Genomic DNA, 57109 nt, shown 5'->3' on the forward strand with positions numbered 1-57109 from the left:
GCTCGTCCGTCAGCCAATACAGGTCACTCATGATCCAGACTCCTCAGGAGCCTGAATCAGATCGCGCGCCTCACATCAATGGGTCCTGAGCCTAGCTCTAACAGTCGCTATTTGCCACCCGAATGAATAAGCCCCCACATCCAAAGCAGGTTGAACTGGCCCGCATTCTCGAAGAGATGATTCTGCTCGACGAGACCATTACCTTCAACGCGGTGTCGCGTAAGGCCCAAAGTCACTTCCCCTTTGCGTCATCGCTTTCGAGGCCTTCAATGCTGAAGAATGCCGTTGAAGAAGCCCGGCGTCGGCAGAATGCGGTGAGGGTTCACGCCTCAAAGCTAAGCAAGTCTGGACCACTTGTAACCGCGGCAAGATTGAGCGCCGCCGAGGCCCGTGTCCGGGACTTGGAGGATCAGAACAAGTTGCTCATTGCCGGGCTTCGGGCATCATTGCTCGCCATCGGTCGCCTCGGGGGAGCCGCCGCATGGCAGGAGCACTTCCCTGTCTATAGCGAAGCCTTCAAGCAGCTACGCGAGTTGGGCGGAGTTCCGTCTGCCGAAGTTGCTCAACTTCCGTCGGCCATATCGTCAGATTGGGGCTGCAACAGAACCCAGGCTTCGACGCCCAAGCCGTCTGCCAAAGCGCCAATGCTGTCGATCGACAAATTGCGCTCCGATCGCTCGACAGAGCCCACATAGGTTCGATGGAGGTTCGACGCCGCGCCCAGGTCTTCCTGGCTTAGGTGCTTGGCGCGACGCAAGCGGCGCACGTTAGCCGCTACGATATTGCGAAGCCCCTCTCCTCTCCCCTCTGACATGAGCGGGAACGTCGATGGATGATGACTTTACGTCGACAGACGTTAAGTAGCATTCCATGGTCCTCACTGATGCTCCGGATTCTGAAGCCGACACCTCCCCAGCCTGGACGGTTCTGGTGGCCAATTCGGCCTGTGGTGAATTGTCTGCAATGGCGCGTAATGAGGGTATCTCGCTGCCCCAGTACGTTGCGGACCTAGTCTCGATGCGCGCCGCAGTCGAGCTAGTCGCACCATCCCCAACATGGTTGGCCATCCCGATCGATGTGGCCGCCATACAATTCACGCCATCGCCCGAGCTAGCTGAACGGATCGAGGCGCTCAGCCAAATCACTGGCCAGCATCATGACGTCATAGTTAGTAACCTCGCCAGCGGAGGTCCTCCCATGCCGCCGCCCCAACTACCACTAGGCTATTTGCGTACGGATCCAGGGCGCGGACGGATATTCGGTATGTATTTCGAGATTGCAGGATTCCAGTACTCGCTGATGCGCCATTTGGGGGGCGATGCGTTTCGCAATAGCCAGGCGTTGGATGCTGCATTTCTGGCGTTGGCTTCGCAGGCCGCGAGCACGGGGAAATTCATGAACGAGTCGATCTCCGAGGCCGCACGGCAGTTTGCTACCAAAGTCGTCATGATCGCCAATAGGCGGAGCGTTTCCCCTAGGGATGTAACGATGGCGGGTCGAAGCAAGGCAACGACCGGGCGCCGGGCCTCAACGGCATCCGAGACTGAAGGGGTTTCAAAAGCCGATCAGAACAGCGTTCCTAGACGCGCCAGTTCGCAACCTGCACATCAACCACGCGGAGGTGATCCTTTTGCAGCTTTCAGCGAGTGGCATGAGGATATCGACACCGAAGCATATAAGAACCTGTAATGACGCCGGTTCACGACGTTCAGCTTCACATGGCCGCGCGAATGAACGCAGCCCTTGCCTCAGAAGGTCCAAGCGCCGCACTGCTGTGTTTTATCGAGGACTTAGAGGAGTTTGGGTTGCTGGGGGATGTAGCGAAAGCAGCAGGGTTGACGTCACAGAGAGTTATAGGACTCCTCTCCGGCAAGCGAAGTCCACCATTCGCTACAGTCGTTACTCTATGGAAAGCGGCTGGGCTTCGGATCACGTTCAAAGCTGCACCAACAAGAGAAGGTTGATACTTCCGTAAATAAGGTAGCGGACGCACTCGCCTGTCAGGGATTGGCGTCCTAGCATCGTTAATAACCGCTGCCAGAAATGATCTGCGGATGATCCGACCAGGGCTTAAGGCACAGCCAAGCCGTCTGGATTTGGATGTCAGCGCGGTTGAAGACTGGAACGGGCTGTGCTGGGGCCTTACCCAGCCTGAGGTTGTTCATGCGTAGGTATCGAACAAGATAAGTCGGCTCCAAAGCGAACCTTATAACAGATTGCCATGGTTGCCTGACACCGTTAGCTACGCCCTGATGTCTCGGTCGATAATCAGATTGGCGAGAATTTTTGCGGCGCTGACCTTGGTCATCGCCGTCTTCGCCGTGATTCCGGCGACCGATGCCGCAGCCTGCGCCCCCGAGATCCCCGCTCTCGAGCAGGTGCTCGATGCTCATCCCGGCGATACGCATGACGGCCAGGGCGCCGAACCTGGGGCCTGCGCACACGGCCATTGCCACCATACGGCCAGCGAGCGTCACGCCATCCCCGAAGTCGACGTGACGGCGCCGCATGCGCCTGCCCCGCGCTTGATCCCCGGCGACGACACGACCGTGTCCTTCGCCCCCAACGGCCTCAAGCGCCCTCCCAGAGCCTGATCAGAAGCCTGCGCCTTCGCGCGCCCTCCTTCTGAATCAATTCTGGAAGTCCAAACATGTCTCCGACAATTCGTCGTCGGCCGCGCCTCGCGGCCGGCTGCGCGCTGGTCGTGCTCGCCGCCCTTGCGGCCGGGCCGGCCTGGGCCGAGCCTGCGCCCGCCTATGCCGAACTCCTGGCCCGCCTGGACCAGACGCCGGCCGCATCCGAAGCGGTCGCCCTGGTCGACGCCGCCGAGGCCCGTGTTCGACAGGCCCGCGTTCGGCCCAATCCCAATCTTTCCCTCACCGCCGAGAATGTCGGCGGCTCGGGTCCCTACTCTGGTTTCGGCGCGGCTGATCTCAGCCTCTCCTTCAGCCAGGATCTCGAACTGTGGGGGCGCAGGCCGGCGCGAGTGAACGTCGCCCGGGCCGAAGCAGGATCAGCGGCTCTTCGTCGCGACCTGACCCTCATTGACGCTGGCGGCCGACTGGCCCTGACCTACGCCGAGGCCGAAGCCGCCCAGCGCCGGACCCAACTGGCCGAGGAAGGTCTTTCCCTGGCACTGGCGGACGCGCGCGCCGCCCTGGCCCTTGTCGAGGAAGGACGCGAGCCTCTCCTGCGCGGGGTCCAGGCCGAGAGCGAAGCCGCCGCCGCCCGGGCCCGCCTGGACGAAGCCCAGGCCGAACGCCAGGCCGCCCTAGCCCGACTGACTGCTGTCGCCATGCTGCCCGCTCCGGCCACCTCGATCGAGGCCAGCCTGCTCGACGCCGCAGTCAGCGTCCAACCGACTCCGGTCGACAGCGCCCCGACGGTCCGTGTCGCGGAGTCCGAGGCCACGGCCGCCGAGCGCCGCATCGAGGTCGAGCGCATCAACGGCCGACCAGACGTCACCGCCAGCGTCGGCGTGACCCGGTACGGCTTGGAGGACGAGACCGCCTTGACTGTCGGCCTCAGCCTACCCCTGCCCCTGTTTAATAGGAACCGCGGCAATATTGATGCGGCCCGAGCCGAGTTCCGCGCCGCCGAGGCCCGCGTCCTCCAGGCGCGGCAGGACGCCAATGCAGACCGGTCGGCCGCGACGGCCCGCCTCGCCTCCTCAGGCAGCCGTGTCTCGGCGGCCGACGCAGGGGTGAAGGCGGCCGAAGAAGCCTACCGCCTGTCGCGGCTCGGCGCAGACGCCGGACGCATCTCCCAGCTCGAACTGCGCGTCAGCCGCACCGCCCTGATCAACGCACGCTCCGCCGCCGTCGACGCTCGCCTCTCGCGCGTCCGCGCCGAAATCGATCTGGCGCGCCTGGAAGGCCGCGCCCCGTTCCAAGGAAACTCCTGATGCGCCTCAAGACATCCAACAAGACCCTGTTGATCGGCGGCGTCGCCGCCCTGGTCCTTCTGGGCGGCGGGGGGCTCTATATGACCCTGCAGAAGCCGACGGCGACGCAGGCGGAAAAAGCCGCTCCGCCGAAGGCCGCGGACCAGGCCGAGGGCGAAGCGGGCCACGCCGACGAAGGCGAGACCCCGGAAGGCGTGGTCGAGCTCAGCGCCGAACAGCTCAAGGCGGCCGGCATCTCCGTCGTGGCGGTGTCCCGCGGCGGCGGCGGCGAGACGCGCCTGTCCGGCCGGGTCGAGGCCATGACGGACGCGCGCGCCGCCGTCGGCGCCATGGTCGGCGGCACGGTCGAGCGCGTGCTGGTGGCGCCGGGCCAGGCGGTTCGCGCCGGCCAGCCCCTGGTCAGCCTCGTCAGCGGCGAAGGCGCCGCCCTGCGCGCCGATATCGACGCCGCCTCGGCGGCGGCGACGGCGGCCCGCCAGGCCTTCCAGCGCAACCGCAACCTGGCCGACCAGGGCGTTGTCGCCCGTCAGGAGGTCGAGGCCTCCCAGGCCCAGGCCGCCAGCGCTGAGGCCATGGCCCGCGCCGCGCGGGCGCGGGCGACGGCCGCCGGCTCGCCCAACGCCTCGGGCCGGATGAGCGTGGTCAGCCCCATCTCGGGCGTTGTCACCAACGTCCAGGTGGGCCCGGGCGGCTTCGTGGCCCAGGGCGGCGTGGTCGCCGAGGTGACCAATCCGGCCCGCGTCGAACTCGTCTTCAACGCCCCGCCGCAACTGGCGGCCCAGGTCCGTGTCGGCTCACACATGCGCGTCACCGGCCCACAGGGCGAGTTCGACGCCCTGGTGGTCGGGGTCGCGGCCGACGCCGGCTTGCAGGATAGCGGCGCGACCGTGATCCGCGCCCGTCCGGACGGCGGCGGCCTGCCGCCGGCGGGTTCGCCCGTCACCGGCGCCGTGGTCACCGGAAATCCTGCCGGCGACGCCCTGACCGTGCCGTCCGAAGCGGTGCAGACAGTCGACGGCGCCACCGTGGTCTTCGTCCAGAATGATCACGGCTTCCGCGCACAGCCCGTCCTCGCGGGCCGTCAGGCCGGGGGCTCCACCGAGATCCTGCGCGGCCTGACCGGAGCCGAACGCGTCGCCTCGACCAACGCCTTCCTGCTCAAGGCCGAACTGGCCAAGGGCGAAGCCGAGCACGGCCACTAGGGGGAGCGACAATGTTCAAAGCCATTATCGAGGCGTCCGTCCGCTTCCGCTGGTTCATCGTCCTCGCCACGACGCTGGTCGCGGCCTGGGGCCTGTTCCAGCTCACCAAGCTGCCGATCGACGCCGTGCCCGACATCACCAACCGCCAGGTGCAGATCAACACCGTGGCCCCGGCCCTGGCCCCTGAACAGATGGAGCGCCAGGTCACCTATCCGCTGGAAACGGCCATGGCCGGCATTCCCGGCCTGCAATCAACCCGCTCCCTGACCCGCAACGGTTTCAGCCAGGTGACGGTCATCTTCACCGACCAGACCGACATCTATTTCGCCCGTCAGCAGGTGGCCGAACGGATGGCCCAAGCCCGCGAAAACCTGCCCGAGGGCGTCGAGCCCGGTCTGGCCCCGATCACTACGGGTCTGGGCGAGGTCCTGATGTGGACGGTCGACTTCAAGCCTTTCGACGCCAAAAAGGCGCGGGTCGGCCAGCCCGGCTGGCAGCCCGACGGGGCCTATCTGACGCCCGACGGCGAGCGGCTGGCGACCCCCCAGGCGAGGGCGACCTATCTTCGCACCGTGCAGGACTGGATCATCGCGCCGCGCATGCGCACGGCCAAGGGCCTGGCGGGCGTGGACGTCAACGGCGGGTATGTGAAGGAATACGCTGTCCGTCCTGACCCCGCGCGCCTGGCCGGCTACGGCCTGGGCCTCAACGACCTGATCCAGGCCCTGGACCGTGCCAACAACCAGGCGGGGGCCGGCTATGTGCAACGGGCGGGCGAAGCCTTGACCGTCCGCACCGACGCCCTGGCCCAGACCATCGAAGATCTGGCCCAGGCCCCCGTGGTCAACCGCAACGGCCTGGTCGTCCGCGTCGCCGACGTGGCCGTGGTCGAGATCGGCCAGGCGCCGCGTCTGGGCGGGGCCAGCCGCGACGGCCATGAGGCGGTCATCGGCACGGCCCTGATGCTGGCGGGCGAAAACAGCCGCACCGTGGCCCAGTCGGCTGCGGACCGGCTCCAGGAGGTGGGCGCCAGCCTGCCGCCCGACATCGTGGCCGAACCCGTGCTGAACCGCAGCGCCCTGGTCAACTCCACCATCAAGACGGTGGCCAAGAACCTGACCGAAGGGGCGCTGCTGGTCATCGTCGTGCTGTTCCTGCTGCTGGGGAACATCCGCGCCGCGACGATCACGGCCCTGATGATCCCGATCAGCTTCCTGTTCGCGGTCATCGGCATGAACCGTTTTGGCATCAGCGGAAACCTGATGAGCCTCGGCGCCCTCGATTTCGGCCTGCTGGTCGACGGCGCCGTGGTGGTGGTCGAGAACACCCTGCTCATGCTCAGCCAGCGCCGAGCGGATGTGGGCCGCGCCCTGACCCGCCACGAACGTCTGGGCGTCGCCGCCAGCGCCGCGCGCCAGATGGTCAAGCCCGCCGCCTTCGGCCAGCTGATCATCCTGCTGGTCTTCACCCCCCTGCTGATGCTGGAAGGGGTCGAGGGCAAGACCTTCATCCCCATGGGCGCCACGGTCATGCTGGCCCTGGTCGGCGCCTTCATCTTCTCCTTCACCTTCGTCCCGGCCATGACGGCCCTGCTCGTGCGCGAACCCAAGACCGTCCATGTCGATGACAAGGGAGAAGCCCTGGAGCATGAAACCTTCCTGCTGCGCCACGCGCGCCGCTGGATCGAACCGGCCATCCGTGCGGCCGTCGATCGCCCCAAGGTGGTCCTCGCCGCCGCAGTCGGCGCCCTCGTGATCGGCGGCGTCGCCTTCACCACGCTCGGCCGGGAGTTCATCCCGACCCTGGACGAAGGCGACATCGCCATGCAGGCCCTGCGCGTGCCCTCGGCCTCGCTGGAGCAATCCCTAGCCATGCAGATGGCGCTGGAGCGTGTCATCAAGGCCCAACCCGAGGTCAAGACCATGTTCTCCCGAACGGGGACCGCGGAGGCGGCGGTCGACCCCATGCCGGCGAACATCTCCGACGCCGTCATCGTGCTGAAGAACCGCAAGGAATGGCCTGATCCGAAACTGCCGAAGGAGGAGTTGATCGCCCGCATCGAAAAGGCCGCCTCGACCCAGCTGGGCAACAGCTTCGAGTTCAGCCAGCCGATCGAGCTGCGCTTCAACGAGCTGATCTCGGGGGTCCGCACCGATCTGGCCGTCATGGTCTATGGCGACGACTTCGCCCAGCTCCAGGCGACGGCCGACCAAGTGGCCAACGCGCTGCGCGCCACACCGGGCGCGGCGGACGTTCGCGTGGAGCAGGCGTCAGGTCTGCCGACCCTGACGGTCAGCGTCGACCGCTTCGCGGCGGCCAACTACGGCCTGGCGGCTGCGGACGTGTCGGAAGCGGTCTCGGCCGCTGTCGGCGGCGCCGAGGCGGGGCAGATCTTCGAGGGCGACCGCCGTTTCGACGTCGTGGTCCGTCTGGACGACGCCCAGCGGAACGATCCCGCCGCCCTCGCCGCCCTGCCGGTCACGACCTCGACCGGCCTGACGGTGCCCCTGTCCTCGGTCGCCCGCATCCAGGTGGCCGAGGGTCAGAACCAGATCAGTCGCAACGACGGCAGCCGCCGCATGGTGGTCCAGGCCAATGTGCGCGGCCGCGATCTGGGCGGCTTCGTCGGGGACGCCCAAGACAGGGTCGGCGCCCAGGTCAAGCTTCCGACCGGCTATTCGCTCAAATGGGGCGGGCAGTTCGAGAACCTGAAGCGGGCCGAACAGCGGCTGGGCCTAGTCATCCCTGTGGTCTTCGTCCTGATCGGCATCCTGCTGTTTATGGCCCTGGGATCCTTCGCGGAGGCAGGGCTGGTGTTCGCCTGCGTGCCTCTGGCGCTGGTCGGCGGGGCGCTCGCCCTCCTGCTCAGGGGCATGCCCTTCTCGGTCTCGGCGGCGGTCGGCTTTATCGCCGTGTCGGGCGTCGCGACCCTGAACGGTCTGGTGCTGATGCAGGCCATTCGAGAGCGGCTTCAGACGGGACAGAACCCGCACGACGCCGCCCTCTTCGGCGCCTTCAGCCGCCTGCGCGCGGTCCTGACCACAGCCCTGGTGGCCATCGTCGGCTTCATTCCCATGGCGATCGCTTCGGGAGCCGGCGCTGACGTCCAGAAACCCTTGGCCACCGTGGTCATCGGCGGCCTTCTGACGGCCACGGCCCTGACGCTGCTGGTCCTGCCGACCTTCGCCGCCAAGGCGGTCCGTCATCGCAAGGCAGAAGGGATCGAGGACTGATGGGCGGATCCCAGGAACAGGAGATGCTTCAACGTCGCACGCTTCTCGTCGTGCTGGCGCTCAACGTCCTCCTGTTCGTGGGTCTCGGAGTCGGCGGCCTGTTCGCCGACTCCAGCGCCCTCCTCGCCAACGCGCTCGACAACGGCTCCGACGCCGCGGTCTATCTGATCAGCTTCCTGGCCGTCGGTCGGGCGATGATCTGGAAAACCCGCGCCGCCCGGTTGTCGGGGATCATGCTGCTGATCTTCGCCGCCGGCGTCCTGCTGGACGTCGGACGGCGCTGGATCGTCGGGACCGAACCGGTCGGCTGGACCATGATGGGCCTGGCCGTCATCGCGGCGGCCGTGAACCTGATCTGCCTCGCCTTGCTCAGGCGTCAAGACGGCGACGACGTCAACCTGCGGGCGGCGCGAACCTTCAGCTTCAATGACTTCGCCTCGAACGGGGGCATCCTCGTCGCCGGCGGACTGGTCATGGTCATGGATCAGGCCTGGCCGGATCTGGCGGTAGGCCTGATCGTCGCCGGCATCGCCTTCAAGGGCGGAATGGACATCCTCCGCGACGCACGCAGCGTCGCAGTTGAAGGAGCAATCTCGTGAATCTTCCCGAACAACACGGGCGTGACGGCACCGCCGTCCCGATCGACATCCAGGGCGTCCAGAAATGGCGCAAGCTCTTCATCCTGGCGGGCCTTTTCGCTCTCCTGGCATGGACGCCCCTGGTCAGGGCCCGCCCCGAATTTGAACACCCCGTCGAACACCTCGGCCTTATCGCCATCATGATCTGCATCTTTGGCCGCGCCTGGTGCTCCCTCTACATCGGCGGTCGCAAGAAACAGGAGATCGTCTCGAACGGCCCCTATTCCCTCTGTCGCAATCCGCTCTACGTCTTCAGCTTCATCGGCGCCTTCGGCGTCGGCGCCATGTCGGGCAGCCTGACCATCGGCCTTGTGTTCGCCCTGGCCTGCTGGGGGGTCTTCCGGGCGGTCGTCGAAAGGGAGGAGCGCTTCCTCGCCGGCGCCTTTGGCGCGACCTATGAACGGTACCGCCTCCGGACGCCGCGTTTCCTTCCGGATCTCCGTCTGTGGCGCGATGAGGCGGAACTCACCGTCCGACCCGCCTTCTTCCTTCGCACCCTGAGAGACGGCCTCGTCTTTCTTCTCGCCCTGCCCCTGTTCGAATTGCTGGAAGGCCTGCAACAGTTCGGCTGGTTCAGCGTCATCTTCCAACTGCCCTGAGACGGAGCATGGAACGCCAGCGTCTTGTGACCTCTCTCGCGGCGCTTCTTGCGGCCCTCGCCTTCCTTGCGGGCGCCGCCGTTCGCCTCGCTTCGCACGAGCGCGACGTCCAGGCCGAGTCACGCGCCCCCTAGCCTTCAGCCCCCTCTTCCGCATCCGAGGAGTTCAAGCATGCCTAGCACCGTCAGACTCGACATACCGGTCCTTCTCCCCGAAGCGCCCGACGCCTTGGACGCCTGCGTCGAGCGCCTCGTCAAACGCCTGACCGGCGCGCCCGGCCTGTCCCAGATCCACGTCGCGGAATCCCCGACCGGGCCCCAGCTCTGCCTGCACTACGACGCCAAACTCCTGTCGCCGGACGAGGTGCGCCGCAAGGCGCTCCAGGCCGGGGTCGAGATCAGCCGTCGCTTCGGCCACCTGGTCGGCTGGACCCAAGGCGTGCGCCATGCGCGGCACGCCCGTTCGCTCGAGGCCGACCTCAAGGCGGAGCCCGGCCTCCTTGAGGTCGGCCTCGACGCCGCCGGCGCGGTCCGCGTCGAGTTCGACCAGAACCGGATCACCCGCGACCAGCTGATCAAGACGCTCGCCGGCCACGGCCTGACCTTCTCCCCCCAGCCCTTCCCGGCCAGGGCTGAACACGCCGCAGACGACCACGCCGGCCACGACCACGATCCCGGGAAGGAGGATCACGCCGACCATGATCACGCCCACGGAGGGATTTTCGGCGCCAACACCGAACTGATCTTCGCCCTTGCCGCCGGCGGCACCCTGGGCCTCGGCTTCGCCCTGGAAAAACTGGCGTCGGGCCTGCCGGGCTGGATCCCGCTCGCGCTCTTCCTCAGCGCTTACGGCCTGGGCGGCTTCTTCACCGTGCGCGAAGCGATCGACAACCTCAGGCGCAAGCGCTTCGAGATCGACACCCTGATGCTGGTGGCGGCGGCGGGGGCGGCGGCGCTCGGCGCCTGGGCGGAAGGCGCCCTGCTCCTCTTTCTCTTCAGCCTCGGCCACGCCCTGGAGCACTACGCCATGGGCCGGGCCAAGCGCGCCATCGAGGCCTTGGCGGAACTCGCCCCGCGCACCGCCAGGGTGCGGCGTGACGGCGAGGTGATCGAGATACCGGTCGAGGCGCTTGAAGTCGGCGAGGTGGTGGTGGTCAGGCCCAATGAACGCCTGCCCGCCGACGGCTTCGTCATCAAGGGGGCCACCAGCATCAATCAGGCCCCCGTCACTGGGGAGAGCATGCCGGTCGACAAGCAGCCGGTCGATGATCTCGCCGAGGCCCGGGCCCGCCCCGCCTCCATCCTCGCCGCATCCGCCGTTTTCGCCGGGACGATCAACGGCGCCGGCGCCATCGAGATCGAGACCACCCGCAAGTCCAGCGACACCACCTTGGCCAAGGTCGTGCGCATGGTCAGCGAGGCGGAGACCCAGAAGTCGCCCACACAAAGGTTCACCGACCGGTTCGAGCGCGTCTTCGTCCCTCTCGTCCTGGGCCTGGCCTTCATCCTGCTCTTCGCCTGGGTGGTGGTCGACGAACCCTTCCGCGACAGCTTCTACCGCGCCATGGCGGTCCTGGTGGCCGCCAGCCCCTGCGCCCTGGCTATCGCCACGCCGAGCGCCGTCCTGTCGGGCGTCGCCCGCGCCGCTCGCGCCGGCGTCCTGATCAAGGGCGGCGCGCCGCTTGAGAGCCTCGGCGCCGTCGACGCTATCGCCTTCGACAAGACCGGTACCCTGACGGAAGGCCGCCCGCGGATCACCGACGTCATCCCCGTCGACGGCGCCGACGAACGCGCCCTGCTGACGGTGGCGGTCGCCGTGGAACGGCTCAGCGATCACCCCTTGGCTGAAGCCATCGCCCGGGACGGCGCGGCGCGTCTCGACGGCGCCGCCGTCCCTGCCGCTTCAAGCCTGCAGAGCCTGACCGGCAAGGGCGTCGCCGCCGAGCTCGAGGGCGTCACGGTCCAGATCGGCAAGCCCGAGATGTTCGGATCGGACGGCGTGCCGGTTCTGAGCGTCCAGGCGACCGAGGCGGTCGATCGCCTCCGCGCCCAGGGCCGCACCCTGATGGTGGTGCGCCAGGGCGAACGCGATCTCGGCGTGATCGGCCTGCTGGACACGCCGCGTGCGGCCGCGCGCGACGCCCTGACAAGACTGAGAGCCCTGGGCGTCCGGCGCATGATCATGATCTCGGGCGACCACCAGAAGGCGGCCGAAGCCATCGCCGGCCAGGTCGGCCTGACGGAGGCCTGGGGCGACCTCATGCCGGACGACAAGGTCGAGGCGATCAAGCGCCTCCGCGCCGAGACCAAGGTCGCCATGGTCGGCGACGGGGTCAACGACGCCCCCGCCATGGCCACGGCCACGGTCGGCGTGGCCATGGGCGCGGCGGGCTCCGACGTCGCTCTGGAAACCGCCGACGTGGCCCTCATGGCCGATGATCTGTCCAATCTTCCCTTCACGGTCGGCCTGAGCCGTCGCACCCGAACCGTCATCCGCCAGAACCTGTTCGTCAGCCTCGGCGTGGTCGCCTTCCTCGTGCCAGCCACCATCCTCGGTCTCGGCATCGGCCCGGCCGTCGCCCTGCACGAAGGCTCCACCCTCTTAGTGGTGTTCAACGCCCTGCGCCTGCTCGCCTACCGCGATCGCCAGGCGCCCGCATCCTATCCGGGATAAAGCCCATGAAACGCCTTAGCTGGCTCACCCTCATCGCAGCCTTCCTGGCGGCTGCAGCCTTTCTGTTCGGCATGATGTCGCGTCAATCCCCGCCCGATCGTCCGGCGGCTGCGGCCGTCCAGCCGATCGACGAGCACGCCGGCCATGCCGACGCCCTGGGAGACGCGGCCTCGACCCGCTCTTTCAAGGAGGCCAATGAACGTCTTCACCAGGCCACTGACATTCGCTGGACCGGCGACGCCGACGTCGACTTCATGCGCGCCATGATCGCTCATCATGAGGGCGAGATCGCCCTGGCCCGGATCCAGTTGCAGCACGGCTCCGACAAGGACGCTCGTGGGCTGGCCCAGGACCTCATCCGGGCGCGCGACACGGAAATCCTTCGAATGCGCCTCTGGCTGGCGCGACGCGAAACTCAGCCTGCGCCGGAGAGCGGCGCCTGACATGGCGCGCACCGTTCGATGGAAGGAAGGCCGGCCCGGCAAGCGTCGCGGCAGACGCCCTCCGCCGCCCCGGCCGAACCCGCTTCTTGACGGGCTCGCTGTCCTGACGGCGAGCTTGGTGAGCGCCGGCGCTGTTCTCACCTTCGCCATCTTCTGCTTCAGCACGCTCGGATGTCGCCCACGACCGTATGGATGCCGCCCTTGCAGAATGGTTCGCGGCCGAAGCGCGCGTTCGCCAAGACCCCGACATCTGGCCGATCGACAGTGCGCCGTCGGATCCATTCCTCCTCGCCTCGCTTCGGATAGTTCGCCTCAAATGGGGAGCCGAAATCTGGACGGAAGACAGGCTGAAGAACGAACTTCATGCGTGCCCGGACGACGATTTTACCGCGGCGACTTATGAACGCCTGGCGCGGCGTCTGCCGAGCTTGCTGGACGACATCCCACAGCCCTGCGCGCGCGCTTACTTCGCTCGGGCGACGCACCGGCCCTCCCTCACTAATGGTCTAATTCAGGCTATGGATTGTTTACATCGAGAGAAAAACGCGGGTTACGGCGCGGCTTGGAAGCGGCGCGGCGAGCGTATCAGCATTCTCCCCAACATTGCGCGCAAGGTCGATCGGCTCGGACACTTCCGCAGCTCTGGAGTGGATCTCGCCGGTGAGACGCTCTTCGACACGGCAATCGACCTGGTGGTGTACGCGCTCAAATATGAGCTGTTTCTAGCGGAACAGGTTCCGTCGCTGGCTGAGCGCATCGGCCTGCAAGGTGCGGCGAGGGCCTATAGTGATCTCGACGACGATTTCACCGTGGCGCTCCGCCATGCGGGGGTGACGCCTTCGCCCGACCACGAGGTCGACCGAGAGTTGGCAGCGGCGGTCGACAGCTTCGAAGACCTATGGCCCAAAGTCGAAGCGGAAGCGGACCTCGAGGCGCGCATCGCCGCGGCAGGGCGGTTGCGCGTTCATGCGGCGCGGCTGGTCGGGGCGATCGCGCAGTCTCAGCCTCAAGTCCTTTCGGCGTTCATTCGTCAATGGAGTACGCGAGATGAAACCCCCACCGCCGCGTAGCATTGATATGAGCCCCGACGACTTGTCGACGCTGCTCGAAACTCTCAAGCAGGAGCTGTCAGCTCGCCCCGAGACCGACACTCTCGGCATCCTGGGCGTCGGCCCCGCCGCCTATGATATCGAGGCCTGGCTGAACGCTGGGGGATTGGGCGCCCGTTTGACAGGGGTCTACGACACGCCTCACGAAGCCGGGCTCCGCTGCCGACCGATGGAGGCGCTGGTGCGCGATCGCCCCGAGGTCCTGATCGTAGCTTCGGACAAGCGCAAGGAGGCGCTGATCGAGGCGGCTTTACCCTACATCGAGGCGAGCGTTCGGCTGCTCATTGGAGGGTTCGATCACTTCCGATACCGTGATCCGACTTTTGAGCAAGAAACCGCCAACGCGCTCGTGCCCTCCTTCGCGAACGGATATCCGAACTGCCTAATCCATCTATGGCAGGTCCTTCAGAACGCCGCGCGCTTGGGCCTCGACGGGACGATCGTGGAGTTCGGAATGTTCCGGGGTGGGACAACCATGCTGCTCTCTCGTTTCGCCGAGCGCCTGGGCAAGGACTGGCCGGTCGTCGGGTTTGACACCTTCGACGGCTTTCCCTCGCCCCGCAGTCCTCTGGACATGTATTCCCACCCAGACTGCGTCTTTCTGGACGAAGCCGCAGCGCGCCGGTATCTCGCGGGACGAAACGTCGAGATCATCTCCGGCGATATCGTCAAAACTGCATCCCGATTGGCGGACCGGGATATCGTGCTGGCGTTCATCGATACCGACAACTATACTTCGGCGACCGCAGCGCTCGATGCCGTTCAAAATCAGATCGTCCCTGGCGGCGCCATAGTGTTTGACCACTTCACCGGTGTGGACCGTTTTCTGTACACCTTGGGCGAACGCGTGGCCGCCAAGCGCCTTCTCGGCGACCCCCGATTCTTCAACCTGCACGGCACCGGCGTATTTCTTCGGCAGTCCTCGTGATGATAGTCATCAAGACACGCAAGAAGCCGAAGCCTCGGCGCGGCGTTTACGAGCTGTATTGGCGGTTCGCCTCTAGACGGCAGGCTGCGTTCGAACGTCGTCTCGCGGGCAAATGCGCGCCTTGGTCCGACGATCCCATCCTGCAGGAGTTTAAATTCTGCAACGTGTACCGTGCGGCTGATCGAGTCTCGCAGTATATGATCCGGAACGTCTGCTACGCCGAGGACGCCGGCAGTCCCGCTGACCGCGCCTTTCAGATCGTCGCCTTTAGGACCTTCAGCAAGATCCGTACTTGGGAGAAATTGACAACGCTTTTGGACGGGCCACCGCGTATCCAAGACTTGGCGGACGGCAGATTTGTTGCCGCGCTCAATCAGATCAAGCGCGAGGACGGTGGCCTGTACACAGGAGCCTTCATTTTGTGCGCGAACAAGGCGTTTGGGCACGACGAGAAACATCACAACCATGCCGCCCTGTTTGAGAAGATGTTCGTGCAGGACGCCGTCGCGGATCGGCTGATCGGCGCGAACGCCTTCGAGAGCATCGTCCGAACGCTTGAGGGCTACCCTCTCATGGGTCCGTTTATGGCCTATCAGACAGCAGTTGATCTCAACTATTCCGAACTCACGGATTTCAGTGAGAATGACTATACGCAGGCCGGGCCGGGAGCTGTGCGCGGCCTAGCCAAAGTATTCGAGGACTTAGGCGATTACACGCCCTCCGAAGCGATCAAATTGATGGTCGACCAGCAGGAGGCTGAGTTCGAGCGGCTAGATCTGCCATTTCTTGGCCTGTTCGGGCGGCCATTGCATGCAATCGACTGTCAGGGTCTCTTCTGCGAGACCGATAAATACTGCAGAGAGGCCGCGCCCGAGCTTGCAAGCAATCGGTCGCGGATAAAGGCTCGCTACCGTCCCTCATCGACATCGCTTGAACTCTTCTTTCCACCGAAGTGGCGGCTCGCGCCGCCTGTACGAACCATGCCTGCAGGCTCCCTGCAGGCCCAGCCGGACTTGTTCGCCAGCGCCTAGCTAGCGAGCAGCCCACAGTTTGGGGCAGTCACCCTGACCAAAAGCGGCTGTTCTGGAGGGCCGCTTTGAGTCAGAAGCGGACCTCCGTCTTCGCTTCTAGCGTTTATCCACAACCTATCTACGTCTAGTGTTTCGTGCCCATCGCGCCTCTGCAGCCGCCCTGAGCGCGTTGAGGTTTGCAACACAAGCGCTGTCGCCGAGCGCAACGGCCGCTTCTCTCAAACTGCATTATTTTCGGTGTTAATTCAGCCATTTATGGCTGCAACAGTTTCCGAACATGTGCAGTCTGCGAAGGGAACACCAGTTCGATAGTGTTGCACCACTCCATGTAACATAGCTCGATGCCCCGCTGCGCAGCCATTCAAACAGCGCAGCGACGTGGGTTTGAGCGGGCCGCAAGACGGCCAGCTAAGCTTTGAGTTATGTTTGCGAGCTACAGATGCGTAATCGGGAGAAGATTATGGCAGCTCGTTTCGCGATCTTTCCAGCGTTCCTGTTTCTGGTTTTCGGCTGCTCCGCTGTCTCAACCCAAAGCCTAGCGGCGTCTGATACGTCGAAGACCGCTGTGAGCAGCCCCGTCGTCGCCCATGCCCAACGGGTTGAACGTCGGGCCTCGAAAACATCGTTCGAAGATCTCGAAGCCTTTGGCCGCGCCGCAGCTGGACGCCCTGGCGATGAAGGTCTCAGCCGCCTGCAACACGTCATCTGGGTTCTGATCAATCAGGACGATTACATCGCCGCAGAGCGCTGGAACGCGATAATGCGCCGCTCCGCCGAACGCCAGAACGATGCGCGTTACCGGGGCGTCGCCATGGTTAACGCCATGCATATCCGTTACTTGCGTGATGATGCTGTAAGCTTGGACGAAATGCAGGCTTTCGCAGCGATCCAGACGGACTGGCTGACAAGGATCGCGGCCGAAAGCGTTGTGGCCCGCATGCTGATCGACAAACAGAGGATCGCCGACGCCCTGCGCCTGCTGGCCCGCGTGGCGCCGATGATCCCTGCGGATCAGGCCAGCGTGGGCAGCGTCGGCGCCTCAGTCTGGACCACGGTGTCGCTCGCTCACATGATGATCGATGACGTGCCCGGCTATCTGCGCGCCATTGATCGGGCCGAAACCTATATGGCGGATTCGGGCTACCCCAACCCGGGCTACGACAGCCTCTATAATCTGGCCCAGTCCTTGGGCTTTCTCTCGCGGCATGACGACGCTCTGGCGCTGGTCGAGGCCTATAGACGCCTGGCGGAAAAGACGAATACGCCGGAGGCCGCCGCCTATGCAGGCACATTGTGCGGCTATGCTGCGGTTGCGCGCGAGGATTGGCCCGCAGCCCTGAAATGCCTGGCGCCGTTCGGGTCGGACCTGAATGCGCCCAGATCGACGGTCGTTGCGATGCTGCCGATCCGCGCCACGGCTTATGCGCGCACCGGTAAGGTCGCCCTGGCTAAACGCGACGTGGCCGAAATCCACCGGCTTATCGAAAATGGTCAGATGACGCGCATGCCCGCCGTGCGACGGTCCGAAGCCGAACTGATGATCGCCGAAGGTGATTATGCGCGGGGCGTCCCGGCGCTGCGCGACTATCATCTTGATCGTTTCGCCAGAGCCACGAAATCCGCCGCCTCCGCCACCGAACAGATCGTGGTCGGGATTGATGAACAGCTTCAGGCCGCCACCACTCAGAACCGTCTCAGACTTCAGGTGATCAACGCCCAGCGCTGGCTGGTCGCCATCCTGGCCATCGTCGGCGTCGGCATCGCCGCCATGTTCTGGAGACAGGTCCGGCTGTCGAAAAAACTGTCCGCCGCCAATCGCCGTGAGCGCCAGGTCCACGAAGCCCAGGCAGCTTTCTTCGCCAATATGAGCCATGAAATCCGCACGCCGTTGAACGGCGTGGTCGCAATGGCCGATGCGCTGGGCAAGGCTGACCTGAGCGACGAAGCCGCGCATATGGTCCGCATCATCGGCTCGTCGAGCACTACGCTGGAACGTCTTCTGTCGGATATTCTCGACAACGCGAAGATGGAGGCTGGTCAAATCGCAATAGAACCCCTGCCCTTCAATCTGGGCGAGACGATCACAGACATTCAGGCCCTGTGGTCACAGAAGGCGGCGGCGAAGGGGGTTGTAATCGAGATCGAGGCTGATCCGGACATCTCACGTTGGGCTATTGGCGATCACGTCCGCCTCAGTCAGGTGCTGAATAATCTGATCAGCAATGCGCTGAAATTCACTGATGAGGGCCAGGTCAACCTGTCCGCCCAGGCGACCACGGGTGACCGCGTGCGTTTCATTGTCGCCGACACCGGCGTCGGCTTCGACGCCGAACAAAAGTCGAAAATTTTCGAGCGTTTCCAACAGGCGGATGGTACGATCACGCGCCGCTTCGGTGGTACGGGCCTGGGTCTGTCGATCTGCCGTCAACTGGTCGAACTGATGGGCGGAGAATTGGATTGCGACAGCACTCCGGGTGCAGGATCGCGTTTCTGGTTCGAGATCGAACTGCCGCGCGCCCTCCCCGCCGACTCCGTCAAGCCTGTCGCTGAACCGGAACTGGAAGCCATGCAATCGCTCAAGATTCTTGTCGTCGACGACCACGCATCGAACCGCACCATTCTGGGCCTGCTGCTTGACGATGAGACGATGGAGTTGCGCTACGCCGACGACGGGCGGCAGGCTCTCGACGCCGTGCAGGAAACCGAGTTCGACGTGATCCTGATGGACATGCAGATGCCGGTCATGGGCGGGCTGGACGCCACCCGCGCCATCCGCGCCTTTGAGCATCAGACGGCCAGGCGCCCGGCGACCATCATCATGCTGTCGGCCAACGCCGATCCAGACTCCCAGAAACAGGGGACGGATGCTGGCGCCAACGGCCACATTGCCAAGCCTGTCGTGCTGGAGCGGCTTCTGGAAGGCATCAATATCGCCATGCAGCGCAACACCGACGCCCAGGCGGCGCAGGCGCGCCCTGCCCCTGCGCTCACTCTTCCTTAAGCGGGCGCGGCCAATGTTCGGACGTGCGCACATCGCCTGGACAGATTGATGATTCGCCGCCTCTGTGGGAGCAGTGGGCGGCTGGCTTTGTCATCTTCATGATGACCGGCGCCCTGATCGCCCCGGTTCTGGCGCCGGATCAGGCGGAAACCCCGATCCTGCGCATGGTCTGGCTGCCGGTCTATGCGGTGACAGCGGGCCTGATCGCCTTTCGCTTCGAGAAGATCATACGCGCCTGGCCCGCCTGGCTGATCCTGTTCGGCCTGATCGCCCTGGCCTATGTGTCCAAATACTGGTCGATCGACCCTGAAGTGACCAGTCGGCGGGTCATCGCCATGGCGATCAACAGCGCCTTCGCCGTTTATGTCGGGTGCATCTTCAGAGGCGCCCCCCTGCCCCGCATGTTGATGAACACCTCTCTGGTCATGGCGATCGGCAGCCTGATCATGGTCTTCGCCTTCCCGCGCATCGGCGTGCACCAGATGGACAACGCCGGTCTGTGGCGCGGCCTGTGGTACGAAAAAAACCAGATGGGCCTGGTCATGGTGGTCGGCGCGGTCTCGTCCGCCGCCGTCCTAGCCGCTGATCATCTGGCCGGGAATGGACGCAAGCCCTGGGTTCCGCTGCTGGCGTTCGGCCTGACGACCCTGCTGGTCATGGCGACCCAGTCCAAGACGTCCCTGCTCTGCTGGCTGCTGGGCGTCGGCATGATCGGCTTCTGGTGGCTGTTGAAACAGGGCGGCGCGGCCATCACCATCGTTGCGGTCTGGTTTGCGGTCGTCACCTCCAGCTTGGCGGCCTGGCTGTGGAACACGGATTCCGCCGCCATCCTGCAGGCCCTGGGCAAGGACCCGTCGCTGACCGGGCGCACCCTGATCTGGGAGGCCCTGATGCGCCGCGTCGCCGAACGGCCGATGACCGGTTACGGCTTCAGCGCCTTCTGGGGCGTGGACTCCATCCCGGCGCGCGAAATCCGGCTGGAGACCCAGTGGCCCGTGCCGTCGGCGCACAACGGCTGGATCGACCTTCTGGTCCAGTTGGGCTGGCCCGGCGCAATCTTTGTCGGCGCAGTCATGCTGGTGTCGGCCATTCTGGTGATCGTGCGCCTGAACGGCATGGGCGCGCGCGAAGGCTATTGGAGCATCGCCTATCTGACCGTCTTCACCGCCTTGAGCCTTTCGGAGAGCGTTCTTTTGACCCACGCCAACCTGCCGTGGATCCTGATGCTGGCGATTATGTCCCGCGCAATGACCTATGATCCGATCCCGGTGCGCGCGCCGCTTGCTCGACCGGCTGCACGGGCCTACCAGAACCGGTCCCGAATCGCCTCAGACTATGTGAATGGCCGCCGACCTCTTCGCTTTTGACGACGAACCCGAAGCTCGCAAACCCGAGCCTCCCAAGCCTGCTGCGGCGCCCGCGCCCCAGGCGACGCCCCCTGCTGTCCCGACACCGACGCCCGCGTCCGTGCAGGCCGCGACAAATGCGGCGAACGCGACCGGCTACTCCGCGTCCTCGATCGAAGTGCTGGAGGGGCTGGAGCCCGTCCGCAAACGCCCCGGCATGTATATCGGCGGCACCGACGAACGCGCCCTGCACCACCTGTTCGCCGAAGTCCTCGACAACGCGATGGACGAGGCCGTTGCCCGCCACGCCAAGCTGATCACTGTCGATCTGGATGCCGACGGCTATCTGTCCGTCCGCGACGACGGACGCGGCATTCCGGTTGATCCGCACCCGAAACATCCTGGCAAGTCAGCGCTGGAGGTGGTCATGACCGTCCTCCACTCAGGCGGCAAGTTCTCGGGCAAAGCCTATGAAACCTCTGGCGGTCTGCACGGCGTGGGGGTGTCGGTCGTCAACGCCCTGTCGGAACATCTGGACGTCACGGTCTGGCGCGACGGCTTCGAATGGCGCCAGTCGTTCAGCCGCGGCCACGTGCTCGGCCCCATTCAGCAGGTCGGCCCCTCCAAGAAAAAGGGCACCCTGATCCGGTTCAAGCCGGACGATGAAATCTTCGGCATGGGCGCGGCCTTCAAGCCTGCGCGCCTGTTCCGCATGGCGCGGTCCAAGGCCTATCTGTTCCGCGGCGTCGAGATCAAATGGACCTGTGCGCCCGACCGGATCACTGACGCCACCCCGGCCCAGGCACTGCTGCACTTCCCAGGGGGTCTGGCCGACGCCCTGTCCGACCGCATCGGCCCGCTTGAGACCGTCACCCCCACCTTCGCCGGTCGCGCAGAGCGTCAGGGCGAGGCGGGCGCCTTTGAATGGGCCGTCACCTGGTCGCCCATCGGCTTTGGCGAGTCCGACGGCTTCATCCAGTCCTATTGTAATACCGTCTCGACCCCAGACGGCGGCACGCACGAGGCGGGCTTCCGGGCCGCCCTGGTCAAGGGTCTGAAAGCTTACGGCGAACTGACCAACGAAAAGCGCGCGGGCATCATCACGGCGGAAGACGTCATCGCCAACGCCGGCGCCCTGATCAGCGTCTTCATCCGCAATCCCGAGTTCCAGGGCCAGACCAAGGACCGCCTGTCCTCGCCTGAGGGGGCCCGCCTGGTCGAACAGCTTCTGCGCGACCCGCTGGATCACTGGCTGACCGAAAGCCCCAAACAGGCGAACGCCCTGCTGGGCTTCGTGGTCGACCGCGCCGAGGACCGCCTGCGCCGCCGCAAGGACAAGGAAGTCCAGCGCGCCGCCGCCACCCGCAAGCTGCGCCTGCCGGGCAAGCTGTCGGACTGCAGCCGTCAGGCCGCCGAGGGCACCGAACTGTTCATCGTCGAAGGCGACTCGGCTGGCGGCTCCGCCAAACAGGCGCGCGACCGCACGACCCAGGCCATCCTGCCGCTGCGGGGCAAGATCCTGAACGTCGCGTCCGCCACCGCCGACAAGCTGCGCCAGAACGTCGAACTGTCGGACCTGGCCCTGGCTCTTGGCGTCCAGCCGGGCAATCGTTTCAACATCGACGACCTGCGCTACGAGCGGATCGTCATCATGACCGACGCTGACGTGGACGGGGCGCACATCGCGGCGCTGCTGATCACCTTCTTCTACCGCGTCATGCCCGAGACGATCCGCCAGGGCCGGGTCTTCATGGCCCTGCCGCCGCTGTACCGGATCTCTGCTGGCCCGCTCAGCGAATATGCCCGCGACGACGCCCACCGCGACGAACTGCTGGCCACGACCTTCAAGGGCAAGAAGACCGAGATCGGCCGTTTCAAGGGCCTAGGCGAAATGATGGCTTCCCAGCTGAAGGAAACCACCATGGATCCCAAGAAGCGCACCCTGGCGCGCATCACCGTCCCAGACGCCGAGTCCAGCGTCCAGGATCTGGTCGAACGCCTGATGGGCAAGCGGGCCGAGGCGCGCTTCCAGTTCATTCAGGAAAATGCGCAGTTCGTGAAAGAAGAACTGGACGTCTGAGTTTCAAAGTACGGCCTACAGCCGTTCCGCTTCCGCCAGCTTGTCCAGCATCCAGACCCGCGCGGGCGGCAGGGGCTTGTTCTGGGGGTGGAAGACGAACTGCTCGAGGAAGTGGCCGGTCAGGTCGAACCCGGCCTTCACATCGCCCTCGATCAGCCCCGCCTGTGCGCCCAGCATGAAGGGCGGCAGGGCCAGCATCTTGTCGGCATAGGGGGCGCCCGCCTCGCGGCTGACGGCCCGGCCTGTGCGGGGGCTGACATAGATCAGATCGTCGGCCGTGCCCGTCGCCGCGCACCGGGACAGGTCCAGCCCGAAGCCCAGATCGTCCAGCAGCCCCGCCTCGAACCGCACGAAGATGGCGGGCCAGACGCTGGGCAGGGCGAAGGCGGCCATCAGGGCCTCGAACGCCAGGAACACGCCGGGATGCGGTTCCCGCTCAGGCAGCGCGCCCTGGGCTACGCCCGCCGCCGCCGCCAGCCCGGTCAGGGCCAGGGCGTCGTCGAAAAGGGCGCTTGGCCCTTCGCCGATAGGCTCTAGCCGCGCCGCGCCCAGATGGTCCGAGGTCCGCGCCCGATAGTCCGCCGCGACCCGCGCGCCTGGCTGCAGGAAGGGCCGCATCTTCCTGGACGCGCCGCCCGCCACATAGGCCGAGCGCCGCCCATTGGTTTCGGTCAGCAGGTCCACGACCGCGCCGGTGTCGCCATGCGCGCGCGCCGACAGGACGAAGGCTTCTTCGTGAAAATCCATCAGTCGGCGGGCTCTGCGGCGATCAGGGCCACGACCGCCTTGGCCTTGTCGTTCGGCACGGGCAGGCTGAGGACATATTGTTCGATCTTCCAACCCGCCTCGGTCAGGCGCACCACGCCCGATCCGCGCACCAGGCCATAGGCGTCATTGTCCAGCAGTTCGTCGAACCAGACGATGCAGCGGCAGTCGCCCGGCGCCAGGGTCGTCACCCGATCATGGGGCCGATAGGTCCAGCCCTTGCCCTGCAAGAAATAGGGCGAGGCATAGGCGCGGAACTGCGCCAGGGTCCAACGCTCGGTCGCATCCGTGCCGATGAACCGGGCGTCGGGGGTGAAGGTCTCGAAATAGGCGGGGCCGTCGGCGCGCGCGGCCGCCTGATGCATCTGGTCCACGACCAGGCCCGCCGCGCGGGTCGGATCATCCGCCTGTTGCGGGATGGCAATCAGCAGGACCAAGGCGGCGAGAGCGGAAATCATGATCGTGTTCTACTCCTGTTCTCAGGCAACAGGAAAGGCCTGCGGATAGAACAAGTTCGACCAAAGGCGTATGGATCACCCAGGCCGTGCGACCTAAGCACGACCGCTTCCGAGGCCCTCCCCGGCCGCAGCCCAAAGCCCTACATGTCATCGCGTATCCGCAGCCAGGCCCTGAAATCCAAGGTCATGTCCGCCCAGGACGCCGCCGCCCTGATCCCGGCGGGCTCCACCGTCGGGATGAGCGGATTCACCGGATCGGGCTATCCCAAGGCCGTGCCGCCCGAACTGGCCTCGCGAATCGAGGCGGCGCATGATGCGGGCGACAGCTTCCGGCTGAACGTCTGGACCGGTGCCTCCACAGGGCCGGAACTGGACGGCGCCCTGGCTAAGGCGGACGGCATCGAACTGCGCCTGCCCTACAACTCTGACCCCATCGCGCGCGAGAAGATCAACTCGGGCCAGATGGAATATCTGGACATGCACCTAAGCCAGCTGGCGCCCGCCGTCTGGCAGGGCGTGCTGGGCCCGCTGGACACGGCGGTGATCGAGGTCTCGGCCATCAACGCCGACGGCTCGCTGGTGCCGTCGTCGTCCATCGGCAACAACAAGACCTGGCTGGACCGGGCCGAGCGCGTGATCCTGGAGGTCAACAGCTGGCAGAACGCGGCCCTGGAGGGGATGCACGACATCTATTACGGCACGGCCCTGCCGCCGGACCGGGTGCCGATCCCCCTGACCCGCGCCGATCAGCTGATCGGTCAGCCGACCTTGCGCTGCGACCCCGACAAGATCGTCGCCATCGTCGAGACCGCCGCACCCGACCGCAACCTGCCCTTCGCCGCGCCCGACGCCACGGCCCTGGCCATCGCCGGGCACCTGATCGAGTTCCTGAAGCATGAGGTGAAGGTCGGCCGTCTGCCCGCCGCCCTGCTGCCGTTGCAGTCCGGCGTCGGCAATGTCGCCAACGCCGTCCTGGCGGGGCTGCTGGACAGCCCGTTCGAGCGCATGGCCGCCTATACCGAAGTCATTCAGGACGGGATGCTGGACCTGCTGGACGCAGGCAAACTGACGGTCGCCTCGGCCACCGCCTTCTCGCTCAGCCCCGAGGCCGCCGCCGATCTGAACAGCCGCATGGAGCAGTTCAGAGGCAAGATTATCCTGCGCCCGCAGGAAATCTCGAACCACCCTGAGCTGATCCGCCGCCTGGGCTGCATCGCCATGAACGGTCTGATCGAGGCGGACATCTACGGCAACGTCAACTCGACCCAGGTGATGGGTTCGCGCATCCAGAACGGCATCGGCGGCTCCGGCGACTTCGCCCGCAACGCCTTCATTTCCTGCTTCGTCACGCCCTCGACGGCCAAGGGCGGCAAGATCTCGGCCATTGTCCCGATGGCCAGCCATGTCGACCACATCACCCAGGACGTGCAGGTCATCGTCACGGAACAGGGTCTGGCCGACCTGCGCGGCCTGTCGCCGAAACAGCGGGCCAAGGTCATCATCGCCAACTGCGCCCACCCCGACTATCGCGACGCCCTGGCCGACTATTATGCGCGGGCGCTGAAGGGGTCGTACGGCCTGCAGTCGCCGCATCTGCTGGACGAGGCCCTGTCCTGGCATCAACGCTTCATCGAGACCGGCTCAATGAAGCCATGATCACCGCGCCAGGGTCGTGGGGAAATCCCGGCCCAGCGCCTCGGCCATCGCCTGCTGCGTGATCAGGAACACCTGGTCACGCAGATGGTAGTTGTTCGACAGGACGATCACCGTCACGTCGGCGTCGGGCTGATAGGTCATCAGGTTGCGGAACCCGCCCCAGCTGCCAGTGTGATAGATCTGGCGGTCGTGGAAGGCGGGGCTGACCCGGTCGCCCAGGCTGTTGGCGAAGATGCCGTAGCCCCAGTCGCGACGCGCATGGCCGCGCTCGGTCGGCACCATGTCGGCGGGGGCATGATCGGTCAGCATCTCCTGATAGCTGAGCGGCTTCAACAGATGCCCGCGATGCAGGGCGCGCTGCCAGACCAGCAGGTCGTCCAGCGTCGAATAGACCGCGCCCGCGCCCGCCACGATGGAGGTGTTGGCGTTCGGCTGGGCCGCCAGACCGCCCGGCAGATTGGCGTACCCCATGATGACGCCGTGATCCCCGCCATCCAGATCAAGGCCGGTGTCGCCCATGCCCAGCTTCTGGAAAAAGGTGTCGCGCATATAGTCGTCGAACGGCTTGCCGCTGGCCTTCTCGACGATGGCGGCGGCCAGATTGAAGGCCGCGTTATTGTAGCGGACCTTGGTTCCAGGCTCGAACTGCAACGGGTATTTCTTGGAGTCTTCGGTCAGCTCCGCGATCGTTGCATGGGTCACGCGACGCAGGCCCCAGGCCGGGCGCGCCATCAGATCGGGAATGCCCGAGTCATGCGACAGCAACTGGCCGATGTGGATGTCGGCCCAGGCCGCCGGGCACGGATCAATCCATTTGCAGACAGGGTCAGAGGTCTTCAGCTTGCCCTCGTCCTGAAGCTTCAGGATCGCGACCGCCGTGAACTGTTTCGAGATCGAGGCCAGGCGGAAGCGGGAATCCAGCTTCATGGCCTTGCCCTGCTCGTAGTTGGCCTTGCCATAGACCTGGCGGAACAGAACCTGATCGCCCTTGGCCACCAGCACGGCGCCAGTGAAACGCCCTGCCGCCGCCTCAGCGTCCAGACGCGCCGCAAGCTTGGGCAACGTCTCCACCACGACCGCCTCCGGGCGCGGCGGCATGTCAGGGCGCAACGAAGCCATCAGGGCGTCGCGGGGCATTTTCGTCGCCGTGGCCACGCCCGTCCAGACAGCCCCGGCCAGGAACAGCGTCGCCAGGACGCCTATGACAAGCCGGGGATGTCCCCCTGCGGTACGCGGTACTTCAAACACGGGAACTCAGGGCAAAATCAGACGTCGAAATCCAGACCGAACTGGGCGTAAAGGGCGCGGCTGTCCTGCCATTTCGGATCAACCTTGACGGTCAGGAACAGGTGGACCTGACGGCCCAGGATTTCGTTCAGCTCCTCGCGCGCCTTCTGGCCGATCCATTTCAGGGTCTGGCCGCCCTTGCCCAGCACGATCGGGCGCTGGCTCTCGCGCTCGACATAGATGGTCTGTTCGATCCGGGCCGAGCCGTCGGCGCGATCCTCGAAACTGGTCGTCTCCACCGCCGCCGAATAAGGCAGTTCCTCGTGGACGCGCAGATAGACCTTCTCGCGCGTGATCTCGGCGGCCAGCACGCGCACGGGCACATCGGCGGCCTGATCGTCGGGATAGAGCCAAGGCCCCTTGGGCATCGAGCGCGCCAGACGCTGTTTCAGGTCTTCGACGCCGTCCCCGTTGGCGGCCGAGATCATATAGACCTCTTCATAGACGCCGCTTTCGAACAGCTTCTGCGACAACGCCAGCAGGGTGTCGCGGCGCATGCCGTCGATCTTGTTCAGCGCCAGGATCACCTTGGTCCCGGTGGACTGCAGGTTGGTGATGATGGTTTCGGTGTCTTCGGCCGAGCGTCGGTCGGCGGCCGTGCCGTCACGCCCTTCGGCGTTGATGTGCGACTGGGCGTCGATCAGGTGGACCACCACGTCAGCGTCCTGCGCGCCGCCCCAGGCCGAAGCGACCATGGCCCTGTCCAGACGACGGCGCGGGGTGAAGATGCCGGGCGTGTCCACCAGCACGATCTGGGCGTCGCCTTCCATGGCGATGCCGCGCACGGGGAAGCGCGTCGTCTGCACCTTCTGGGTGACGATGGAGACCTTGGATCCGGTCAGCCGGTTGACCAGCGTGGACTTGCCGGCGTTCGGCGCGCCAATGATGGCGGCAAAGCCCGCCCGCTGGTTTTCGATATCGGTCAAATTACGCCTTCACGTTTCAAAAGTGCCGTTGCGGCCGCCTTTTCCGCCTCCTGACGCGAACGCCCCTGCGCGGTCAAGGGTTCGACGCCCTGCACAGAGACCTCCACGGTGAAGGTCGGTGCGTGATCCGAACCGGTGCGTTCGGCCACGCGATAGGTCGGCAGGGGTCGTCCCTGCCCTTGCGCCCATTCCTGCAGCGCGGATTTGGGATTGGTCACGGTGCGCGACGGCGGGGCGGCCAGCTCAGCCGCCCAGGCCGCCTCGAAGAAGCGACGCGCCGCATCCAGCCCGCCGTCCAGATAGACCGCAGCCAGAATGGCCTCGACCGCATCGGCGATCACACCCGCCTTGCGACGCCCCCCAGTCTTGGTCTCGCCCGGCGACAGACGCATGGCCGGGCCGACGCCCAAGGCCTCGCCCACACGCGCACAGGCGGTCTTGTCGACCAGGGCGTGCAGGCTGGAGGACAGCTGACCTTCGTCAGCGGTCGGATACTCTTTCGACAGCCGCTCGGCCACCAGCAGCCCCAGCACCCGGTCGCCCAGAAACTCCAGCCGCTCGTTATCGCGCGGCCCGTGGATGCCCACCGGCGCGCCCTCGCCGACGCTGGCGTGGGTCAGGGCGCGCTCCAGCAGCGCCTTGTCCTTGAATGTGTGACCAAGGCGCGTCTCCAGCGCCATGACGGCCTCGGCCCTCAGATTCGCCATCAGTGAAGAACGTTGAAGAACCGGTCCAGACGGACGTTGAACCAGGTGGTCGGGTTCAGCAGAGATGCGCCCGGCTTCCACGAGAACAGGATGATCTGCGCCTTGCCGACCAGGTTCTCAGCCGGGACCATGCCAACGCCGCTGGACTGTTCGACGCGGCTGTCAATCGAGTTGTCGCGGTTGTCGCCCATCATGAAGTAATGGCCGACCGGCACCTCATAGACCGGGGTGTCGTCCAGATCATTTCCGGGACCGAAGTCCTGGGTCATGAAGCTCTTGCCGTTCGGCAGGGTCTCACGCGCCTGGATCACCGGGTGCGAACCGAACATGTCCTGCACTTCCTGGGTGCTGACCACGACGTCCTGAACCGGCTTGTCGTTGATATACAGCTTGTTCGAGATCATCTGCACCCGGTCGCCCGGCAGGCCGATGACGCGCTTGATGAAGTCCGTCTTGTTGTCACGCGGCAGTTTGAACACCACGATGTCGCCGCGCTTCGGGGCCGAGCCCATGATGCGGCCGTTGAACAGCGGCGGGCTGAACGGGATCGAGTGTTTCGAAATGCCGTACGACCACTTCGACACGATGATGTAGTCGCCCTCGTACAGGTTCGGCTCCATCGAGGCCGACGGAATGGTGAACGGCTGGAACAGGAAGATCCGCAGCACCATGGCGATCAGCAGGGCGAAGACGATGGTCTTGAAGATTTCGCCCGTTTCGCTGGCCGCCGACGGCTTTTCCCTGCCGCTCGGCTTGTCCGCATAGACGGTGCTGTTCCCCGTGGTCGGCGCCTGGACCGCCGAAACGGGCGCGTCGGCCTCAGAGGCGGCGAACACTTCCTCAGGAGTGGCGTCGTTGGGCTTTTGGTCTTCGCTCATGCGATTAAGGCATCCCTTGCCGCGTCTGCGCGGTCGTCTGCTGACGGGTATAACGCGATTAAGACAGCGGCAAGGCTTCGATCACCACGAAGGCGAGTGCGTAAGGGTGCTCGTCACTGAGGGTCAGGTGGATTTTCGCCTCATGCCCCGGCGGCGTCAGACGCTTCAGATGTTCGGCGGCATGGCCGGTCAGGGCCATGGTCGGCTGGCCGGAGCGCAGGTTCACCACCCCCATGTCGCGCCAATAGACATCGGCCCGCATCCCGGTCCCCAACGCCTTGGCGCAGGCTTCCTTGGCGGCGAAACGCTTGGCGTAGCTCCATGAGGCGTCAGGTTTGCGATCCGAACGCTCACGTTCGAGGTCGGTGAAGCAGCGTTGCTTGAACCGTTCGCCGAACCGATCCAGCGACGCCTGGATGCGCCGGATGTCAGACAGGTCCGCGCCGACGCCGATGATCATTTTGCCGCATCCATCGCCGCCCGCATCCGCCGGATCGCGCCGTCCAGGCCGATGAAGATCGAATCGCCGATCAGGAAATGTCCGATGTTCAGCTCTCGGATTTCCGGGATCGCCAGCATCCGCGGCGCCGTGTCGTAGTCCAGACCGTGTCCGGCATGGACCTCAAGCCCCAGGATGTCGGCCTGGGCGGCGGCGGCGGCCAGACGCTCGAACTCGATCTCGCGCTCGGCCGGATCGGTCAGGTGGCAGTAGCGGCCGGTGTGGAACTCCACCACCTGCGCGCCGACGGCGGCGGCGGCCTCCACCTGTTTCTCGGACGGTTCGATGAACAGGGACACGCGGATGCCGGCCTCGGCCAGGGTCTTCACAACCGGCGCGATCCGCGCCTCATGACCTGCGACCGCCAGCCCGCCTTCGGTCGTCACTTCCTCGCGACGCTCCGGCACCAGACAGGCGGCGTGCGGGCGGTGGCGCAGGGCGATGGCCAGCATCTCGTCGGTGACCGCCATCTCAAAGTTCAGCGGCTTTCCGGCCCGCGCGCAAAGGGCGCTGAGCACGTCGATGTCGGCGTCGGTGATGTGGCGGCGGTCTTCGCGCAGGTGGGCGGTGATGCCGTCTGCGCCAGCGGCCAGCGCCGCTTCCGCCGCCCGCGCCGGATCGGGATGAATGCCGCCGCGCGCGTTCCGCACGGTCGCGACGTGGTCGATGTTGACGCCCAGGCGAACCCGCTCACGCTTCATCCCGATAGTCCCTTTCTACTTGGACAGCCGACGGCTGCCCGGATCCTCGACCGGAAGAGCCTCCAGTTCCGGCGGCAGGGCGTCGGCCGGATAGGCCGGCACTTCCAGAGACGCCAGGGCGATCAAGGGCACGCCGACGTCCACCTTGCCGCCCGAACGGTCGACGATACAGGCCGCGGCGACGACTTCGCCGCCCGCAGCCTGAATGGCGGCGATGCATTCGCGCGACGACAGGCCCGTGGTGACGATGTCCTCGACCATGACGATCTTCTCGCCCGGCTCGACCGAGAAGCCGCGGCGCAGCTTGAACTCGCCGCCCTCGCGCTCGACGTACATCGAACGGACGTTCAGGTGCTTTGCGGTTTCGTATCCGGGGATGATGCCCCCGACAGCGGGCGAGATGGCGGCGTCCACCGGCCCGACGGTGGCGACGATCTTGTCCGCCAGCGCCTTGCACAGACGCGCACAGCGGGCGCCGTCCATGAAGACCAGGTTCTTCTGCAGGAAGACCGGGCTGTGCAGGCCGGAGGACAGGACGAAGTGGCCTTCGCGCAGGGCGCCAGCGTCGCGGAATTCGTTGAGTACGTCTTCGGTGTTCATAAAAGCCGTCCTTAGACCCTGACCGCCCGCGAATGAACCCTCTAGCGGCGCCTCACTCGATGTTTTCGTGTGGGCGCAGGCCGCGCGACAGCAGTTCGGCCCAGATGCCTTCGGCGTCCTCGGCGAAACCAATCAGGTCCAGATCCGCGCGCGCGATCATCCCATGCTCGACAAGGGCTTCGAAACCGATGACCGAGGTCCAATAGGCCTTGTCCACCAGCACGATCGGCACGGCGGGCGCCTTGTTGGTCTGGCGCAAGGTCAGGATTTCAAACAGTTCGTCGAAGGTGCCGAACCCGCCTGGGAAGACCACCAACGCATTGGCGCGCATCGCCAGATGCATCTTCCGCATAGCGAAATAGTGGAACAGGAAGGTCAGCTCCGGCGTCGAATAGGCGTTCGGCGCCTGCTCGTGCGGCAGGGTGACATTGAACCCGACGGACGGCGCGCCGATGTCGGTCGCACCGCGATTGGCGGCCTCCATGATGCCGGGCCCGCCGCCGGTGGCGATCACATTGTCGCGCGGCTCGCCGACATTGCCGCGCAGCGCGCCGCCACGCTCAGACGCCAGTCGTCCAAAGGCCCGCGCGGTCTGGTACCAGGGCTGATCCTCACGGATGCGCGCGCTGCCGAACACAACAATGGTCGAACGCACGCCCCAGGCCCGCAGGGCCTCTTCCGCCTTGGCGTACTCCATCAGGAACCGCACGCCGCGCATGGAATCGCTCAGCACGAAGTCCTGATCCACAGCAGCCATGCGATAGGATGGCGACGCCATCTGGGCGGTGTTCGGCGTGAAGTCTTGCGTCATTAGCCCCGTGCGCGATCTACTGAATCAACAGATGGATTGGCCCGCAGCGCCGCCATGATCATGGTGGCGTGCTTGGCGTCCTCGACCTCGACGTCGACGTCGACGTCGAAGAAGTCCTGTTGGCGGTGCGCCATCGACAGGTTGATGATGTTGCCGCCCGCCTCGCCGATCAGGGTCGTCACCTGCCCCAGCACGCCCGGCGCATTACGGATTGTGGCGCGGATGCGGGCGGCAGCCACGGCGTCCGTCTCGGCCTGAGGCGTCCATTGCAGATCGTGCCAGACGGAATCGTCGTCGGCGAAATCGGCCAGGGTCTGGCAGTCAATGGTGTGCACCGTCAGCCCCTTCTCGGGCTCCAGAATGCCGACGATCCGGTCGCCGGGCACGGGGGTGCAGCACTGGCCGAAATGCACGGTGACGCCGGGCGTCAGCCCTCCGCCACGCACGAACAGACGCGCCGTTCCGCCTTCGATCCGCTGTTTCTCCGGCCCGGCCATCAGCCGCCCCTTCAGCGAGGGGAACAGGGTCTCGGCGACCGAACTGGGCGACAGGCGCCCCCGACCCAGTTCCTCGAACAGGTCGTCTTCCGCCGCCAGCGCCAGGTTTTCGAGAACCGGCTTCAGCGACACCTCGGCCAGGGTCTTCTCAACCCGGCTCAGCGTCTGTTGCAGCGCGACGCGGCCCAGTTTGACGAACTCGTCACGCTCGGATGTGCGGATATGGCGGCGGATGGCCGAACGCGCGCGGCCCGTGACCGTCAGACTGCGCCAGTCGGCCGGCACTTCACGCTTGGCGCCGCGGATGATCTCGACAACGTCGCCGTTCTGCAGCGAGGTGCGCATCGGCTTCAGTTCGCCATTCACCTTGACCCCGACCGCCGTGTCCCCGACCTCGGTATGAACGGCATAGGCGAAGTCCAGCGGCATCCCCCCGCGCGGCAGGGTCACCAGCTTGCCCTTGGGCGTGAAGACGAAGACCTGATCCAGGTACATCTCCAGCTTGGCGTGTTCGACCCAGTCCTCGCCGCCTTCGCCGTGCTCGATGACCTGAACCAGATGGCGCAGGTTCTGCAGCGGGTCGCGTCCCCCGCCCTTCTCCATCGCTTCACGGTCGAAGCCATAGGACTGGTTCTTGTAGCGCCAGTGGGCCGCAACCCCGTCCTCGGCGACCCGGTCCATCGATTCGGTGCGGATCTGCATTTCGATCCGCAGGCCGCGCGGGCCGACGACCGTGGTGTGCAGCGAGCGATAGTTGTTCGACTTGGGCGTCGAGATGAAGTCCTTGAACCGCTCGGGCACCATCGGCCATTCGCGGTGGATCACCCCCATGGCGCGGTAACAGTCATCCTCGGCGTCAACGATGACGCGGAACCCGTAGATGTCCGACAGCGACGAGAAGCCGACCGATTTGCGCTGCAGTTTGCGCCAGATCGAATAGGGCGTCTTCTGGCGACCGAAGACCCGCGCCTTGACGCCCGCCTCTGACAGGACGCGCTCGACCTCGCCCGAGACACCTTCGATGGCCTGGCCATGCTCCAGCTTCAACGCCTCCAGACGCCGCTCGATGGCGGTCTTGGCGGTGGGGTTCAGATGGGTGAAGGCCAGTTCTTCCAGCTCGGACGCGATCGAGTGGATGCCGATGGAGCGGCCCAGCGGCGCATAGACTTCCAGCGTCTCGCGGCTGATCCGTTCGCGCTTCTCCGGCTTCACATACTGAAGCGTGCGCATGTTGTGCAGACGGTCGGCCAGCTTGACCAGCAGCACCCGCACGTCCCGGCTGATGGCCAGAATGAATTTGCGCAGGTTCTCGGCCTGGCGCGTATGCTCAGCCTGCAGCTCCAGCCGCGACAGCTTGGTCACGCCCTCGACCAGCACGGCGATCTCTTCGCCGAACATCTCCGCAATGTCGTCGCGCGTCGCAGACGTATCCTCGACCACGTCATGCAGCAGGGCCGTGACGATGGTGGCGGTGTCGAGCTTGTAGTCGGTCAGTATGCCCGCGACCTGGATCGGGTGGGCGAAATAGGGATCGCCCGAGGCCCGCAACTGCGAGCCGTGCATCTTCATCGCATAGACGTAGGCGCGGTTCAGCAGCGCTTCGTCAGCGGTGGGGTCATAGGCCTTTACGGCCTCGATCAACTCGAACTGGCGCAGGATCGGTGCGCGTTTGACCGCCGGAGTTTCCTCGCCAGCGGTCTTTGATTCGCTTTTGTTCGCACCTTGGTGCGCCGGCGGAACCGTCTCGGTCCGCGCCGGCAAGATAGTGACGCCTGAGGATGCCTCTTGCGTCAGTAGCGCTCCTCCTGACCGCCGTCGCGGTCGCTTTGCAGCGCGCGGATCAGCTCGGCCTCGGCCATGTTCATGTGCTGGGGTTCGGCCAGCAGGGCGACGACTTCGGCTTCGTCCTCGGCTTCCGTGCGCTCATCGACGCGTTGCAGCGTGGTGATGATGGTCTCGCGCAGTTCGGTCGGAACGACGGTGTCGTCAGCGATTTCGCGCAGGGCGACGACCGGGTTCTTGTCGTTATCGCGGTCGATGGTCAGGGCGGCGCCGTTGGCGATGCTGCGGGCGCGGTGACCGGCCAGCAGAACCAGACCAAAGCGGTTCGGAACCTTCTCGATGCAGTCTTCGACGGTGACGCGGGCCATGAAATTCCTCGAACGCGGGGGAGAACCGCGTCAAATACAGATAGGGGCTATGTTTTGCAACGCCAGAGGGGCGGAAGTTGGGCGTTGCCTCAGTCGGCTTGCCCGTGCTCAGCACGAACGGGACGCGCATCCCGCCCCACTGACGCCATCTGCGCCAGATTCGCCGCCGTATGGCCATTGACCGGATGCACCCAATCGGGCGCAATCTCCGCAATCGGCCCCATGACGAACAGGCGGGCCGCCGCGCGCGGATGCGGCAGGATCAGCCCGTCCAGATCGCCGCTAAGCCGCCCATAGGCCACCAAGTCCAGGTCCAGCGTGCGCGGCGCATTGCGGGCGGAGCGTTCACGTCCGAAAGCATCTTCGATCCGGCCCAGCGTCGCCATCAATTCGTGAGGATCGTGCTCTGTGCGGACAATCACCACGCCGTTCAAAAAGGGCGGGTCCTGCGGATCGGGCCAGGCCATCGAACGCCACCAGGACGACCGCGCCAACACATCGACGCCCTCGCTGCGGAATCTGGCCAGTGAAGCTTCCAGCACAGCTTCATTTGACGGCCACACCCCCTTGTCATTGCAGCCCAGCGCCACGATGACTGCGTCGTTCAGGTTCAGCGTCTCATCGATTCCCACGTCGATCCGAGCGTCGGCGCGGACGCTATTTTCTTCATTCCTATTGACGGCTTCGACCATGTTTCATTCCACCGACCGGCTGGCGATCTTCATCGACGGCTCAAACCTCTATTCCGCCGCCCGCGCCCTGCAGCACGATCTGGACTTCAAGCGGATGCTGGACTGGTTCCGGGCCAAGTCCATTCTGACACGCGCCTATTATTACACGGCCATCGTCGAGGGCGAAGAATTCTCGCCGGTCAAGCCGCTGATCGACTGGCTCGACTACAACGGCTTCTCGGTCGTCACAAAGCCGGTGAAACGCTTCACCGATGGCCAGGGCCACAGCCGCATCAAGGGCAATATGGACATCGAGATCGCGGTGGACATGATGGAGCTGGCGCCCGCGCTGGACCACATCGTCCTCTTCTCCGGGGATGGGGATTTCCGCCGCGCGGTCCAGTCGATCCAGGCCAAGGGCGTGCGCGTCACCGTCATCTCGACCCAAAAGACCCAGCCGCCGCACATCGCTGACGAACTGCGCCGTCAGGCCGACGCCTTCCTGGACCTCAATGACCTGATGAGCGAGTTCGGACGCCCCAAGAGCGGCGGCGGACAATGAGCCTGACGCCGGAGCCCGCGCGCGACTGTCCGCTGTGCCCGCGCCTGGTTGAATACCGCCACGAGAATGCGCGCAAGGATCCCGACTGGTGGAACGGCCCTGCCCCGTCGTTCGGCGATCCCAACGCACGGCTGCTGATAGCGGGTCTGGCGCCGGGCCGCACAGGCGCCAACCGCACAGGCCGTCCCTTCACCGGCGACCACGCAGGCTGGCTGCTGTACGACACCTTGAAGAAGACGGGGTTCGCGCATGGGACCTATGACCCGGACGGCCATGACGACCTGACGCTGACGGACTGCATGATCACCAATGCGGTCCGTTGCGCTCCGCCCGGCAACAAACCCCTGCCCATCGAAGAGACGACCTGTCGGCCCTTCCTGATCGACCGGCTGAAGCTGTTGCCCAATCTGAAGGTCATCGTGACCCTGGGCGACGTTTCCCGCCGCAACATCCTGAAGGCCTTCGGACGCCCCGGCACAGCCATGCCCGCCGGTCACGGCGCAGAGGGGCAAGCGGGCGGCTATGTGATCCTGAATTCCTACCACTGCTCGCGCCTGAACACGAACACGGGTCGCCTGACGCCCGAGATGTTCGAAGCCATCTTCGAACGCGCCAAGGCCTTGATCGCCGCCTAGGGCCGACGGCGCGGGCGAAGGCGTCAGCCCTTGTCCCGCATCAGGCGCGCCTTGTCGCGCTGCCAGTCGCGTTCGGCGGAGGCTTCACGCTTGTCGTGCAGTTTCTTGCCCTTGGCCAGGGCGATCTCCAGCTTCGCCTTGCCCGCATCGTTCAGGTAGAGCTTCAGCGGAATGATCGTCTGGCCGTCGCGCTGGACGGCGCCGATCAGCCGGTCGATCTGCTTCCTGTGCAGCAGCAGCTTACGCGGGCGGCGCGGCTCGTGGTTGAAGCGGTAGGCCTGTTTGTACGGCGGGATGTCGGCGTTGATCAGCACGATCTCGCGCCCCTCCACCGCCGCATAGCTCTCGGCGATATTGGCCCGGCCGTCGCGCAACGCCTTGATCTCGGTGCCCAGCAACTGAATGCCGGCCTCGATATTGTCCTCAAGGAAATAGTCGAACCGCGCGCGGCGGTTCTCGGCGATCAGCTTGGATTTGGACTGGGGTTTCGGCGCCATCAGGTCACGCCCGCTTCCGCCATGGCTCGGTCGATGATCGGCTTGACGGCGTCCGATGTCGGCGACAGCGGCAGGCGCGCCTCCTCGTTGCACAGGCCCAGCTTGGCCAGGGCGTACTTGGTCGGCGCGGGCGAATTGTCCAGGAACAGCGCCTTGCCCAGTCCGATCAGCCGGTCCTGCCAGGTGCGGGCCGTGGCGTAGTCGCCCGCCGCCGCCGCATTGTGCAGAGCGACCATGGCTTCGGGCGCCACATTTGACGCCACCGATATCAGACCGACCCCGCCCGTGGCGTGATAGCCCAGATAGCTCAGGTCATCGCCCGAGATCAGGTCGAACTGGCCATCGATGTTTGTGCGCATCCAGCTGACGCGGCTCATGTCGCCGGTGGCGTCCTTGATGCCGACGATGTTCGGATGTGCGGCCAGGCGGGCCACGGTTTCGTTGGCCAGATCAACCCCCGTCCGTCCCGGCACGTTATAGAGCAGGATCGGCAATTGAACGGCGTCGGCGATGGCCTCGAAATGCGCAGCCATGCCCGCCTGCGACGGGCGGATGTAATAGGGCGTGACCACCAACGCCCCGTCCGCGCCCACAGTCTTGGCATGGCGGGTCAGGTCAATGGCTTCCTTGGTGTAGGGCGAACCCGTCCCGGCGATGACGCTGACGCGCCCCGCCGCCAGCCGCACGCACAGTTCGATGACATGCTTGTGCTCGTCCAGATCCATGCTGGCACCCTCGCCCGTCGTGCCCATCGGCACGACGCCGTGCACCCCTGCGGCGATCTGGCGCTCAAGAAGTTTGGCGAATGCGGCCTCGTCCACGTTTCCGTCACGAAGAGGTGTGATCAGGGCGGTGATCACGCCCTTGAACAAGGGGGCGTTCATGGAACTAAGCTAGCCTGCGTGGGAGCGGCGAAGGACACATGTCCAAAGCCTTTTCAGAGCGCGGGAAGTTATGTCGCCAGCGGCTTCGCCGCAACCGGATTGAATGAGAACAGGACAGATCATGATTGCGACAAGTCTGGCGGCCGCCCTGGCAGTGCTCGCACCCAACCCGCAGGACGTGTCCTCCGGCCCGGTGCCCTACTCGTCCGTGCAGCCTGTCAGCGTGCCTCAGTCGACCTATCATGGCCGTCGCGTCCTGAACGATCAGGACACAGCCTATTTCCGTCAGGGTCTGGCGGCGGCCCGCGCGCGAAACATCGGCGCGACCCAGGCGGCCATGTCCCAGATCAGCGACCCCGCCGCCCGAAAGCTGGTTCAATGGGCGCTGATCGACACGACCGGCGAACAGCTGTCCTATTCCGAGCTGGCGCAGACCCAGACGACCATGGCCGGATGGCCGCGCGCCGAATCACGCCGTATCGCCACGGAAAAGGCGCTGGATCGTTCCGGCGCCGGTCCGGACGCGGCCCTGGCCCTGTTCGCCGACAGCCCGCCGACAACCGTAGAGGGCGCCATCGCCTATGCTTCGGCGCTGGAGCAGCGCGGACGCCAGAGCCAGGCGCGCGATCTGATTCGCGACTGGTGGCGCACCCAGTCCTTCGACGACGCCCCGCAAAGCCGCATCCTGTCGCGCTGGAGCTCTTGGCTGTCCCCTGCGGACCACGAGACGCGCCTGAACATGCTGCTGCTTGGCCCGCACGGCCCCGCGACACGTTCGATGGTCGCGCTGGTTTCGCCAGAGCGGGCTTTCATCGCCAATACGGTCATGAACCTGCGCAGCGCCTACAGCCCCGACGCCGTGGTCGCCGGCCTGTCGCCCGCCCAGGCGAACGATCCCGCCGTGGTGCTGGAGCGGGTCCGCATCCTGCGTTCGCAGAACCGCCAGCTGGAAGCCTTCCCCCTGCTGGCCAGCCTGCCGCCTGCGCCGGCCCACACGACGGGCGACAACACCCTGTGGACCGAGCGGCGCAACTATTTCCTCGACGCCCTGCAACGGAACAACTGGCAGGCCGCCTATGACGCCATGAACGGCCACGGCTTCACCTCCGGCGACCGGATGGTGGACGCCGAGTTCTTCGCCGGTTGGGTCGCCTTGACCAAGCTGAACCGGCCCGAGGTGGCGGCCCGTCATTTCGAGGCCCTGCGCAGCGCCTCTTCGACCCCCATCACACAGGGCCGCGCCTTCTACTGGCTGGGCCGGGCCGCCGAGGCGCGCGGCGAGCGGCAGGCCGCCCAGAACTATTACCGCAGCGGCGCCCAGCACTGGCAGACCTTCTATGGCCAGCTGGCGGCTGAAAAGGCCGGTCTGACCACGCTGCAACTGCCCGGAGAGCCGGCCCCGACCCAGGCCGACATCGCCGCGTTTGAAGGCAATGAGGTCGTGCGCGCGACCCGCATTCTGGGCGAAACGGGCGAAACCACCCTGCTGCGCGTCTTCGCCTACAAGCTGGACGACGACCTGCCGACCATCGAGGGCCTGGCCCAGCTGATGGACCTGTCGCGCAGCTATGGCGAAGACTTCACCGCCATGATGGTGGGCCGCGCGGCCAGCCAGCGCGGCTTTGTCATACCCGAGCGCATGTACCCCGTCCGCATCCCGCCCCAGGTCGCAGGCGCCGCGCCGCTGGAATTCACCCAGGCCATCACGCGCCAGGAATCCAGCTTCGACCCGCGCGCCCGCTCTCACGCCGATGCGCGCGGCATGATGCAGTTCCTGCCCGCCACGGCGGCCGGGGTCGCTCGCCGTCTGGGCATGGGCTATTCGCCCGACCGCCTGTGGGATCCCGACTACAACATGACCCTGGGCAGCTATCACCTGGGCGAGCTGATGGCGTCGAACAACGGCTCGATGCTGCTGGCGACGGTGGGCTACAACGCCGGTCCGGCCCGTCCGAGCCAGTGGATTGCGCGCTGCGGTGATCCGCGCGGCGACGCCAACGCCACCATCGACTTCATCGAATGCGCGCCCTTCACGGAGACGCGCAACTACATGATGCGGGTGATGGAGAATATGGCGGTGTACAAGGCCCGCCTGAACGGCGGCACGGCCCCGCTGACGCCGTCCGCCGACATCGCGCGCGGCACCGCCGCCGGGCCGCGCCCTTACACTGGCAGCAACTAAGACCTAAGCCCGGCGGGCCGCCAACAGCGGCCCGTTGGGCGCCTCGACCCATTCCCCGTCCAGCCCGAACACCGAACGCAGGACGGTGGGGGACAGGGCCTCTATCGGCGCGCCCTGCGCGATCACCCGGCCTTGGTCCAGCACCACGACGCGATCCGCGAACCCCGCCGCCAGCGTCAGGTCGTGCAGGCTGACCAGAACGCCCGCCCCCGCATCGGCCCGCGCCCTCAGCCGCTCCAGAACCAGCCGTTGTGCATCCGGGTCCAGACCCGCGATCGGTTCATCAGCCAGCAGCAACGGCGCACCGACGACCAGAGCCCGCGCCAGCAGCACCCGCGCCCGCTCGCCCCCCGACATATCCGCCACGCCCCGGTCGATCAGATGCCCCGCCCCGACCTCGATCAGAGCGGCCTCGGCACGAGCCATGGCGTCACCGCCCGACAGGAAGGGCGCGCCCAGCGCCGCCACCTCGAACGCAGGCAGGTTCCAGGCGATCCGGCGTTCCTGCGGCAGATAGGCGACCCGCTCGGCGCGCTGGCGATGCGACAGTCCACGCAGATCATCACCGTCCAGCCGCACCGCGCCGCCCGTCAGCGGCGCCAGCCCGACCGCCGCGCGGATGGCGCTGCTCTTGCCCGCGCCATTGGGTCCGCACAGGGCCACCACCTCGCCCGCCCCGACCGTCAGGTCGACGCCATTCAGTACCGCCTGTTTGCCCAGACGCGCGCTCACCTTCTCCAGCGACAGCAGGCTCACAGCCGCCACTCCCGCGCCGCACGCCATGCGATCAACGCAAACAGAGGCGCGCCGATCAGGGCGGTGAATACGCCCAGCTTCAGTTCCTGATCCGTCGGTGTCAGCCGCGCCAGCAGGTCCGCGATCACCAGCATCAGCCCGCCCGACAGGGCCGACGGCGCCAGTATCCGTCCCGCATCGCCTCGCACCGCCGCCCGCACCAGATGCGGCGCCGCCAGACCCACGAACCCGATCACCCCCGCCACAGCCACCGCCGCCCCGGTCGCCAGCGCCGCCGCGATCAGTGCGAAGGCCCGCAACCGCCCCATCGACAGGCCGGACGTCGCCGCCCCTTCGTCGCCCAGGGTCAGCATCTTCAGGCCCGGCGAGGCCAGAACGGCGAACACCGCCGACACCAGAACGGCAGGCGTCACCCAGGCCACATCGACCCAGCTGCGGTTCTGCACCGATCCCAGCAGCCACGACATCACCTCTGCCTGCGCAATCGGCGACGGCGACAGGTTGAAGATCAGCGCCGTCAATGCGCCTGCGAAACTGGACAGGGCCACCCCGAACAGGATCAGGGCTTCCGGCGCGCGCATGGCGCTGGAGGCGGCGATCAGCATCGCCCCCGCCAGACCAGCGCCGATCAGGGCCGAAATCTCGACCAGCCCCGGAACCGCAGCGCCCCCCATGACGATGGCCAGGGCCGCTCCCAGCGCCGCCGTCGCCGACACGCCCAGCACGCCGGGGTCCGCCAGCGGATTGCGCAACAGCCCCTGCATCACCGCGCCCGCCAGACCCAACGCCGCCCCGACGGCCAGGGCGCAAACCGCCCTTGGCGCTCGCACCTGCCACAGGACCTCCCACGGCCCGGATGTCGGATCACCGAAGGCCGCCGCATATTGTCCCCGGTCAAAGCCGGTTTCGCCAATCAGGATCGCCAGCGCCAAGGCGGCGATCACGCACAGCCCCAACGCCAAACACAGCCGCACCGTCCGGCTCATGACCGCCCCGTCGCCATAATCGCCACGCCGTCCGCCGCAAACCACGCTGGACAGGTCAGCACCGCCGCAGGCAACTGCGCCGCCGTCCTGCCCTCAGCCGCGCGCCGCACGACCGGATGACGCCCCGGCCCGCGCCAGTCGGATCGCAGCATGTCAAAGAAGCCCAGCACGAACCGCATCGGCGGATGCATGGCGATCCGCTCGACGCTGTATGCGCCGAATCCCGGCTTTTCGGTCAGATTGTCGAACCCCGCCGCCCGCATCATGGCGTCGACCAGAGTGCCCGCGCCCGCCGTGAACCCGCCCGCTGTCAGATAGACCGCGCCCGGACGCGTCGCCGCGGCCTGGGGCACCGCCGCCGCCAGCTTGTCCCGCATCGCCTGCTCCAGACGACGCCCGCGCTCCACCTGTCCCAGACCGGCGGCGACGTTGCGGATATCGGCGCTGACGCCGTCAAAGTCGGTGGCGTCCTCGATGTTCAGAACCCGTGTCCCGCGCTTTTCCAGTGCGGCCAGCAGATGCGGTTCGCCGCCCCAGTAGCGAACCACCACATCGGGCTGAAACCCGATGGCGGCCTCCAGCGTCGGGCGCACCTGGCGATGGCCCGCGGCCTGACGCCTCATCCAGGAATCGGGATCGTCGGCGCGCGGCGACAGGGCTAGTTCAGCGTCAGGCGCCAAAGCCAGAACATATTGATCCGCGCACTGATCAAGCGCCATGATCCGCAACGGACGCGCATTCGCCTGCCCCGCCGCCAAAACCGCCAAACCCGTGGCCAAGCCGGCGGCCAGCATCCGTCTCACGGTTTCAGCAGCCCAGTGAACACGGCGTCCAGGGTCGTATCGACGACCAGCTGACGATCCGCCCACGGAAAATAGGTCTTGGTGATCATCAGCGACACCACCCCGTGCGCGGCGGCCCAGATCGACTGGGCGATGGCGCGCGGTTCGCCGCTCATCCGACCAGACGCCACCGTTTCCGCCACGACGGCTTCGAAGGCGACGAAGACGTTGAAGCCCAGTTCCTGCGCCAGGGTCTGTGCGCCGTCGCGCGCCTCAACCGGACGCGTCAGATAGATCAGGCGATAGGCGTTGGGATTGGCGAATCCGAAATCGACATAGGCGTCGATCATCCCGCGCAGACGCACCTCCGGCGGCCCGTCCTCCGACGCCAGGTTTTCGGTGGAGGCGATCAACTCCTCAAAGGCGACACGGCAGATTTCCTGCAGGATTTCGCCCTTGTCGGCGAAATGCATGTAGAGCGCGGTCGAGGAGAGGCCGACTTCCTCCGCGATCTTGCGAATGGTGGCGCCCTCATAGCCGAACTCGACAAAGATGCGTTCGGCGGCGGCCAGGATCTCGCCACGGCGGGAATGGCCCTCCCCCTTGGGCTTTCGATTTGAGCGCGAAGAGGTCGACACGGCGGACAAACGAAGACTCCGGTTCAGCAACGTCCTGCATAGCGACAATCGCGACGCGGCGCCAACAGCAGCGACGCATCAGGTTGACGGGCTCGCGCTTTGAGGTTGTATGCGAACTGGAGGGCGGAAATAATGAACGCGACCAGCGAAGGACGCCAATGCGCCGACAGGATCGGGCCGACGCGCGCCCAGTGGCTCCTCATCGCCCTGATAGCGGGGGTTTTGGCCCTCGGCCTTGTCCTCCGTCCCGCACTGACGCTTTTCTGTCTCTCCTGTGTCATTGCCGTCGGGTTTCTGATTGCGGCGGTCTGGCGCTTCGTGCTGGTCGTCGCCAGCCTTGCGCCGCACCACAGGGCTCCCACGCCTGCTCGGTGGCCGCGCTATACGATCCTGGCGGCCTTGCATGACGAGGCGGCGGTGACGCCGCGCCTGATCTCGAACCTGTCGCGCATCGACTACCCCCGTAATCGACTGGAAGGCTTCCTGGTGTTGGAAGCCCACGATCAGGCGACCATCGACGTCGCAATGGCCACACCTAAACCCTCGTGGCTGAAGATCATCATTGTTCCGCCCGGATCGCCCCAGACCAAACCGCGCGCCCTGAACCACGCCCTGTCCCAGGCGAAGGGCGAATTGCTGACCATCTATGACGTCGAGGACGAACCCGATCCTCAGCAGCTCCGTCAGTCAGCAGCCCGGTTCGCCGCCGCCCCCAAACTGGGTTGTCTGCAGGCCCCTCTTCGCATCCGCCGCATAGATAAAGCGCCCAGCCCCTCGCGTTTCCTGGATCGGCAGTTCGCGTTTGAATATGCCGCCCTGTTTGAGGTGACCCTGCCTGGAATGGCGCGGTTGGGCCTGCCCTTCCCGCTGGGCGGCACCAGCAATCATGTCCGCACCTCGGCCCTGCGCGGCGTCGGCGGCTGGGACGCGCATAATGTCACCGAGGACGCCGATCTCGGGTTCCGGCTCTGGTCGGCGGGCTGGGGCATGGGGGTGATCGACGCCCCGACATGGGAGACGCCGCCGGGCGCGCTGGAGCGTTGGCTGCCGCAACGCACCCGCTGGCTGAAGGGCTATATGCAGACCTGGGGCGTCCACACCCGTTCGCCTCTGCAGTTGGGACGACGCGGGCTGGTGTCCCTGCTGATGACGCTCGGCGCCGCAATCGTCTCGGCGGGCGCCCACGCCCCGACCCTGGCATGGCTGGCGTCCGCCGTCCTGATCGGGGTTCATGCCGGGATCACGCCCGCCACGCCGATCATCGCCGTCAGCGTGTTGAGCCTGGGCGTCATCGCCGCCATGATGACCTGTGCGGTCGGCGCCCAGCGTGCAGGCCTGCGATACGGGCTGACGGACATCCTGTCGGCGCCCGCCTACTGGTCCCTGCTCAGCCTCGCCTTTGTTCACGCCTTCTGGCGGCTGATTGTCGAACCCTATGTCTGGGACAAGACCCAGCACGACGCCGAACACGGCGCCTCTGATGCGATGGACGCTGGACGCGAGGCGGCCTGAGCGCCTATCAGCCCGACGATGGCTCCCGTCCTTTCCAAGACCCCCGAAACACTCGTGACCCGCGGCTGGTCCGACTACGCCCTGCTGGACAGCGGCGACGGCAAGAAGCTGGAACGCTATGGCCGCTACACAGTCGTCCGGCCCGAGCCGCAGTGTTTCTGGTCGCCGCGCGATCCCGCCGCCTTCGAGGCCGCTACGGCCCTGTTCGATCCGCAGCAGGAGGAAGAGGATTCCGGCCGCTGGAAGTTCGACAAGCACGGCCCCGTCGACGCCTTTCCGCTGAAATGGCGCGACGTGAAGTTCACGGGCCGCTTCACCCCCTTCCGTCACCTGGCCTTCTTTCCTGAACAGGCCGCCAACTGGGAATGGCTGGATGCGCGCGTGCGCAGCTTCTCGCAGTCAGCGGGCCGCGCGCCCAAGATCCTGAACCTGTTCGGTTACACCGGCGTGGCCAGCCTGGCCGCCGCTGCGGCGGGCGCCCAGGTCACCCACGTCGACGCCTCCAAGAAGTCGGTCAACTACGCCCGCGAGAACGCCGACCAGTCCGGCCTTGCCCAGCATCCGATCCGCTGGATCGTCGAGGACGCCCGCAAATATGTGGCGCGCGAGGTTCGTCGCGGCTCCAAATACGACGGCGTCATCCTGGACCCGCCCAAATACGGCCGCGGGCCGACGGGCGAAGTCTGGCGCCTGTTCGAGGACATGCCGCCCCTGCTGAAGGACTGCGCAGCCTTGCTGTCCGATGACGCCGACTTCCTGTTGCTGAACGCCTACGCCGCCCGCGTGTCCGGTCTGTCGCTGGCGCACCTGATGGCCGAGGCGACCCAGGATCGCGGCGGGCGCATCGACTGGGGCGAGTTGGCCCTGTCCGAAGACGGCGCGAACGCCCGCGCCATCGGCCTGTCCTTCTTTGCGCGGTGGAGCAAATGAGCGTTCGGGAAGAATACCGCGTCATCACCTCGCTGACGAACGACACCATCAAGTCCGTCCGGGCGCTGCACATGCGCAAGGAACGCGACCTGACCGGGACCTTCCTGGCCGAGGGTCTGAAGTTCATCGGCGAGGCGCTGGATCAGGGCCGCGCGCCGAAAATGCTGCTGGTCGGCGAAGACGCTCGCCCGCATCCGTTGCTGGATCGCGCCAAGACCGAAACCCGCAAGGCGGGCGGCGACATCATCATCGTCACCCACGCCATCCTGGAAAAGATCAGCCGCCGCGATAATCCGCAGACGGTGCTGGGCGTGTTCGAACAGGCCTATGCGCCCCTGGAAAGCCTGAACCCCACCTCAGCCCCCTGCTGGGTCGCGCTGGAGCAGGTGCGTGATCCGGGCAATCTGGGCACCATCATCCGCACCGCGGACGCGGCGGGCTGCGGCGGGGTCATCCTGATCGGCGACTGCGTAGATCCCTATTCGGTCGAAGCCGTGCGCGCGACCATGGGCTCGGTCTTCGCCGTCTCGATCACCAAGACGACGGCCGAAGCCTTTGTGGCGTGGCGCCAGTCCTGGCCCGGCAGCGTCGTCGGCACCCGCCTGGACGCCACGGTCAGCCATCGTTCGGCAGTGATGCAGAAGCCGTCGCTGATTCTAATGGGCAATGAACAGGCGGGCCTGACCGACCAACTGGCCGCCGCCTGCGACGTCAACGTCAAGATCCCAATGCGCGGCCGGGCCGACAGCCTGAACCTGGCCATCGCCACCGGCATCATGGTCTATGCGGCGACCGACGAAGCCTAAAACTCCGTCTCCGGCGCCACCCGGCCCAGCATCCACAGGGCCAGAATGCTGATCACCGCAGACCCGGCCAGATAACCGCCAACCGCCACCGGCCCGAACGTCGTCGCCAGCTTCATGGCGATGAAGGGCGCCAGTGACGCCCCGATGATGCCCGCCAGGTTGAAGGCCATCGACGCGCCCGTATAGCGAACCGTCGTCGGGAACGGCCGGGCCATCGCCGCTCCAATCGGCCCGTAGGTGCAGCCCATCAGGCCGAAGCCCAGGGCGAAGAAGATCAGCAGGCCCGTCAGGCCCAGGCCGAACAGCGGGGCGAACAGCATCCCGAACAGTCCGATCCCGACCGACGACCAGATCAGCACCTTCACCTGTCCGTACCTGTCAGCCAGCAGCGCGGTCACGGGGATGAAGGCGGCGAAGAACAGCACCCCGATCAACTGGATCGGCAGCACGTCGGCCCGCGCCAGACCCATGCCCGTCGTCGCCCAGCCCAGGGCGAAGACCGTCATCAGATAGAAAAGCGTAAAGGTCGTCACGCCGCTGAACGTGCCCAGCACCAGCGCCGCCTTGTGGTTCGAGAACAGGGTCACGGCGGGCGCCTTCACCCGCTCATGCCGGTCGACGACCTTCTGGAACTCGGGCGTCTCGGTGATCTTCAGGCGGACCCACAGGCCCACGAAGACCAGAAGTGCGCTGGCGATGAACGGAATACGCCAGCCCCAGGTTTCGAACGCGCCCTCGCTCATGGTCGAGGTCAGAATGATGAAGGAGGCGGTCGAAAGGATGAAGCCGATGGGCGCGCCCAACTGCGGGAACATGCCGAACCAGGCCTTCTTGCCCGGAGGCGCGTTCTCGGTGGCCAGCAGCACCGCTCCGCCCCACTCGCCGCCCAGACCCAGACCCTGGCCGAACCGGCACAGCGCCAGCAGCAGCGGCGCGACGATGCCGACCGACTCGTGCGTCGGCAGAACTCCGATGGCGACCGTCGACAGACCCATGGTCATCAGAGCCGCGACCAGCGTGGTCTTACGCCCCACCTTGTCGCCGAAATGGCCGAACGCCAGCGCCCCGATGGGGCGCGCGAAGAAGGCGATGGAGAAGGTCGCGAACGACGACAGCATGGCCGTGGTCGGGTCGCCGCCGGGGAAGAACAGGCGCGGAAACACCAGCACCGCCGCCGTGGCGTAGATGTAGAAGTCGTAGAACTCGATCGTCGTGCCGATCAGGCTGGCGAAAAGAACGCGCCCATTCCGGGCGGTTGGCGAAACTTTCTTGGCGTCTGACACGGGCTTGTCCTGATTCAACGCAACGGCAATGCTGCGATCCCCGGTTCGCGTCAACCCGCCATCAGGTTCCGCGCGGCTTGGCCCGGTTGGTCGCCTGGGCCTCAGCGGGATTTTCCGGCCACGGATGGCGCGGATAGCGGCCCCGCATGTCCGCCCGCACGCCTGCCCATGATCCAGCCCAGAACCCCGGCAGGTCCTTGGTCACCTGCACCGGCCGCCGCGCGGGTGATAGCAATGACAGGGTCAGCGCCACCCGCCCACCGCCCACGGTCGGATGGGTGGTCACGCCGAACAGCTCCTGCACCCGAATTTCGACGCGCGGCCCGCCCTCGGCGCCATAGTCGATGCCCGCCGATCCCAACGGCGTCGTCAACCGTGTCGGCGCCAGTTCATCCAGCTTCCGCTGCAAATCCCAAGGGATCAGTCCGCGCAGGGCGTCGGCCAGCCGCCCGTCGCCGATGACCTCCAGCGACTTGGCGCCCTCCAGCAGCGGCCACAGCCATTCATCCGCCGCCGCCAGCAGGGCCGCATCCGACATGTCCGGCCAGGCGGCGTCCAGCCCATGCAGGAACGCCAGCCGCGCGCGCAGCCCTCCCGCCTGCTCGCCCCATTTCAGAACGCCCAGACCCAACGCCTCGACCTCGGCGCGCAAGGCTCCGGCCATCGCCTTGGCGTCCGGGGCGCCGACCACTTTTTCGTCCAGGACGATGGCGCCGATCTTGCGCGCACGGCGGATGACCATTCGCCCCGACGGCTCTTTGACCAACCGATCCTCGACCTCGATCAACCGACCCAGGTCCGCCTCGATCCGCGATCCGTCCAGCGCCGCCGCCAGCCGCACCCGGTCGCGCGCGTCCCCGCCGCCCAGTTCCGCCACCGCCAGCCAGGTTTCACGGGCCAGGTGATCGGTGGGCTCCAACATGGCCCCGCGCCCGCTGGCCAGCAGCAACTCGCCCGCCTTGCCGCGCGCCTTGGCGATCCGCTCGGGGAAGGCTTCGGCCAGCAAAAGCCCCGGCGCGACCGCCTCGCCCGACCCGCCGCCCGCCGCCCTGACCCAGCGATCCGCCAGCTTCATCGCATCACGCGCGCGCGGCGACCGATCCCGCTCCAGCCCGACCAGACGGTCCGCCAGATCAACACCCGATCCGCCTAGGCCCGGCTCGCTCAGCACCGCTGCAATCTGCGCGCCCGTCATGGCGTCGCCAGCATCGGACGCCACCGCGACCATGTGCGCCAGGCGTGGCGACAGCGGTATCCGCGTCAGCCGCCGCCCATGCGCCGACAGGCCGCCCTCAGCGTCCAGCGCGCCCAGCCGCGTCAGGACCTTCCGCGCCTCGGCCATCGCCCCCATTGGCGGCGGGTCCAGCAGGGCCAGCCCCTCGACCGACCGCGCGCCCCACCGCGCCAGATCCAGCGCCAGACTGGTCAGGTCGGCCTCTTGGATCTCAGGCCGCTGATGCGGGACCAGACCCCGCGTCTGTTCCTCGTCCCACAGACGATAGCAGACGCCCGGCTCGGTCCGACCGGCGCGTCCTCGCCTCTGTTCAGCCGACGACCGGCTGACCTTGACCGTCGCCAGCCGGGTCAGGCCGCTGAACGGCTCGAAACGCGGCACGCGCGACAGTCCGCCATCCACCACGACCCGCACGCCTTCAATCGTCAGGCTGGTTTCCGCCACCGAGGTCGCCAGCACCAGCTTGCGCCGCCCCGGTTCGGCTGGTTCGATGGCCCGGTCCTGCTCGACCCGATCCAGACCGCCGTACAGCGGAACCACATCGACGTTCGGCAGCCGCAGCCGCTCCTTCACCAGGCGCGCGACACGGTGGATTTCGCCCTGCCCTGGCAGGAAGCCCAACACCGAGCCTGTCTCCTCCCCCAGCGCCGTCAGACAGGCCCGCGCCATCGCCTCGTCGAAGCGCTCGGCTGCATTGCTCCCCAGGTATCGGGTCTCGACCGGAAACGCCCGGCCTTCAGCCTCGATCACCGGCGCGCCGTCCAGCAGCCGCGACACCCCGAGCACGTCCAGCGTCGCAGACATGACCAACAGCCGCAGGTCGTCACGAAGCACCCCTTGCGTCTCACGCGCCAACGCCAGCCCCAGGTCGGCGTCCAGACTGCGTTCGTGGAATTCATCGAACAGCACCGCGCCCACGCCTTCCAGCGAGGGATCATCCAGGATCATCCGTGTGAAGACGCCTTCGGTGATGACCTCGATTCGCGTCTTCGGGCCGATCCGGCTTTGCAGGCGTGTGCGATAGCCGACCGTGCCGCCTGCCTGTTCGCCCAGGGTCTGAGCCATGCGGTCCGCTGCGGCGCGTGCGGCAATCCGGCGCGGCTCCAGCACCAGCACCTTGCCGTCGCCCAGCCAGGGCTGATCCAGCAAGGCCAGAGGCACGACCGTGGTCTTTCCCGCCCCCGGCGGGGCCGCCAGCACGGCTGTATTCCCGTCGGCAAGGGCGGCTTTCAGCGGTTCGAGCACGGCGTGGATCGGCAACATCAGGCGGCTCTAGCGCGACGCGGTGCGATCACGAAAGCGTCGTCTCGCCTTAACCACCTCGTCATGCGCGTTGCGCGCGGCCCTTTCCATCGCTAGCGTCCGCCCCAAAGCAGTCGAGGGGCTGCCAGTAATCGTGGGGAATATCTAAATGTGGCGCGTTAAATCGTTGGATGCGATCCTCGCATCCGCGGAGAAAAAATCGCTAACCCGGAGCCTCGGCCCCGTTCAGCTGACCTTGCTGGGCGTGGGCGCGATCATCGGCACCGGGATCTTCGTATTGACGTCGGAAGCGGCCCAGAAGGCCGGACCCGGCATGATGTGGAGCTTCGTCATCGCCGCTGCGGTCTGTGCCGTGGCGGCGCTTTGCTATTCAGAGATCGCTTCGATGGTGCCGGTTTCCGGCTCCGCCTACACCTACACCTATGCGGTAATGGGTGAGTTGCTGGCCTGGATGGTCGGCTGGGCGCTGATCCTTGAATACGCCGTGGCGGCCTCGGCGGTGTCCGTCGGCTGGTCCGGCTATTTCATCGGCCTATTGCAGAGTTGGGGCATATCACTGCCCCATGCCTTATCCGTCGGCCCCTACGCCGGCGGCGTCGTAAACCTGCCCGCCCTGCTGATCGCCCTGCTGATCACCGGCCTGCTGATGATCGGCACCAGCGAGAGCGCGCGCGTCAACGCCGTTCTGGTCGCCATCAAGGTCACCGCCCTGACGGTCTTCATCGTTCTGACCCTGCCGGTCCTGAAAGGCGCCAACTTCACGCCCTTCACGCCGAACGGCTGGTTCGGCGATGGTCATGGAGCCGGACTGGGCGTCGTCGGAGCCGCGGCCTCGATCTTCTTCGCCTATGTCGGCTTCGACGCCGTCTCGACGGCGGCGGAAGAGACCAAGAACCCGCAACGCAACGTGCCCATCGGTCTGATCGCTTCGCTGGGCATCTGCACCATCTTCTACCTGCTGGTCGCAGCGGGTGCGATCGGCGCCATCGGCGCCCAGCCCCTGGTCGGCGCTGGCGGCGAGGTTCTGCACGCCGGTTCGTCGGCCCTGGCCGCTCAGTGCGCGACCTATTCGTCGCTGCAGGAGCCGCTGGTCTGCTCGCGCGAAGCCCTGGCCCACGTCCTGCGCGTCGTCGGTCATGAGCGTATCGGCGACTTCATCGGCATCGCCGCCTTCCTGGCCCTGCCTTCGGTCATCCTGATCATGCTGTTCGGTCAGACCCGCATCTTCTTCGTGATGGCGCGCGACGGCCTGCTGCCTGGCTTCCTGGCGACCATCCACCCCAAGTGGAAGACGCCGCATATCGTGACGATGATCACCGGCGTCGCGGTGGCCATCTTCGCCGCCTTCCTGCCGGTGGGCAAACTGGCTGACATCTCCAACTCCGGCACCCTGTTCGCCTTCTTCATGGTGGCGATCGCGGTGATGATCCTGCGCGTGACGCAGCCTGAGCGTCACCGCCCGTTCCGGACGCCGCTGATCTGGATCATCGCGCCGTTGGCAGTGATCGGCACTCTGGGCCTGTTCTTCAACCTGCCGACGGAATCGCAGCTGGTTCTGCCGATCTGGGGCGCTATCGGCCTGCTGGTCTATTTCGCCTACGGCTATCGCAAGAGCCACGTCGGACGCGGTTTGGCCGAGGTCCATGAAACGGACGACGACGCGCCTCCGCCGCCCGTCCCTCCGATCCGCTAAAAGCAGAAAGGCCCCGGATCGCTCCGGGGCCTTTTTTCTTTGGGTCCATGGTCTGAAAGACCTTGGTGCGGATGAGAGGACTCGAACCTCCACGCCTCTCGGCGCCAGAACCTAAATCTGGTGCGTCTACCAGTTCCGCCACATCCGCCAACCGGCAGGACGGGCCTTCTAGGTGGAATTTCCTGAGACCGCAATCGTCTCTGTTGATGCCGTATGTCGCCGCGCCGTCGGACAGGCATTGGCCTGAAATGGGCGGAAAGCGGCCTGATCCGCTGCGTTGGGGTGGAGAGATCAGACCGCCCCGGACGTGCAGGACGCGCCGGGCGCCGGTTTTTGTGGGACCGACGCAGCCATGCGCTTAAGGCGCGTCGCCAACCGTCGACACTCGGTGAAACCACAAAGGTCCGCGCGCCAGCTCGAACGCGGCTGTCGCCAGCGGGGCCGTCAGGGCCGAAATCCCTACTGAAGCTTCTTTTCGCGCTTGATGGCCTGATCGATTTCAATGTCGGTGACGCCTTCCTTCTTCAGGATGCTGCGCACGACCGGGCCGGCGCCGATCAGAGGCAGAGGCTGGTCGAACAACTCGCGCCACAGGCGATCAAGCACGGTGTCTTCAACTGAAAGTTCCATCTTTGGAATTCTCTCACTGGGTCCGAGACGCAATTCACGCTTACAGATCCGACGCTCTGCGGCCCGCCAGTCACCAGCGCGGCAGGCCCCAAGCGCGGCCTGACCCAAGTCTTTGGAGGGAACGGGTCAGGCCGCCCGAACATCCCGGAGCCAGAAAGGTTCGGAATGTTCAGTGCGCCGTGCCGTCGGGGGGGACGACGCCTGCCAAAGCTACGTCAGCGCCCCCTACGGCAATAGTTGGTGAAAATACGGGGTTTTGAGCAATCGTCGCCCCAAGGTTGTGCCGAGGCCCGGCGCAGACGCCTCATCCAGCCGGGCGAGCCAGGTTTTTCGTGACGGGCGAAGACTGGCCCTTGCCTTCACGCGCCGGGGCTTTAGGAACCCGGCTCCCCTCTCCCCAGGACGCCAGACATGACCGTGCAGCCGCCGAACACGATCGGCATCGACTTCGGCACGACCAACACCGTCGTCGCCCTGACCGATGACGCCGGTCACGCCCGTCTGGTCACCTTCAGCACCAGCGAGGGCCAGAGCGCGACCTTCCGTTCGGCGCTCAGCTTCCAGTTTCACGCCAGCGTGGACGGCGAGCCGCCCGAACGTGTGGTCGAGGCCGGCCCCTGGGCCATCAACGCCTTCGTCGAAGACCCGCTGGAGACGCGCTTCATCCAGTCGTTCAAGACCTTCGCCGCCAGCGCCGCCTTCACCGAGACCCGGATCGACAACAAGCGTTATCGGTTCGAGGATCTGCTGGCCGCCTTCCTGCTGCGCCTCAGTCACCATGCGGGCGACGGCATGGTCAATCTGCCGCCGCGCGTCGTTGTCGGCCGCCCCGTCACCTTTGCGGGCGGAAACCCGGACGAAGCCCTGGCCCTGCAACGCTATCAGGAGGCGTTCGGCCGCCTGGGCTTCACCGACATCCGCTATGCGCACGAGCCGGTAGGCGCCGCCTTCTATTTCGCGCGGCAGCTGAAAGAGGACGCCACGGTTCTGGTCGCCGACTTCGGCGGCGGCACCAGCGACTTCTCCATCATCCGGTTCGAGCGCACCGGCGACGCCCTTCGCTCCACGCCGCTGGCCCGTTCGGGTGTCGGGGTGGCGGGCGACGCCTTTGACTATCGGATCATCGACCAGCTGGTGTCGCCCGAACTGGGCAAGGGCGGTCAGTACCAGGCGCTGAACAAACACCTGCCGATCCCGCAGCGCTATTATTCCGCCTTCGCCCGCTGGGACCAGTTGGCCCTGCTGCGCGCCTCTCGCGACATGCGCGACATCCGCGCCCTGGCCCGCACCGCGCTGGAGCCGGAGAAGATCGAACGCCTGATCGAGATCCTGGACGACAACCACGGCCACGCCCTTTACCGCGCCGTCTCCGCCCTGAAGATGGCCCTTTCGAAGGATGAGACGGCGGACTTCGTCTTTGCGGCAGGCGACGTGAGGATCGAAAAGCCGGTGGCCCGGTCCGATTTTGAGGACTGGATCGCGCCCGAACTGGCCGCCATCGAGGGGGCTGTGGACGAAGCTCTGGCCAAGGCCGGTCTGGCGCCCGGCGCCATAGATCGCGTCTTCCTGACCGGCGGCACATCCTTCGTGCCTGCGGTGCGCGCCATCTTCCAGCGCCGGTTCCAGGCGGACCGTATCGAGACCGGCGGCGAATTCGAGTCCATCGCCGCCGGCCTGGCCCTGATCGGGCTGGAGCCCGACCTGGACCTCTGGAGTGAAAAGGCGGTCTAGAACTTGCGGCCCACGCCGACCGACACGACCCACGGGTCCAGATCGACGTCGCTCTTCAACGCGCCGTCATTGATGTTGGCGTCGGTGTTGAACCACACTTTCTTGACGTCGACATTCAGGCTCCACGGCCCCTGGATGCCGATGTCGGCGCCTGCCTGCAGCGCGTAGCCGAAGCCGTTGTCCAGATCGACGGTGAAGCCGTTCTTGTCCTTGCCGCTGTAGAACAGCATGTAGTTCACGCCTGCGCCGATATAGGGGCTGACGCGGCCGGTACTCAGCGGGCGGTACTGCAGGGTCACGACCGGCGGCAAGACCCAGGTTTCATGCACCAGCGCATCCGTGACGCCGCCTTGCGCTCGGATATCATGCTTGGTCGTGCCCAGGATCGCCTCGACCGCCAGGTGGTCGGTCAGGAAATAGGTGAAGCCCAGCGTCGGCATCAAGCTGTCGCCCACATCCACCTTCAGGCCCGTGTCCGCCCCCGCCGCCGTGGTGATGGCGTTGTCGGCCTGAGAGAAGACATCGGTGACGCGCCCGGTGACGATGAAGTCGCCCTTCTTCGGCATTTCCCAGGCGATCGTGGTTTGCGCCATCGCAGGCGCGGCGAAGGCTGCGACAGCAGCGGCGGTCAGGATCAGGGTCTTCAGTTTCATCATCGTCATCCCGACGCCCGGGGCCGCCTCATGCGGCCGGTGTCTCAGGCGTCGGACAGGGTGATGCGCCCCCTCGCCCATTCCGACTTTGATCCAGCGCAATCATCGACGGGGTTGGACAATCTGTCCTCTCAGACCACCCGCCCATGCTTCTGCTGCAGGCCGACCGCGTTGGGATCAAAGACTGCGCAGACGGCGCGCACGAAGGGCCGTCCCAACGGCGTCACCACCACCAGATTGCCCTGAATCCCGATCAGGCGATCGCGGACGAAGCGGTCCAACAGCGGCCAGGCCCCTGCGACCTCGTCCAGGTCGCGCCGATGACGCCCAGCGACCGCAGCCACATCGACAACGAAGTCGCACATCAGCCGCTCGATGATTTCGCCGACGAAAGTGTCCCGCGGCGTCAGTTCGACCCCGCGCGCCACGGGCAGTTCGCCCGCCTCAACCGCCATCCGCCAGTCCCGCTCCTTGGCGTGGTTCTGGACGAAGCCGCGCGGCGTGCGGCTGATCGACGAGGCGCCCAGTCCGATCAGCACCGGGGCCTCGTCGGTCGTATACCCCTGGAAGTTGCGACGCAGCCGCCCCGCCCGATGGGCCTGGGCCATGGTGTCATGCGGCAGGGCGAAATGGTCCAGACCGATCGGACGCCAGCCGTTGCAGGCCAAATAATGCGCCGCAGTCTGGCTCTGTTCGAACCGGGTTTCGGCGTCGGGCAGATCGGTGTCGTTGATCAGCTTCTGATGCGGCTTCATCCACGGCACATGGGCATAGCCGAACAGGGCGATCCGCTCGGGCCTCAGCGTCGTCACCTGTTCCAGCGTGGCGACCACGTCCGCCGTCGTCTGCAGCGGCAGTCCATACATCAGGTCCAGGTTCAGCGAGGTCACGCCCTGCGCCCTCAGCCCCTCTGCCGCCGCGCGGATCGTATCAAAGGACTCGGGTCGGTTGACCGCCGCCTGCACGCGCGGCGACAGATCCTGCACGCCCAGGCTGGCGCGTGTCAGACCGATCCGCCCCGCCGCCTCGATCCATTCCGGCGTCAGGACCTCCGGGTCCAGTTCGGCCGCGATTTCCGAACAGTCGCTCAGATCGAACCGAGCCGACAGGCCGTCGAACAGCCGCTCCAGATCATCGGGCGACAGCATATTGGGCGTGCCGCCGCCGAGATGGATCGACCCGACGCGCGCCGGCCGATCGATCTTCGCCAGCACCAGGTCGGCCTCTGCCAGCAGCAGATCGACATAGCTGGAAATCACGCCCGCCCGGTTCATCGCCCGGGTGTTGCAACCGCAGTACCAGCACAGCCGCTTGCAGAACGGGATGTGCAGATACAGCGACACGGGCTGGTCCAGCGGCGCACCGCTCAGCCAGCCCGCCCAGTCGCCCGCACCGACAGCGGGCGTGAACTGCGCCGCCGTCGGATAGGAGGTGTAGCGCGGCGCGTGAGCATCATAGCGTTCGATCAGCTCACGCGTCGTCAGCACGGGGACGCTACAGAGGGACATCGCCCTCTTTCGACGCATCCGGGGTCGACAGGCCCGCGTCGCCTTCGTCGAACAGGTGGAACTCGTGCCACAGGCCGTTCAGCACGCCGAAGCCGACCGCCAGTCCAAGGCCCAGAATCCAGGAGAAATACCACATCGCTTTTGGCTCCTATGGCTCAGTAGAGGTCGGGGTTGGTCTTGAGGGCGGCGGTCGAGGTCCGCCCCCAAAGCACGCGGTAAACCCAGGTGGTGTAGATCAGGATCAGCGGCAGGAAGATCACCGTCACGATCAGCATGATGAACAGGGTCAGGTGGCTGGACGAGGCGTTCCACACCGTCAGGCTGGATTGCGGATCAATCGAGCTGGGCAGGATGAACGGGAACATCGACAGACCGGCCGTGGAGATGATGCCCACGGTCGACAGGGACGATCCACCGAACGCCAGGGGCGCAGACCGACGCCACATGCCGATCAGACCGGCCAGAGCCCCCAGGAAGCCCAGCGCAGGTGCGATCAGCATCCACGGATAACGGCCGTAGTTGTCCAGCCAGGCGCCCGGCGCCGCTTCAACCGTCGTACGCAGCGGGTTGGAGAAGCCGTTGATGTCCAGCGCGCCCGTGATCCGGTAGCCCAGACCGCCATAGGCGACATACAGACCGCCCGCCGCGAACAGCACCAGGGCCAGAACCCCGGCGACGGTGCCGAACAGACGGGCGCGATCCAGCACCGGCCCCTTCTCGGCCTTGACCGACAGCCAGGCTGCGCCGTGCAGCACCAGCATGGCCACCGACAACAGGCCTGCGATCAGGCTGAACGGGGTGAACAGACCCAGCAGGCTGCCGTCGTAGAAGGAGCGCAGATCGCCATCCAGATGGAAGGGCGCGCCCAGCAGGACGTTGCCGACCGCAACCCCGAACACCAGCGCAGGCACGAAGCCGCCGATGAACAGGCACCAGTCCCAGAACGACCGCCATTTCGGCGACGGGCGCTTTGAGCGGTACTTGAACGAGACGGGCCGCAGGATCAGCGCCGACAGCACCAGGAACATGGCCAGGTAGAAGCCGGAGAAGCTGACGGCGTACACAAAGGGCCAGGCGGCGAAGATCGCGCCGCCGCCCAGGATGAACCACACCTGGTTGCCCTCCCAGGTGGCGCCGACGGTGTTGATCAC

Annotated in this window: 51 protein-coding genes and 1 tRNA gene (1 of these 52 cut by a window edge); 24 read left to right on the forward strand and 28 right to left on the reverse strand. The window is 66.1% G+C overall.

The window, feature by feature from the left end; genetic code table 11:
- Window positions 1–562: 562 nt before the first annotated feature.
- Window positions 563–814, reverse strand: a complete 252-nt coding sequence (locus tag JKF87_RS16065) for a helix-turn-helix domain-containing protein (protein ID WP_025977014.1) — start codon at window positions 812–814, stop codon at window positions 563–565.
- Between the two features lie 56 nt (window positions 815–870).
- On the opposite strand from JKF87_RS16065, the gene JKF87_RS16070 reads away from it, so the two are divergent.
- The 15 genes from JKF87_RS16070 (at window position 871) to JKF87_RS16140 (ending at window position 22187) form a co-directional block, all read left to right on the forward strand.
- Window positions 871–1689: a hypothetical protein gene (locus JKF87_RS16070; protein WP_145915902.1), complete on the forward strand. Its 819-nt coding sequence runs from the start codon at window positions 871–873 to the stop codon at window positions 1687–1689.
- A gap of 584 nt (window positions 1690–2273) precedes the next feature.
- Window positions 2274–2594 carry a hypothetical protein gene (locus tag JKF87_RS16075; protein WP_143276087.1) on the forward strand — a complete coding sequence of 107 codons (321 nt, stop codon included), beginning with the start codon at window positions 2274–2276 and terminating at the stop codon, window positions 2592–2594.
- Between the two features lie 56 nt (window positions 2595–2650).
- Window positions 2651–3904: a TolC family protein gene (locus JKF87_RS16080; protein WP_025977016.1), complete on the forward strand. Its 1254-nt coding sequence runs from the start codon at window positions 2651–2653 to the stop codon at window positions 3902–3904.
- Window positions 3904–5106 carry an efflux RND transporter periplasmic adaptor subunit gene (locus tag JKF87_RS16085; RefSeq protein ID WP_025977017.1) on the forward strand — a complete coding sequence of 401 codons (1203 nt, stop codon included), beginning with the start codon at window positions 3904–3906 and terminating at the stop codon, window positions 5104–5106. The genes JKF87_RS16080 and JKF87_RS16085 overlap by 1 nt, the downstream gene beginning before the upstream one ends.
- Before the next feature lie 11 nt (window positions 5107–5117).
- Window positions 5118–8339 carry an efflux RND transporter permease subunit gene (locus JKF87_RS16090; protein WP_025977018.1) on the forward strand — a complete coding sequence of 1074 codons (3222 nt, stop codon included), beginning with the start codon at window positions 5118–5120 and terminating at the stop codon, window positions 8337–8339.
- Between the two features lie 23 nt (window positions 8340–8362).
- Window positions 8363–8938, forward strand: coding sequence for a cation transporter (locus JKF87_RS16095; RefSeq protein ID WP_234288684.1), 576 nt, complete (start codon window positions 8363–8365; stop codon window positions 8936–8938).
- Window positions 8935–9576: a methyltransferase family protein gene (locus JKF87_RS16100; protein WP_025977020.1), complete on the forward strand. Its 642-nt coding sequence runs from the start codon at window positions 8935–8937 to the stop codon at window positions 9574–9576. The genes JKF87_RS16095 and JKF87_RS16100 overlap by 4 nt, the downstream gene beginning before the upstream one ends.
- Window positions 9577–9747: 171 nt before the next feature.
- Complete coding sequence (locus tag JKF87_RS16105) at window positions 9748–12249, forward strand: heavy metal translocating P-type ATPase (RefSeq protein WP_025977021.1); 2502 nt, start codon at window positions 9748–9750, stop codon at window positions 12247–12249.
- Between the two features lie 5 nt (window positions 12250–12254).
- A complete protein-coding gene (locus JKF87_RS16110; protein ID WP_025977022.1) occupies window positions 12255–12692 on the forward strand; it encodes a DUF305 domain-containing protein in 438 nt (145 codons plus the stop codon).
- Window positions 12693–12880: 188 nt separating this feature from the next.
- Entirely contained in the window at window positions 12881–13762 is an 882-nt protein-coding gene (locus JKF87_RS16115; protein WP_201100910.1) for a hypothetical protein, read from the forward strand.
- A 7-nt stretch (window positions 13763–13769) separates the two neighbouring features.
- Window positions 13770–14729 carry a class I SAM-dependent methyltransferase gene (locus JKF87_RS16120; protein ID WP_025977034.1) on the forward strand — a complete coding sequence of 320 codons (960 nt, stop codon included), beginning with the start codon at window positions 13770–13772 and terminating at the stop codon, window positions 14727–14729.
- Window positions 14729–15760, forward strand: coding sequence for a nucleotide kinase domain-containing protein (locus JKF87_RS16125; RefSeq protein ID WP_025977035.1), 1032 nt, complete (start codon window positions 14729–14731; stop codon window positions 15758–15760). Before JKF87_RS16120 ends, JKF87_RS16125 begins: the two co-directional genes overlap by 1 nt.
- A 565-nt stretch (window positions 15761–16325) precedes the next feature.
- On the forward strand, window positions 16326–18761 hold the full coding sequence (locus JKF87_RS18600; protein ID WP_201100911.1) for an ATP-binding protein: 2436 nt from the start codon (window positions 16326–16328) through the stop codon (window positions 18759–18761).
- 23 nt (window positions 18762–18784) lie between these two features.
- The gene (locus JKF87_RS16135) at window positions 18785–20128 is read left to right on the forward strand and encodes an O-antigen ligase family protein (RefSeq protein WP_201100912.1); all 1344 of its coding nucleotides are present in this window, start codon (window positions 18785–18787) and stop codon (window positions 20126–20128) included.
- The gene (locus tag JKF87_RS16140; RefSeq protein WP_201100913.1) at window positions 20103–22187 is read left to right on the forward strand and encodes a DNA topoisomerase IV subunit B; all 2085 of its coding nucleotides are present in this window, start codon (window positions 20103–20105) and stop codon (window positions 22185–22187) included. The genes JKF87_RS16135 and JKF87_RS16140 overlap by 26 nt, the downstream gene beginning before the upstream one ends.
- Window positions 22188–22202: 15 nt before the next feature.
- Here the strand turns inward: JKF87_RS16140 and recO are convergent, their stop codons facing one another.
- Together recO and JKF87_RS16150 are read right to left on the reverse strand one after the other, a co-directional pair.
- Window positions 22203–22934: a DNA repair protein RecO gene (gene recO / locus JKF87_RS16145; protein WP_201100914.1), complete on the reverse strand. Its 732-nt coding sequence runs from the start codon at window positions 22932–22934 to the stop codon at window positions 22203–22205.
- Window positions 22934–23410, reverse strand: coding sequence for a nuclear transport factor 2 family protein (locus JKF87_RS16150; protein ID WP_201100915.1), 477 nt, complete (start codon window positions 23408–23410; stop codon window positions 22934–22936). Before JKF87_RS16150 ends, recO begins: the two co-directional genes overlap by 1 nt.
- 144 nt (window positions 23411–23554) lie before the next feature.
- On the opposite strand from JKF87_RS16150, the gene JKF87_RS16155 reads away from it, so the two are divergent.
- Complete coding sequence (locus JKF87_RS16155; protein ID WP_201100916.1) at window positions 23555–25066, forward strand: acetyl-CoA hydrolase/transferase family protein; 1512 nt, start codon at window positions 23555–23557, stop codon at window positions 25064–25066.
- Here JKF87_RS16155 and JKF87_RS16160 read toward each other — a convergent pair whose 3' ends face one another.
- The 11 genes from JKF87_RS16160 to folK form a co-directional block, all read right to left on the reverse strand.
- Complete coding sequence (locus JKF87_RS16160; RefSeq protein ID WP_236261450.1) at window positions 25067–26203, reverse strand: serine hydrolase domain-containing protein; 1137 nt, start codon at window positions 26201–26203, stop codon at window positions 25067–25069.
- Window positions 26204–26331: 128 nt separating this feature from the next.
- Entirely contained in the window at window positions 26332–27279 is a 948-nt protein-coding gene (gene era / locus JKF87_RS16165) for a GTPase Era (protein ID WP_201100918.1), read from the reverse strand.
- Window positions 27276–27986 carry a ribonuclease III gene (rnc, locus tag JKF87_RS16170; protein ID WP_201100919.1) on the reverse strand — a complete coding sequence of 237 codons (711 nt, stop codon included), beginning with the start codon at window positions 27984–27986 and terminating at the stop codon, window positions 27276–27278. The genes era and rnc overlap by 4 nt, the downstream gene beginning before the upstream one ends.
- Entirely contained in the window at window positions 27986–28864 is an 879-nt protein-coding gene (gene lepB / locus JKF87_RS16175) for a signal peptidase I (RefSeq protein ID WP_201100920.1), read from the reverse strand. The genes rnc and lepB overlap by 1 nt, the downstream gene beginning before the upstream one ends.
- 58 nt (window positions 28865–28922) lie before the next feature.
- Window positions 28923–29324, reverse strand: a complete 402-nt coding sequence (gene acpS, locus JKF87_RS16180; protein ID WP_201100921.1) for a holo-ACP synthase — start codon at window positions 29322–29324, stop codon at window positions 28923–28925.
- Window positions 29321–30064 carry a pyridoxine 5'-phosphate synthase gene (locus tag JKF87_RS16185; RefSeq protein WP_201100922.1) on the reverse strand — a complete coding sequence of 248 codons (744 nt, stop codon included), beginning with the start codon at window positions 30062–30064 and terminating at the stop codon, window positions 29321–29323. Before JKF87_RS16185 ends, acpS begins: the two co-directional genes overlap by 4 nt.
- A gap of 15 nt (window positions 30065–30079) precedes the next feature.
- Window positions 30080–30664, reverse strand: coding sequence for an orotate phosphoribosyltransferase (gene pyrE, locus JKF87_RS16190; protein WP_201100923.1), 585 nt, complete (start codon window positions 30662–30664; stop codon window positions 30080–30082).
- A 52-nt stretch (window positions 30665–30716) separates the two neighbouring features.
- Window positions 30717–31475 carry an LOG family protein gene (locus tag JKF87_RS16195; RefSeq protein ID WP_236261451.1) on the reverse strand — a complete coding sequence of 253 codons (759 nt, stop codon included), beginning with the start codon at window positions 31473–31475 and terminating at the stop codon, window positions 30717–30719.
- Complete coding sequence (locus JKF87_RS16200) at window positions 31475–33631, reverse strand: RelA/SpoT family protein (RefSeq protein ID WP_201100982.1); 2157 nt, start codon at window positions 33629–33631, stop codon at window positions 31475–31477. Before JKF87_RS16200 ends, JKF87_RS16195 begins: the two co-directional genes overlap by 1 nt.
- A gap of 131 nt (window positions 33632–33762) precedes the next feature.
- Entirely contained in the window at window positions 33763–34122 is a 360-nt protein-coding gene (rpoZ, locus tag JKF87_RS16205; RefSeq protein WP_201100924.1) for a DNA-directed RNA polymerase subunit omega, read from the reverse strand.
- Between the two features lie 89 nt (window positions 34123–34211).
- Window positions 34212–34814, reverse strand: coding sequence for a 2-amino-4-hydroxy-6-hydroxymethyldihydropteridine diphosphokinase (gene folK, locus JKF87_RS16210; protein ID WP_201100925.1), 603 nt, complete (start codon window positions 34812–34814; stop codon window positions 34212–34214).
- On the opposite strand from folK, the gene JKF87_RS16215 reads away from it, so the two are divergent.
- Window positions 34813–35355, forward strand: coding sequence for a LabA-like NYN domain-containing protein (locus JKF87_RS16215; protein WP_201100926.1), 543 nt, complete (start codon window positions 34813–34815; stop codon window positions 35353–35355). The two genes, folK and JKF87_RS16215, sit on opposite strands and share 2 nt — an antisense overlap.
- Complete coding sequence (locus tag JKF87_RS16220) at window positions 35352–35990, forward strand: uracil-DNA glycosylase (protein ID WP_201100927.1); 639 nt, start codon at window positions 35352–35354, stop codon at window positions 35988–35990. The genes JKF87_RS16215 and JKF87_RS16220 overlap by 4 nt, the downstream gene beginning before the upstream one ends.
- 23 nt (window positions 35991–36013) lie before the next feature.
- On the opposite strand, the gene smpB is transcribed toward JKF87_RS16220, so the two are convergent.
- Together smpB and dapA are read right to left on the reverse strand one after the other, a co-directional pair.
- Complete coding sequence (gene smpB, locus JKF87_RS16225) at window positions 36014–36487, reverse strand: SsrA-binding protein SmpB (protein ID WP_201100928.1); 474 nt, start codon at window positions 36485–36487, stop codon at window positions 36014–36016.
- Complete coding sequence (gene dapA, locus JKF87_RS16230) at window positions 36487–37371, reverse strand: 4-hydroxy-tetrahydrodipicolinate synthase (RefSeq protein WP_201100929.1); 885 nt, start codon at window positions 37369–37371, stop codon at window positions 36487–36489. The genes smpB and dapA overlap by 1 nt, the downstream gene beginning before the upstream one ends.
- Before the next feature lie 121 nt (window positions 37372–37492).
- Here dapA and JKF87_RS16235 point away from each other — a divergent pair, with 121 nt between their 5' ends.
- Complete coding sequence (locus tag JKF87_RS16235) at window positions 37493–39553, forward strand: lytic transglycosylase domain-containing protein (RefSeq protein ID WP_236261452.1); 2061 nt, start codon at window positions 37493–37495, stop codon at window positions 39551–39553.
- A 3-nt stretch (window positions 39554–39556) separates the two neighbouring features.
- On the opposite strand, the gene JKF87_RS16240 is transcribed toward JKF87_RS16235, so the two are convergent.
- The 4 genes from JKF87_RS16240 to JKF87_RS16255 are packed head-to-tail and all read right to left on the reverse strand — an operon-like array spanning window position 39557 to window position 42715.
- Window positions 39557–40336 carry an ABC transporter ATP-binding protein gene (locus JKF87_RS16240; RefSeq protein ID WP_201100931.1) on the reverse strand — a complete coding sequence of 260 codons (780 nt, stop codon included), beginning with the start codon at window positions 40334–40336 and terminating at the stop codon, window positions 39557–39559.
- The gene (locus JKF87_RS16245) at window positions 40306–41295 is read right to left on the reverse strand and encodes a FecCD family ABC transporter permease (protein ID WP_201100932.1); all 990 of its coding nucleotides are present in this window, start codon (window positions 41293–41295) and stop codon (window positions 40306–40308) included. Before JKF87_RS16245 ends, JKF87_RS16240 begins: the two co-directional genes overlap by 31 nt.
- A complete protein-coding gene (locus JKF87_RS16250) occupies window positions 41292–42089 on the reverse strand; it encodes an ABC transporter substrate-binding protein (protein WP_201100933.1) in 798 nt (265 codons plus the stop codon). The genes JKF87_RS16245 and JKF87_RS16250 overlap by 4 nt, the downstream gene beginning before the upstream one ends.
- Window positions 42090–42094: 5 nt before the next feature.
- Window positions 42095–42715, reverse strand: coding sequence for a TetR/AcrR family transcriptional regulator (locus JKF87_RS16255; RefSeq protein ID WP_307418269.1), 621 nt, complete (start codon window positions 42713–42715; stop codon window positions 42095–42097).
- Window positions 42716–42847: 132 nt separating this feature from the next.
- On the opposite strand from JKF87_RS16255, the gene JKF87_RS16260 reads away from it, so the two are divergent.
- From JKF87_RS16260 to JKF87_RS16270, 3 genes are read left to right on the forward strand one after another with little or no spacing between them, the layout of a single operon-like run.
- A complete protein-coding gene (locus JKF87_RS16260) occupies window positions 42848–44227 on the forward strand; it encodes a glycosyltransferase (RefSeq protein WP_201100935.1) in 1380 nt (459 codons plus the stop codon).
- 18 nt (window positions 44228–44245) lie between these two features.
- On the forward strand, window positions 44246–45157 hold the full coding sequence (locus tag JKF87_RS16265) for a class I SAM-dependent methyltransferase (protein ID WP_201100936.1): 912 nt from the start codon (window positions 44246–44248) through the stop codon (window positions 45155–45157).
- Window positions 45154–45963, forward strand: coding sequence for a TrmH family RNA methyltransferase (locus JKF87_RS16270; RefSeq protein ID WP_201100937.1), 810 nt, complete (start codon window positions 45154–45156; stop codon window positions 45961–45963). Before JKF87_RS16265 ends, JKF87_RS16270 begins: the two co-directional genes overlap by 4 nt.
- Here the strand turns inward: JKF87_RS16270 and JKF87_RS16275 are convergent.
- Both JKF87_RS16275 and hrpB read right to left on the reverse strand, forming a co-directional pair.
- Window positions 45960–47246 (reverse strand): MFS transporter, encoded by a 1287-nt coding sequence (locus JKF87_RS16275; protein ID WP_201100938.1) that lies wholly within the window; start codon window positions 47244–47246, stop codon window positions 45960–45962. The two genes, JKF87_RS16270 and JKF87_RS16275, sit on opposite strands and share 4 nt — an antisense overlap.
- A 61-nt stretch (window positions 47247–47307) precedes the next feature.
- Window positions 47308–49743, reverse strand: coding sequence for an ATP-dependent helicase HrpB (hrpB, locus tag JKF87_RS16280; protein ID WP_201100939.1), 2436 nt, complete (start codon window positions 49741–49743; stop codon window positions 47308–47310).
- Window positions 49744–49891: 148 nt separating this feature from the next.
- Between hrpB and JKF87_RS16285 the strand changes: the two genes are divergently transcribed.
- The gene (locus JKF87_RS16285; protein ID WP_201100940.1) at window positions 49892–51436 is read left to right on the forward strand and encodes an amino acid permease; all 1545 of its coding nucleotides are present in this window, start codon (window positions 49892–49894) and stop codon (window positions 51434–51436) included.
- A 63-nt stretch (window positions 51437–51499) separates the two neighbouring features.
- Here the strand turns inward: JKF87_RS16285 and JKF87_RS16290 are convergent.
- A tRNA-Leu gene (locus tag JKF87_RS16290) sits at window positions 51500–51584 on the reverse strand.
- Between the two features lie 311 nt (window positions 51585–51895).
- Window positions 51896–52066, reverse strand: a complete 171-nt coding sequence (locus JKF87_RS16295; RefSeq protein ID WP_201100941.1) for a hypothetical protein — start codon at window positions 52064–52066, stop codon at window positions 51896–51898.
- A gap of 411 nt (window positions 52067–52477) precedes the next feature.
- Here JKF87_RS16295 and JKF87_RS16300 point away from each other — a divergent pair, with 411 nt between their 5' ends.
- The gene (locus JKF87_RS16300; RefSeq protein ID WP_201100942.1) at window positions 52478–53797 is read left to right on the forward strand and encodes an Hsp70 family protein; all 1320 of its coding nucleotides are present in this window, start codon (window positions 52478–52480) and stop codon (window positions 53795–53797) included.
- On the opposite strand, the gene JKF87_RS16305 is transcribed toward JKF87_RS16300, so the two are convergent.
- The 4 genes from JKF87_RS16305 to cydB form a co-directional block, all read right to left on the reverse strand.
- Window positions 53794–54453, reverse strand: a complete 660-nt coding sequence (locus JKF87_RS16305; RefSeq protein ID WP_201100983.1) for an OmpW/AlkL family protein — start codon at window positions 54451–54453, stop codon at window positions 53794–53796. The genes JKF87_RS16300 and JKF87_RS16305 overlap by 4 nt on opposite strands.
- A gap of 128 nt (window positions 54454–54581) precedes the next feature.
- Window positions 54582–55958 (reverse strand): oxygen-independent coproporphyrinogen III oxidase, encoded by a 1377-nt coding sequence (gene hemN / locus JKF87_RS16310; RefSeq protein ID WP_201100943.1) that lies wholly within the window; start codon window positions 55956–55958, stop codon window positions 54582–54584.
- A complete protein-coding gene (cydX, locus tag JKF87_RS16315) occupies window positions 55945–56094 on the reverse strand; it encodes a cytochrome bd-I oxidase subunit CydX (RefSeq protein ID WP_017504187.1) in 150 nt (49 codons plus the stop codon). The genes hemN and cydX overlap by 14 nt, the downstream gene beginning before the upstream one ends.
- A 19-nt stretch (window positions 56095–56113) precedes the next feature.
- Window positions 56114–57109 carry the 3' portion of a cytochrome d ubiquinol oxidase subunit II gene (gene cydB / locus JKF87_RS16320; RefSeq protein WP_201100944.1) on the reverse strand. Its footprint extends 153 nt past the window's final position, so 996 of the gene's 1149 nt are visible here — the last part of the coding sequence; its start codon lies beyond the right edge, outside the window; the stop codon is at window positions 56114–56116.

The sequence above is a fragment of the Brevundimonas nasdae genome, assembly GCF_016654005.1.
GTDB lineage: Bacteria > Pseudomonadota > Alphaproteobacteria > Caulobacterales > Caulobacteraceae > Brevundimonas > Brevundimonas nasdae.

Excerpts from the sequence above, each read along its gene's own strand:
- JKF87_RS16065 (WP_025977014.1), bottom strand. The coding sequence starts at position 814 with ATGTCAGAGGGGAGAGGAGAGGGGCTTCGCAATATCGTAGCGGCTAAC.
- JKF87_RS16070 (WP_145915902.1), top strand. The coding sequence starts at position 871 with ATGGTCCTCACTGATGCTCCGGATTCTGAAGCCGACACCTCCCCAGCC.
- JKF87_RS16080 (WP_025977016.1), top strand. The coding sequence starts at position 2,651 with ATGTCTCCGACAATTCGTCGTCGGCCGCGCCTCGCGGCCGGCTGCGCG.
- JKF87_RS16085 (WP_025977017.1), top strand. The coding sequence starts at position 3,904 with ATGCGCCTCAAGACATCCAACAAGACCCTGTTGATCGGCGGCGTCGCC.
- JKF87_RS16090 (WP_025977018.1), top strand. The coding sequence starts at position 5,118 with ATGTTCAAAGCCATTATCGAGGCGTCCGTCCGCTTCCGCTGGTTCATC.
- JKF87_RS16095 (WP_234288684.1), top strand. The coding sequence starts at position 8,363 with ATGCTTCAACGTCGCACGCTTCTCGTCGTGCTGGCGCTCAACGTCCTC.
- JKF87_RS16105 (WP_025977021.1), top strand. The coding sequence starts at position 9,748 with ATGCCTAGCACCGTCAGACTCGACATACCGGTCCTTCTCCCCGAAGCG.
- JKF87_RS16110 (WP_025977022.1), top strand. The coding sequence starts at position 12,255 with ATGAAACGCCTTAGCTGGCTCACCCTCATCGCAGCCTTCCTGGCGGCT.
- JKF87_RS16115 (WP_201100910.1), top strand. The coding sequence starts at position 12,881 with ATGGATGCCGCCCTTGCAGAATGGTTCGCGGCCGAAGCGCGCGTTCGC.
- JKF87_RS16120 (WP_025977034.1), top strand. The coding sequence starts at position 13,770 with ATGAGCCCCGACGACTTGTCGACGCTGCTCGAAACTCTCAAGCAGGAG.
- JKF87_RS16125 (WP_025977035.1), top strand. The coding sequence starts at position 14,729 with ATGATAGTCATCAAGACACGCAAGAAGCCGAAGCCTCGGCGCGGCGTT.
- JKF87_RS16140 (WP_201100913.1), top strand. The coding sequence starts at position 20,103 with ATGGCCGCCGACCTCTTCGCTTTTGACGACGAACCCGAAGCTCGCAAA.
- recO (WP_201100914.1), bottom strand. The coding sequence starts at position 22,934 with ATGGATTTTCACGAAGAAGCCTTCGTCCTGTCGGCGCGCGCGCATGGC.
- JKF87_RS16150 (WP_201100915.1), bottom strand. The coding sequence starts at position 23,410 with ATGATTTCCGCTCTCGCCGCCTTGGTCCTGCTGATTGCCATCCCGCAA.
- JKF87_RS16155 (WP_201100916.1), top strand. The coding sequence starts at position 23,555 with ATGTCATCGCGTATCCGCAGCCAGGCCCTGAAATCCAAGGTCATGTCC.
- JKF87_RS16160 (WP_236261450.1), bottom strand. The coding sequence starts at position 26,203 with ATGCCCCGCGACGCCCTGATGGCTTCGTTGCGCCCTGACATGCCGCCG.
- rnc (WP_201100919.1), bottom strand. The coding sequence starts at position 27,986 with ATGGCGAATCTGAGGGCCGAGGCCGTCATGGCGCTGGAGACGCGCCTT.
- lepB (WP_201100920.1), bottom strand. The coding sequence starts at position 28,864 with ATGAGCGAAGACCAAAAGCCCAACGACGCCACTCCTGAGGAAGTGTTC.
- acpS (WP_201100921.1), bottom strand. The coding sequence starts at position 29,324 with ATGATCATCGGCGTCGGCGCGGACCTGTCTGACATCCGGCGCATCCAG.
- JKF87_RS16185 (WP_201100922.1), bottom strand. The coding sequence starts at position 30,064 with ATGAAGCGTGAGCGGGTTCGCCTGGGCGTCAACATCGACCACGTCGCG.
- pyrE (WP_201100923.1), bottom strand. The coding sequence starts at position 30,664 with ATGAACACCGAAGACGTACTCAACGAATTCCGCGACGCTGGCGCCCTG.
- JKF87_RS16195 (WP_236261451.1), bottom strand. The coding sequence starts at position 31,475 with ATGACGCAAGACTTCACGCCGAACACCGCCCAGATGGCGTCGCCATCC.
- rpoZ (WP_201100924.1), bottom strand. The coding sequence starts at position 34,122 with ATGGCCCGCGTCACCGTCGAAGACTGCATCGAGAAGGTTCCGAACCGC.
- JKF87_RS16215 (WP_201100926.1), top strand. The coding sequence starts at position 34,813 with ATGTTTCATTCCACCGACCGGCTGGCGATCTTCATCGACGGCTCAAAC.
- folK (WP_201100925.1), bottom strand. The coding sequence starts at position 34,814 with ATGGTCGAAGCCGTCAATAGGAATGAAGAAAATAGCGTCCGCGCCGAC.
- JKF87_RS16220 (WP_201100927.1), top strand. The coding sequence starts at position 35,352 with ATGAGCCTGACGCCGGAGCCCGCGCGCGACTGTCCGCTGTGCCCGCGC.
- smpB (WP_201100928.1), bottom strand. The coding sequence starts at position 36,487 with ATGGCGCCGAAACCCCAGTCCAAATCCAAGCTGATCGCCGAGAACCGC.
- dapA (WP_201100929.1), bottom strand. The coding sequence starts at position 37,371 with ATGAACGCCCCCTTGTTCAAGGGCGTGATCACCGCCCTGATCACACCT.
- JKF87_RS16235 (WP_236261452.1), top strand. The coding sequence starts at position 37,493 with ATGATTGCGACAAGTCTGGCGGCCGCCCTGGCAGTGCTCGCACCCAAC.
- JKF87_RS16240 (WP_201100931.1), bottom strand. The coding sequence starts at position 40,336 with ATGGCGTGCGGCGCGGGAGTGGCGGCTGTGAGCCTGCTGTCGCTGGAG.
- JKF87_RS16245 (WP_201100932.1), bottom strand. The coding sequence starts at position 41,295 with ATGAGCCGGACGGTGCGGCTGTGTTTGGCGTTGGGGCTGTGCGTGATC.
- JKF87_RS16250 (WP_201100933.1), bottom strand. The coding sequence starts at position 42,089 with ATGCTGGCCGCCGGCTTGGCCACGGGTTTGGCGGTTTTGGCGGCGGGG.
- JKF87_RS16260 (WP_201100935.1), top strand. The coding sequence starts at position 42,848 with ATGAACGCGACCAGCGAAGGACGCCAATGCGCCGACAGGATCGGGCCG.
- JKF87_RS16265 (WP_201100936.1), top strand. The coding sequence starts at position 44,246 with ATGGCTCCCGTCCTTTCCAAGACCCCCGAAACACTCGTGACCCGCGGC.
- JKF87_RS16270 (WP_201100937.1), top strand. The coding sequence starts at position 45,154 with ATGAGCGTTCGGGAAGAATACCGCGTCATCACCTCGCTGACGAACGAC.
- hrpB (WP_201100939.1), bottom strand. The coding sequence starts at position 49,743 with ATGTTGCCGATCCACGCCGTGCTCGAACCGCTGAAAGCCGCCCTTGCC.
- JKF87_RS16285 (WP_201100940.1), top strand. The coding sequence starts at position 49,892 with ATGTGGCGCGTTAAATCGTTGGATGCGATCCTCGCATCCGCGGAGAAA.
- JKF87_RS16295 (WP_201100941.1), bottom strand. The coding sequence starts at position 52,066 with ATGGAACTTTCAGTTGAAGACACCGTGCTTGATCGCCTGTGGCGCGAG.
- JKF87_RS16300 (WP_201100942.1), top strand. The coding sequence starts at position 52,478 with ATGACCGTGCAGCCGCCGAACACGATCGGCATCGACTTCGGCACGACC.
- JKF87_RS16305 (WP_201100983.1), bottom strand. The coding sequence starts at position 54,453 with ATGATGAAACTGAAGACCCTGATCCTGACCGCCGCTGCTGTCGCAGCC.
- hemN (WP_201100943.1), bottom strand. The coding sequence starts at position 55,958 with ATGTCCCTCTGTAGCGTCCCCGTGCTGACGACGCGTGAGCTGATCGAA.
- cydX (WP_017504187.1), bottom strand. The coding sequence starts at position 56,094 with ATGTGGTATTTCTCCTGGATTCTGGGCCTTGGACTGGCGGTCGGCTTC.